Here is a 55841-nt window from a genome sequence, read left to right as displayed (position 1 = left end):
GCGACCCCAAGCTGAACATGGAGCGGCTGTGGCTGCTCATGCGTGACCTGCGCGCCAACGGCGTCCTGGAAGTCACCGGTGACCTGGTGCTGGATCGCGGTCGTTTCGTGAAGCCCAATCTGCCGGCCTTCAACGACGACGGCGAAGACGAGAACAAGACCTTCCTGGTCGGTCCGGATTCGCTGCTGGTCAATCTCAAGTCGGTGCGCATGGTGGTACGCTCGGCCGATGGCCGGGTCAGCGTCTCCATGGATCCGCCGCTGACCAACGTCAACATCGACAACCAGATGCGCGCCACCGGCAAGAGCGGTTGCCCGGCCTGGCCGGAGGTGCGCTTCAATCCGGTACCCCAGGCCGATGGCAGTACCAGCCTGGTGGTCAGTGGCCAGCTGCCGGACGGCTGCAACGCCCAGAGCTATCTGTCGCTGCTCGACCACCCGGCCTATACCGCCGGCGCGGTGCGGGCCATCTGGCAGGAACTGGGCGGCAGCATCAAGGGCCGTACCCGCGAGGGCAGCGTGCCGCGCAATGCCGAGGTGCTGGCGCGGGCCTTCTCGCCCGATGTGGTCGAGATCATTCGCGACATCAACAAGTACAGCAACAACACCATGGCCCAGCAGCTGTTCCTCTCCATCGGGGCGCAATTCCGCACCTCGGCGGATGCGGACGATAGCAAGGCAGCGCTGCGGGTCATCCGCTCGTGGCTGGCGCGCAAGGGCATCAATGCCAGTCACCTGATCATGGAGAACGGCTCGGGCCTGTCGCGCACCGAGCGGGTCAGTGCCCGGGAGATGGCCGAGATCCTGCGTGCCGCCTGGCAGAGCCCCTACGGTCCGGAGTTCATCTCTTCGCTGCCGCTGGCGGGCATGGACGGCACCCTGCGCAAGCGCATGAAGAATTCGCCACTCACCGGTCAGGCGCACATGAAGACCGGCACCCTGAACAACGTACGGGCCCTGGCGGGTTTCGTCCGGGATGCCAATGCGCGCAACTGGGTGGTGGTCGCCATCCTCAACAGCAGCCGCCCCTGGGGCGCTTCGTCGATCCTCGACGAGGTGGTGCTGGACCTCTATCTGCGCAGTCGCCAGGACGGCGCGGTCGCCAACTGACGCGCAAAACAAAACCGGCGTCTGCTCACGCAGACGCCGGTTTTGTTTACAGCACTCGGCAAGGCAGGCCGGAAAGCCGACGTTACCGTGCTGCACCGCATTGGGCAAGAACTTTGTCCAACGCACCTTTGTGGGGCATTTTCAGGCGGCCGTCAGGGCCTAGATCATGCCCAGCAGCAGCAGTACCAGCAGGACGACCAGAATGGCGCCCACGATACCGGACGGGCCATAGCCCCAGCTGCGCGAATGCGGAAACACCGGAAGTCCGCCGATGAGCAGGACCAGCAGCACCAGAACCAGGATGGTCGAGAGAGTCATCTGCCATTCTCCATGAAGGCCAAGGGTCGACCGCCGCCGTAACAGGATGATACGAAGCGACGGGCTTATTCCATGGACCTGCGCCAGCGGCGGAAAATCCCGACGTCGTCAGCTAACCCTGCCCGTCCTCGCCGCCTCCCAGGTGACAGCGCACAAAAAAGCCCGGATCAGGGATCCGGGCTTGGCCTTGTCGCAGCTGGCTGTCAGTGGGCCACAGCGCCACTGGCACCCAGGCCGGTCTGGGATCTCACGAACTGCGGATAGAAGCGTGCCCGCTCCTCTTCGGCAGCCGCCGACTTGTCGGTGATGGAGAAGAACCAGATGCCGATGAAGGCCACGGCGATGGAGAACAGCGCCGGATATTCATAGGGGTAGATCGGCTTGGCATGACCGAGGATGGTCACCCAAATGGTGGGGCCAAGCACCATCAGCGCCACTGCGGTGATCAGGCCGAGCCAGCCACCGATCATGGCGCCCCGCGTAGTCAGGCGCTTCCAGTACATCGAGAGCAGCAGGATGGGGAAGTTGCAGCTGGCCGCGATGGAGAACGCCAGGCCCACCATGAAGGCGATGTTCTGCTTCTCGAAGAGGATACCCAGGGCGATGGCGACCACGCCCAGCGCTACGGTAGTGATCTTGGAGACGCGAATCTCATCCTTCTCGTTGGCCTTGCCCTTCTTGATCACGCTGGCATAGAGGTCGTGGGAGACCGCCGAGGCACCGGCCAGGGTCAGACCGGCGACCACCGCCAGGATGGTGGCGAAGGCCACCGCCGAGATGAAGCCGAGGAAGATGCTGCCGCCCACGGCGTTGGCCAGGTGCACCGCCGCCATGTTGTTGCCGCCCAGCAGGGCGCCGGCGGCGTCCTTGAAGGCTGGATTGGTGCTGACCAGCAGGATAGCGCCAAAGCCGATGATGAAGGTCAGGATGTAGAAGTAGCCGATGAAGCCGGTGGCATAGAACACGCTCTTGCGGGCTTCCTTGGCGTCGCTCACGGTGAAGAAGCGCATCAGGATGTGCGGCAGGCCGGCGGTGCCGAACATCAGCGCCAGACCCAGGGAGAAGGCAGAGATCGGATCCTTCACCAGGCCGCCGGGACTCATGATGGCCTCGCCTTTCGGGTGCACGGCAATGGCTTCGGCGAACAGTCGGTTGAAATCGAAGCCGACGTGCTTCATCACCATGAAGGCCATGAAGCTGGCACCGGACAGCAGTAGCACCGCCTTGATGATCTGGACCCAGGTGGTAGCCAGCATACCGCCGAAGAGGACGTAGAGCACCATGAGGATGCCCACCAGCACCACGGCCAGGGTGTAGTCCAGGCCGAACAGCAGCTGGATCAGCTTGCCGGCGCCGACCATCTGGGCGATCAGGTAGAGGGCGACCACTACCAGCGAACCGCAGGCGGACAGGGTACGGATGTCCTTCTGCTTGAGGCGGTAGGACGCCACATCGGCGAAGGTGTACTTGCCGAGGTTGCGCAGACGTTCGGCGATCAGGAACAGGATGATCGGCCAGCCCACCAGGAAGCCGATGGAGTAGATCAGACCGTCGTAGCCCGACGTGAACACCAGCGCGGAAATGCCCAGGAAAGAGGCGGCCGACATGTAGTCGCCGGCGATGGCCAGGCCGTTCTGGAAGCCGGTGATGCGGCCACCGGCGGCGTAGTAGTCGGCGGCGGAGCGGTTACGTTTGGAGGCCCAGTAGGTGATGCCCAGGGTAGCCCCGACGAAGGCCACGAACATCAGGATGGCGGCGACGTTCAGGGGCTGGCGCTGCACCGCGCCACTGATGGCATCGGCCGCCCACAGCGCAGGCGAGAGCACCAGCAGCCCGGCAGCAAGGGAAAGACGTCTCATGGCTGCACCTCCCGGAGAATTTCCGCGTTGAGCCGATCGAACTCGCCATTGGCCCGGCGCACATAGATGCCGGTCAGGATGAAGGCCGAAAGGATCAGACCGACGCCCAGGGGAATGCCCCAGGTCATGGCGGTCTCCGCATGGATACGGGTCGCGAGAACCTTGGGGGCGAAGGCGATCAGGAGGATGAAGGCGGAATAGAGTCCGAGCATGATGGCGGAAAGCGTCCAGGCGAAGCGTCCGCGCTTGGTTACCAGTTCTTGGAAACGCGGACTGGCTTCAATCCGCCGGTAGGTGCTGTCATTCATTATTGTTGTTCCTTACAGCATGACGGGAGCGTCGAGCTCTACTCTAGGCCCGCCCGGCAAGGCTTCCAGACGACTTTAGTCGTACCCTCCCGGACCTCAGTAATCCCAGAGCCGACGCCAGCCCTGCAGCGGGTGGTGACCCTCGCCATCGAGCACGGAAACGCTTGCCGTCATCCCCGCGCTGAGGTGGATATCCGCGGGGACGTCCAGCAGTTCGATGCGCACCGGGATGCGCTGCGCCAGGCGCACCCAGTTGAAGGTCGGCTCGACGTTGGCCAGCAACTGGGCATCGTTGGCCGCATTGCGATCGGTGATGCCGCTGCTGATGCTCGCCACCCGTCCCTGCAGGGGCGCGGCATGGTTCATCAGGCGCACCCGTACCGCATCGCCGGGGTGGATATGGGGAATCTTGGTCTCTTCGAAATAGGCCATGACGTAGAACGAACGGGTGTCCACCAGCGCCATCACCGCCTGGCCGGTCTGCACATAGTTGCCCTCGGCGAATCTGAGGTTGGTGATCCGCCCTTCCCGTGGCGCCAGGACGCGACTACGATCCAGATTGATCTGGGCCAGGTTCACGTCGCTCAGGGCTTCCTGATACTGGCTGCGAGCGACAGCCACGTTGACCTGCGCGGTTTCGCGATCCTCGGCGCTGATGGCACTGGTGCCCAGGCGCTGGCGCCGGGCGGCCTCGCTTTCGCGCAGGCGCAGCTGCTGCTGGCGCGTCTCAGCCACCGCCTTGGCATGGGCGAGATTGGCCTGGTAACGCTGCTGATCGATCTGCATGAGCAGATCGCCGGGCTTCACCAGCTGGTTGTCGACCACCGCCAGGCGCGTCACCCAGCCGGACACGTCGGGCGCGACCACCACCACATCGGCCCGCACCCGCGCATCGCGCGTCCAGGGCGTATAGAGATAGAAGTGCCACAGCCAGGTGCCGGCCAGGATGGCGAGCAGTACCACGATCAGGGTTATCGCCACACGCAGGGTCTTGTGCATCGCCTTGTCGATCCTCTTGTTATGGGGCTCAGGTGGCCAGCACGGCCACGAGGCCGGCCAGCCACAGCACGAACAGCGCGCAACCGAACAGGGCGCTGTGCCAGAGATGGCGGCCAAGGCCACTGCGCTGCAGCAGCCACAGCGACAGCGCCGTCAGCAGCAGCGCCAGGACGCCATAGACGAACAGCGGCCCCAGGTAGACCCCGCCCATTGCCCATTCATGCAGATTCATCCGCGCCCTCCTCCGCTACCGCCTCTAGACAACAGCTGCGCCAGGTCTGCTGGAGCTGGCCGATGGCGCCGCGCGCCAACCGATGCGGCTCATCGTCCGGCGCCTGGTTTAGCGCCTGCCGCAGACGCTCTGCCGCCGCGTCCAGCGCGCCCGGCTGCAGGTTACCGAAGCCCACCTCCAGCTGGTCGGCGAAGCGGCCGAGAAAGGCATCCCGCGCCCGGGCCACCTCGCCCTGGGCACCGCCCAGGCAGGCGCGCAGATGCAGTAACTCATTGCCCAGATCCAGCGCCAGCAACCCCTGTTCCCAGCGCCCCCGCTCGGTGGCCGACAACTGTTCGATATGCCGCGCCAGCAGCAGCAGGCGATCCGCCATGCGCCCGCCGAACCAGGTCTCGGCATTGGCCAGGGGGACCGTGCTCAGTCGCTGCAGGTCGTAGGTGGTGGCTTCGAGGATGCGGCGACTGGTGCGCCGCGGCGTCCGTAAGCTGATCAGCCGGAACATCAGCACGGCCGAACCGACGCCGATCAGCAGACTCTGCAACTGGTTGAGCAAGGCGCCCATCTCCACCTGGCCGTGGTTGCTGGGCGAGACCAGCACCAGCAGATGGATGGCGAAGGCCGTCGCCGTCCCCACCACGCCCGGCGGTCCGGCCATTCCCAGGGCGGCAAAGAAAAGCGGCACCCCCAGCACCAGGCACAGCAGCGGATAGCCGCTGATCTGCGGCAGCAGCACCTGGCTGACCAGAATGGCGACTGGCGCGGCATAGAGGATGCCCCGCAGGAAGCCGAGGCCGATGGTGGCGGCGTTGTCGCGATTGGCGAACAGGCTGCAGATGACCCCGGCCATGAGCATGGCACCCGGTGCCGAGGGCCAGGCACTGGCCAGCCAGAAGACGCCCACGGCCAGCAGCGCACAGGCGCTGCGCAGGCCGTAGAGCAGTGCCGTCTGCACATCGCGATGGCGTGCCAGCGCCGAGGGCGCCACGGCGCTGAGCTGGGCCGTATGGACGCTGTCCAGGGCCCGACCGGCCAGCAGGATCTTGTCCAGCAGGATGGCAAAGCGGGCCAGCAGGTAGCGTTGATCGTTGTCCAACTCCGGGGAGGTGCCTGCAGCCTCTCTCAGACGCTGCAGGAGGGCTTCCAGGGCAGGAGCCTGGGGGTCGGCCAGGGTCGCGAGCAGATCGTCGCGCCAGGGCTGCAGGACGGCCCTTCTCGGCTCGTCCAGGCCACGCCACTGGCGCATGGCACCGCGGGCGGTGCGCAGCAGGCTAAGCAGGTCTCGCGAAAGCAGGCGGAGGGCCCTAGCGCGTTGCCGGCCGCGCTGGCCTTCGAACCAGGCATGGTCGCGCTGGGCATCCACTGCCACCACCTGGCCAAGCATGGCCAGCAGACCCTGGGTGGCATCCTGAGCCTCGGCCAGCTCCGCCCGAGCCGCAGCCACGCCCTGCTCCCAGGTGCGCCGCGCCTGGGCGGCCAGATTCTGCTCCACGCGCTGTGGCCAGAACAGCGCGCTGACCGCCGAGGCCACGACGATACCCAGGCAGATCTCGGTGCAGCGGGCCACCGCCTGGTCGAATACCGTGAGCGGATGGGCGATGGCAGGCAGGCCAATGATGGCGACCGTATAGCCGGCCAGCACGAAGCCATAGGCGACATGGTTGCGCAGCAGGGTCGAGGCCGCCGTGCAGAGGGCCATCCAGCCGGCCAGGGCCAGGAGAAACAGCCAGGGCGTCTGGGCGAAGAAGCCCATCAGCACCACCGCCATACAGGTGCCAGCGATGGTGCCGAGCAGGCGGAACAGGCCCTTGGCCAGCACCATGCCGGACAGCGGCTGGGAGACGATCATCACCGTCATGCAGGCCCAGACCGGTTGCTCGAGGCTGAAACGAAAGGCCAGCCAGAGCGCCAGTCCGGCGGCGAACAGGGTCTTGCCGGCAAAGAGGAGTGCCGCAGGCGTGGGTGCGAGAAAGACCGTCCAGGGTAGGCGCACGTCGGCTCTTGGTGTGCAGGGGATCCAGCATAGGCCGCGTGGCCCAGGCGAAGTTCCAGGCGGGCGCCCAGACGAAAAAAAGGCGACCCGGGGTCGCCTGAAGTGCCTTGCGTGCTCGAGCGACGACGCTCCGTCGTCACCACTCCCCAGAGACTAGACGAGTTGCAGCCGGCGATGTTGATCGAGATCAAGATCGGCTGGATTGTGCCCGGCCATGCCGAGCAGGCGGTCGATCAGCGCGCAATCGGATTCGCGCCGCACCTCGGCGAACAGGGCCGCGGCCTCGGGATAGCTGCGGGTCAGCATGCCCAGCCACTGCTTGAGGCGACCGGGGGCGTAGCGCGGCGCCAGCTTGCGCTGCGCCATGACCCAGAAGCGTTGCACCCGCGGCAGGATCTCGGCCCAGCTCTGCGCCGCGGTCTCCTCTCCGCGCACCGCCGCGGCGATCTGCAGCGCCAGGTCCGGTCTCGAGACCAGGCCGCGCCCCAGCATCACCGAGGCCTGGCCGCTGACGCTGCGGCAGCGCCAGTAGTCGTCCAGGGTCCATATCTCGCCGTTGGCCAGCACCGGCACGGACACGCGATCGGCCACCCGCGCCACCCATTCCCAGTGCGCCGGCGGCTTATAGCCCTCGACCTTGGTCCGCGCATGGACCACCAGTTGCGCCGCGCCACCCTCGGCCAGGGCCTCGGCGCAGGCCAGGGCGGCGTTCGGGCTGTCGTAGCCCAGGCGCATCTTGGCGGTGACCGGGATGTGCGCCGGCACGGCCTGGCGCACGCTCTCGACGATCCGGTTGAGCAGCTCCGGCTCCTTGAGCAGCACCGCCCCGCCGCGGGACTTGTTGACGGTCTTGGCCGGGCAGCCGAAGTTGAGATCGATCACCGGGGCGCCCAGGGTGCAGGCGAAGGCCGCGTTGTCGGCCAGGCAGGCCGGATCCGAACCCAGCAGTTGCACCCGCATGGGCGTACCCGATGGCGTGCGCGCGCCCTGCTCCAGCTCTGGTGCCAGCTTGGCGAAGGCCGCCGCCGGCAGCAGGCGATCGCAGACACGGATGAATTCGCTCACGCACCAGTCGAGTCCACCGACCTCGGTCAGCAATTCCCGCAGGATGTCGTCGACGAGGCCCTCCATGGGCGCCAGGGCGATTTCCATGCTCAGACGTCCTCGCCAGGAAGTGCCTGGCCATAACCGGCCAGGAATTCGGGTGGCATGCGCCTGGGCTTGCCGGAAGACAGCTCGATGCAGACGAAGGTCGTCCGGGCGCGCAGCAGGGTGACGCCATCGGCGGGACGCTGCAGCTGAAATTGCCGGGTCATGCGTAGACGACGATCCCAGTCCACCAGCCAGGTGCCCAATACCAGCTCATCGTCCTGATAGCCGCTGCTGAGATAGTCGATCTCGTGGCGCACCACGGCCATGGCGCGGTCCAGCCGCTGGAAGGTGGCGAGATCCAGGCCCAGGGCCGCCGAATGCTGCCAGGCGCACTGTTCGAGCCAGCTGACGTACACGGCGTTGTTGGCATGGCCCAGGCCGTCGATGTGCTCGGCACCGATGCGCAGCGGCAGGAGGTGGGGAGTCGGTCTGTCCCACTGCATGAAGAGACCCTCTCGCGGGCAAGGTCGAAAGACGCATGGCCTGACCGGATAAAATCCGGGCCAGGCCAACGGTCGCGGATACTGGCACGAATCCGCAGACAATAAAAAAGGGCCTGCATCGCTGCAGGCCCTTCTTCATGTTTGGCGCACTCGGGAGGATTCGAACCTCCGACCGCTCGGTTCGTAGCCGAGTACTCTATCCAGCTGAGCTACGAGTGCGTTTCGGTGCGTTTAGCCAGAACACCGCTGGTACTGCTGAAGCCAGAGGCTTCGTCGATTTGGCGCACTCGGGAGGATTCGAACCTCCGACCGCTCGGTTCGTAGCCGAGTACTCTATCCAGCTGAGCTACGAGTGCGTTGAAGCTGCGTATTCTAGCGTCCGTTTCTGACGTGTCAAGCAAATTTGCTTGTTTATCAGGTACTTACCAATCGGTCAGTACAGCGGAGCCAGTTTGAAGCAAATGGCGGTGAGGGAGGGATTCGAACCCTCGACACCCTTTTGAGGTGTACTCCCTTAGCAGGGGAGCGCCTTCGGCCACTCGGCCACCTCACCGCAACGGGGCGAAACTATATCGAAGGTTTGCCCGTTTGCAAAGAGAAAAATTCAAAAAAAATCAGTGGTTTGGTTCTTGGTCCTTTTCCTTCTGGATGCGCTGGTAGATTTCCTCGCGATGAACCGCGACTTCCTTGGGCGCATTGACGCCGATGCGGACCTGGTTGCCCTTGACTCCCAGTACCGTCACGGTGACTTCATCACCCACCATCAGGGTCTCACCAACCCGACGAGTCAAAATAAGCATTCCATTCTCCTTAAGCTTTAACTCAGTCTGCACGTATGAACCGAAACGATCCCTGAATGGACCCTCTAGTCGCTATTGACCTCTGTCCATGCAAGTAAAGTTCCGCAGAACCCGCGTCGGATGAGGTCCCTGTGGCAGGGACCTCATCTGGCGGGTCACTCGGCGCCGCGTGCGGGGGCGTCGAGTTCGAAGGCGGTGTGCAGGGCACGGACGGCCAGCTCGAGGTATTTCTCCTCGATGACCACCGACACCTTGATCTCGGAAGTGGAGATCATCTGGATGTTGATGCTCTCCTTGGCCAGGGCTTCGAACATCTGGCTGGCCACGCCGGCATGGGACCTCATGCCGACGCCGACGATGGAGACCTTGGCGATCTTGGTGTCGCCGACGGACTCGCGAGCGCCGATCTCGACGCCGGTGCGCTTGAGGATCTCCAGGGCGCTCTGGTAGTCGTTGCGATGCACGGTGAAGGTGAAGTCGGTGGTGTTATCGTGCGCGACGTTCTGCACGATCATGTCGACTTCGATGTTGGCCGCGCTGATCGGGCCGAGGATCTTGAAGGCCACGCCGGGGGTATCCGGCACACCGCGAATGGTCAGCTTGGCTTCGTCACGGTTGAAGGCGATGCCGGAGATGATCGGCTGTTCCATGGATTCCTCTTCATCAAGGGTAATGAGGGTGCCCGGACCCTCCTGAAAGCTGTGCAGCACGCGCAGCGGCACGTTGTACTTGCCGGCGAACTCCACCGAACGGATCTGCAGCACCTTGGAGCCGAGGCTGGCCATTTCCAGCATTTCCTCGAAGGTGATCTTGTCCAGGCGCTGAGCCTGGGGCACCACGCGCGGATCGGTGGTGTAGACGCCGTCGACGTCGGTGTAGATCTGGCACTCGTCGGCCTTCAGCGCGGCCGCCAGGGCCACGCCGGTGGTGTCGGAGCCACCGCGACCCAGGGTGGTGATGTTGCCCTGCTCGTCAACGCCCTGGAAGCCGGCCACGACCACCACCTTGCCGGCCTTGAGCTCGGCGCGGATGCGGGCGTCGTCGATCTGCTGGATGCGCGCCTTGGTGTGGGCGCTGTCGGTGAGGATGCGCACCTGGTTGCCGGTATAGGACACCGCCTGGACGCCGCGCTTGAGCAGCGCCATGGCCAGCAGGCCGATGGTGACCTGCTCGCCGGTGGAGACCATGACATCCAGCTCGCGCGGATCGGGTTGCTCCATAATCTGCTTGGCGAGGCCGATCAGGCGATTGGTCTCGCCACTCATGGCCGACACCACCACCACGATCTGGTCGCCCGCCTCATGGAAGCGTTTCACCTTCTCGGCGACCTGCTCGATACGCTCCACCGTACCCACCGAGGTACCGCCGAATTTCTGTACGATCAATGCCATTGCTTGCTGCCCGTCCGCAGAAAAATCTGATTCAAGTTGTTGAGGGAGGAAGCGGGCCGCCCTCCCCGGCGACCCGCAGCGCTCTTAGAGACTTTCCTCGGCATACTGCGCGGCGCAGGCCAGGGCCGCTTCGAGCTGGCTGGCATCGGTGCCGCCACCCTGGGCCATGTCCGGACGACCGCCGCCCTTGCCGCCGACCACGGCCGCGGCGCGCTTCATCAGCTCGCCGGCCTTGACCCTGGCGGTCAGGTCGGCGGTGACGCCGGCCACCAACACCACCTTGCCGTCGGCTTCGCCACCGAGCAGGATCATGCCGCTGCCGAGCTTGTTCTTGAGCTGGTCGACCAGCGCCAGCAGCGCCTTGCCGTCGAGACCGTCGAGGCGCGCGGTGAGGACCTTGGCGCCCTTGACGTCCTGCGCCTGGTCGACCAGGTCACCGGCCGAGGCACTGGCAGCCTTGGCCTTGAGCTGCTCGACTTCCTTTTCCAGCTGGCGATTGCGCTCGACCAGCGCGGCCAGCTTGTCCAGCACGTTGTCGCGACTGCCCTTGAGCAGGCTGGCGGCTTCGCGCAGCTGCTCTTCGGCGCCGTTGAGGTAGGCCAGGGCCGCGGTGCCGGTGATGGCTTCCACGCGGCGTACGCCGGAGGCCACGCCGCCTTCGCTGACCAGCTTGAGCAGGCCGATGTCGCCGGTCTGGGCGACGTGGGTGCCGCCGCACAGCTCGACGGAGAATTCACCGCCCATGCCGACCACGCGCACCACGTCGCCGTACTTCTCGCCGAACAGCGCCATGGCGCCGCGGGCTTTGGCCTCGTCGATGGCCATGACCTCGGTGGTCACCGCGCTGTTCTTGCGGATCTCTTCGTTGACGATGGTCTCGATGCGCTTGAGCTCCTCGGGCTTGATGGCCTCGAAGTGGCTGAAGTCGAATCTCAGGCGCTGGTCATTGACCAGGGAGCCCTTCTGGTGGACATGGTCGCCCAGCACCTGGCGCAGGGCGGCGTGCAGCAAATGGGTACCGGAGTGGTTCAGGGCGATGCCCTGGCGGCGCCCGGCATCGACCTGGGCCATCAGCGCGGTGCCGACATTGAGGCTGCCCTTGGTCACCACGCCGTGGTGCAGGAAGGCACCCTGGGTCTTGGTGGTGTCGCGCACGGCAAAGCCGACGCCGGCGCTTTCCAGGGTACCGGTATCGCCGACCTGGCCACCGGATTCGCCGTAGAACGGCGTCTGGTCGAGGATGACCACGCCCTCCTCGCCTTCGGCAAGGCTGTCCACCGGCTGGCCGGCGCGGTACAGGGCGACGATGGTGCCCGAGGCGCTGGTGGTGTCGTAGCCGAGGAAGCGGGTCTCGCCCTCGACCTTGACCAGGCTGTTGTAGTCCACGCCAAAGGCGCTGGCGGAGCGGGCGCGCTCGCGCTGGGCCTCCATCTCGCGCTCGAAACCGGCCTCGTCGAGATTGAGGTTGCGCTCACGGGCGATGTCGTTGGTCAGGTCGACCGGGAAGCCGTAGGTGTCATAGAGCTTGAACACCACGTCACCGGGAATGGTGTCGCCCTGCAGCTGCGCCAGATCCTGTTCGAGGATCTTCAGGCCCTGCTCCAGGGTCTTGGCGAACTGCTCTTCCTCGGTGCGCAGCACGCGTTCGATGTGCGCCTGCTGCTGGACCAGCTCGGGATAGGCCTGGCCCATCTCGGCCACCAGGGCGGCAACGATCTTGTGGAAGAAGGTGCCCTTGGCGCCCAGTTTGTTGCCGTGGCGGCAGGCGCGACGAATGATGCGACGCAGCACGTAGCCCCGGCCTTCATTGGACGGCAGCACGCCATCGGCGATCAGGAAGCTGCAGGAACGGATGTGGTCGGCCACCACCTTGAGCGACGGGGCGTCGTCGTTGGCGCAGCCGATGGCCGCAGCCGAGGCCGCCAGCAGTTGCTGGAACAGATCGATCTCGTAGTTCGAGTGCACGTGCTGCAGCACGGCGCTCACCCGCTCGAGGCCCATGCCGGTGTCGACACTGGGCGCCGGCAGCGGATGCAGGACGCCATCGGCGGTGCGGTTGAACTGCATGAAGACGTTGTTCCAGATCTCGATGTAGCGATCGCCGTCTTCTTCCGGCGAGCCGGGCGGGCCGCCCCAGATCTCGGGACCGTGGTCGAAGAAGATCTCGGTGCAGGGGCCGCAGGGACCGGTGTCGCCCATGGTCCAGAAGTTGTCCGAGGCATAGGGCGCACCCTTGTTGTCGCCGATGCGCACCATCTGCGCCTCGGGCACCCCGACTTCCTTGGTCCAGATGTCGTAGGCCTCGTCATCGGTGGCATAAACGGTGACCCAGAGCTTTTCCCGGGGCAGACCCAGCCACTGCGGCGAGGTGAGGAATTCCCAGGCGAAAGTGATGGCGTCGCGCTTGAAATAGTCGCCGAAGCTGAAGTTGCCCAGCATCTCGAAGAAGGTGTGGTGACGCGCCGTGTAGCCGACGTTCTCCAGGTCGTTGTGCTTGCCGCCCGCGCGCACGCACTTCTGGCTGGTGGCGGCGCGGGTGTAGCTGCGCTTTTCCATGCCGAGGAAGCAGTCCTTGAACTGGTTCATCCCGGCGTTGGTGAACAGCAGGGTCGGATCGTTCGCGGGGATCAGCGAACTGGAGGCGACCCGGGTGTGCCCCTTCTCTTCGAAGAAGCGGAGGAAGGCTTCACGGATTTCGGCGCTTTTCATATTCATTCCAGACAATGGGCTTTTCGACGCGCGTGACGGGCATCCGACTTGGATCGCAGACGAGACGAACGGAGCGGGCGCCGCAGACGCGGCACGTGCGGAAAACGGACACGCATGTCTGGGAGTATATCGACGCCTGCGCCCCGGTGTCGCCCCGGTTGCGCAGGAAAAACGCCGTCGGAAGACTTAGCGGCGGCGGTAGGCGGCGAAAGCGGCGATGACCGCCTCGATATCGGCGGCGCTGACGTCCAGATGAGTGACCAGTCGCAGGCGCGGCGCAGGACTGATGCGGATGTCGCGTTCGGCCAGGAAGGCCTGCAGGGCGGGCGCCTCGTCGCCCAGGGCGAGGTAGACCATGTTGGTCTGCACCGGCTCCACCCGGTAGCCGAGTTCGGCCAGGGCGGTGCCGAGTTGCGCCGCGTGGGCATGGTCCTCGGCCAGGCGCTCGACCTGGTGATCGAGGGCATGCAGGCCGGCCGCCGCCAGGATGCCGGCCTGGCGCATGCCACCGCCCACCACCTTGCGCCAGCGGCGCGCCTTGGCGATCAGTGCGGCATCGCCGCAGAGCACCGAGCCCACCGGCGCCCCGAGGCCCTTGGACAGGCAGACCGAGACCGAATCGAAATGCTGGCTGATCTCGCGCGCCGGTACGCCGAGCTTGACCGCGGCGTTGTACAGCCGCGCGCCGTCCAGATGCAGGGCCAGGCCGTGCGCCCGGGTGAAGGCGCGTGCCGCGGCCAGATAGGTCAGCGGCAGCACCTTGCCATGCATGGTGTTTTCCAGGGCCAGCAGCCGGGTGCGGGCGAAGTGGAAGTCATCGGCCTTGATGTAGCTGCGCACCAGGTCGAGGTCGAGGCTGCCGTCGGCGGCCATCTCGATGGGTTGCGGCTGGATGGAGCCGAGCACCGCGGCGCCGCCCCCTTCGTACTTGTAGGTGTGAGCCTGCTGGCCGACCAGGTATTCGTCGCCCCGCTCGCAGTGCGCCAGCAGGCCGAGCAGATTGCTCATGGTGCCGCTGGGCACGAAGAGTCCGGCTTCCAGGCCCAGATCGCCCGCCAGACGCTGTTCCAGGCGGGTGACGGTGGGGTCTTCGCCGTAGACGTCATCGCCCAGCTCGGCGGCCAGCATGGCCTGACGCATGGCCGGAGTGGGCTGGGTGACGGTATCGCTGCGCAGATCGATCATGAGGTCGCTCCTTAGGCCGGGACCACGATGAGTCCGGCCCGCAGGCCGACGGCGACCTTGGGATTGGGAAAGATGATGCGCGCCTCGGCTTCGTCGACGATCCAGCGCTCGCTGCCGTCTTCGGCCAGCAGCGAACCCTGGCGCAGCGGCGAGAAATTGGCCACGTCGTCGGCCAGGTGCAACTGGAAGCGCGGACTGGACTTGTACACCTGGCGCGCCACGCGAAATCTCAGCAAGGAGGAATCCGGCGGCGGCAGCTCGGCTTCGCGGCCTTCGATCAGGGCCTCGAGCAGCAGCCGCAGGCGACTCAGGTCGAGTTCGCTGTTCTCGCCGAAGGGCCGTGCCTGGCCCAGCTCCAGGGTCAGGGCCTCGGCCTGACACTCGGCATAGGTATAGGCACTGAAGGTGATGCCCGGCTTGTCGTAGAGCAGCACGGCTTCGATGCCGGCGGCTTCGAGACGCTGCAACTCGGCTTCGGAATGCTCGCGCCCGGCGCTCCAGGGATAGAGGGCAAAACGCGGCAGCGCCGAGGCACGCAGCGCGGTGTGCAGGTCGTAGTGCAGGCGCGCTCGATCCGGCTTGCTGAAGAATTGCGCGGACAGGCGTTCCAGGTCGTTGGCGCGTTGCGCTTCGGAGCCTTCGGCCTGGGCATGGCGGCCATTGAAGAGGCGATTCAGGTCCTGCTCGACATAGCGGGTGCCGCGGCGCATGGCGTCGGGATTGCCATACATGAACAACAGCCGGCAGGCGGGACGCAGGGCGCCGCTGGCGATGCCGCCGAGCAACTCGTCGAGCAGTTCCATGGGCGCCGTCTCGTTGCCATGGATGCCGGCCGAGAGCAGCAGGTCCATGCGGTTGTCGCGCGCCACTGGCGGGGTGACTTCCAGCACGCCTTCGGTCAGCCAGTGGAGACGGGTGCCGTCGGCAGTCAGTTGAATCTTCTCGGTCGGCTCGCGGCCGGCCAGGGTCAGGTCCAGCAGGCGGCCAAGCGCCAACCGATAACGTTCAGATGCAGCCATGCTCTACTCCGCTGAGCGACGTGTCGCGCTAGATACTCAATGATCGTGGCCGCAACCGCAATCGGCGTCATGCACATGATTCTCATCGCCGTCGTCGGCGAAGGTCTCCAGGGCGATGGACAGGCCCAGGGCATTGAGGGCCTGGGGGCGCAGCACCAGGACCGGGGTCTGCTCTTCGTCATCCTGGGAGTCGGCGAAGATATTGAGGCCACCGGCGCCATCGGCTTCCAGCCAGAGGTCGCGACCGGCCAGGCGGATGGCCAGGCGCTGGACCTGCAGCGTCTGCTGCTCGTCGGCGGTGGGTTCGAGGATGAGATCGAGACGGTTGCTCATGGGGGCTCCGGACGTCAGGGCAATTGAAAGGGATAGACCGAGCCGAGGCCCAGCAACTGGGTCAGCTCGTCGAGGGCGGTGCGGACTTCGCCCAGCAACTGGGGATCGGCGAGATCCGCCGGTGCCAGGCGGTCGCGGTAGTGACGATCCACCCAGTCGAGCAGCTGGGCATGCAGCGCCGGGGTGAAACGCACCCCCGGATTCACCGCGGCCAGCTCCTCGGGGGTGAGCGCCACCCGCAGGCGCAGGCAGGCGGGGCCGCCGCCGTTCTGCATGCTCTGCTTGAGATCGAAGACCTTGACCTCACCCAGGGGACCGGCGTCTCTGACCTGGGCTTGCAGATAGTCCCAGACCGCCGGATTCTGCCGGCACTCGTCGGGCACCACCAGCAGCGCGCCCTGCCCCGGTCGATCCAGCAGCTGGCTATTGAACAGATAGGAGCGCACGGCGTCGCCGACGCTGATCTCGCCTCGACGTACACAGAGGCGCTGCAACTGGCCGCCGCGCCGGGCGAGCTTGGCCTGCAGTTCGTCGAGCACGCGGTCGCTGTCGAGGAAGGCATCCTCGTGGTGGAACAGCAACTGGGCGTTGCCCACCGAGATGACGTCGTTGTGGAAGACGCCCTGGTCCACCACCGCCGGATTCTGCTGGGCGAAGACCACGCCCTCCTCGCTCAGGCCATGCAGTCGGGCGATGGCCTGGGAGGCTTCCAGGGTCTGGCGCGCCGGATAGCGATGAGGCTCGGGATAGCGCGGATCGAAGGCGCTGCGACCGAAGACGAAGAATTCCACGCCCGGAGCACCATGGTCGCGACTGAAGCGGGTGTGGTTGGCCGCGCCCTCGTCGCCGAACTGGGCCACCGAGGGCAGCGGCGCATGGTGCTGGAAATGCGCGGAATCGCGAAACATCGCCTGGAGGATGCGCGCCGTGGTGCTGGGTTCGAGGCTGCGGTGAAACTTGCAGGCCAGATTGGCCGGGGTGAAATGCACCCGACCATCGCGGGTGTCGGCGCTGGGGCTGACGGTGGCGGCGTTGGCCGTCCACATGGCCGAGGCGGAACTGGCCGACAGGAGCAGCGGCAAGGCTTCGCGTGCGGCGCTTTCCAGCACTTGGGCATCGCTGCCGGCGAATCCCAGGCGCCGCAGCGAGGCGATGTCGGGTCTTTCGTGGGGGGCCAGCACGCCCTGCTCGAAACCCAGCTCCATCAGCGCCTGCATCTTGGCCAGGCCCTGGCGCGCCGCTTCGCGCGGATTCGAGCACTGCTGCTTGCTGGCCTGGGAGGCCACGTTGCCATAGGACAGGCCGGCGTAGTTGTGGGTCGGACCGACCAGGCCGTCGAAATTGACCTCCCGAGCAGCAGGGGCGAGTTGACTCATAGCGGTAATCCTGGAGGCAATTGGCTGGGCAGGGTCAGGGCGTCGCTTTCCAGCGAGGCGACCGGGAAGGCGCAGTAGTCCGCGGCGTAGTAGGCGCTGGGGCGGTGATTGCCCGAGGCACCAACGCCGCCGAAGGGTGCCGCGCTGGCCGCCCCGGTCAGGGGCCGATTCCAGTTGACGATACCGGCGCGCACGCCCTGCCAGAAGCGTTCGTAGAGGGCCGGGTCGTCGGCCAGCAGCCCGGCTGCCAGCCCGAAGCGGGTGGCATTGGCGAGGGCCAGGGCCTGGTCGAAATCGTCATAGCGCTGGACCTGCAACAGCGGCCCGAAGACCTCTTCGTCGGGCAGGTCGGCGATGCCCGACACCTCGATGATCCCCGGCGTGAGCAGCGCCCGCTGGGCGTCCGGCTGGCGCAGCTCCAGCAGCGCCCGACCGCCCTGCGCCAGACGCTGGGCCTGGGTCCGCAGCAGGGCCTGGGCAGCGGCGAGGGAGATGACGGTGCCCATGAAGGGCGGCGGATCGGCGTCGAAGCGACCGATGCCGAGACCGGCGCTGACGGCCACCAGGTGCGCCAGTAGGGCATCGCCCCAGGAACCCTGGGGCACGAGCAGGCGGCGGGCGCAGGTGCAGCGCTGCCCCGCGGAGAGAAAGGCCGACTGGACGATGGTCACCACGGCGGCGTCCAGATCGGCCACCGGCGCCACCACCAGCGGATTGTTGCCGCCCATCTCCAGGGCCAGCAGTCGCTGCGGACGCTCCGCATTGAGCCGATGCAGCGCCGCCCCGGTGGCGCTGGAGCCGGTGAAGAGGATGCCGTCCAGGCCCGGATGCGCGGCCAGGGCCTCACCGGTGGCCCGACCGCCCTGCACCAGATTGAGCACCCCGGCCGGCAGTCCGGCGGCGATCCAGCACTCCAGGGTCAGGGCGGCGAAACGCGGCGTCAGCTCGCTGGGCTTGAACACCACCGTGTTGCCGGCCAGCAACGCAGGCACGATATGGCCGTTGGGCAGATGGCCGGGAAAGTTGTAGGGACCGAAGACCGCCAGGACACCATGCGGCCGATGACGGGTGACGCTACGGGCATCCGCCACTCTGGCCGAGCGCTCGCCGCCACGGGCCGCCTCGGCCTGGGCGGAGATGGCCACCTTGGCGATCATGCTGCCGAGTTCGGTATCGGCTTCCCACAGCGGCTTGCCGGTTTCCTCGGCGAGGGCGTGGGTCAGCGCGGAGCGGCGTTGCTGCAGTGCCTGGGCGAAGGCCTGCAGGATCTCCAGGCGCGCCGCCTGGCCGCGTCTTTCCCAGGCGGGAAAGGCCTCGCGCGCCGCAGCGATCGCCTGGTCGACATCGCCGCCATCCGCGGCGGCGCCCTGCCAGAGCTCGGCTCCGTCGTAGGGATCGAGCGAACTGAACACCTCGCCCCTGCCGGGGCGCCACTGTCCCGCTATGTACAGGCTATCCATCGGGTCTCCTCAGGGCATCAGGCGCACGGCGCGCACCTGGGCGCCGGCCATCAGCCGCAATGCGCGGGCGGTGGCCAGATCGACCACCAGGGTGCCCGAAGCCAGGCGCGCGCGGGCGCTGGTGATGCGGCAGTCCTGGCACTTGCGGTTGTGGATCAGATAGACCTCGGCGTCATCGCCCGGCGTGCCCACTGCCAGCACCAGGCGCTGGCTGTCGCGGATCGCGCGTACCTTGGCGGTCTCGGCTTCCAGGGTCGGACCGGCATCGAAGATGTCGACGTAGCCCTGGTAATTGAAGCCCTCGGCCTCCAGCAGGCGGCGAGCGGCTTCGGTGTCCGGGTGTACCTTGCCGATCACCTGGCGCGCTTCGGCCGACAGGAAGCAGGTATAGAGCGGGAAGCGCGGCATCAGCTCGGCGATGAAGCCGCGATTGCCGATGCCGGTGAGATAGTCCGCCTGGGAGAATTCCATCTTGAAGAAATGCCGGCCCAGACCCTCCCAGAACGGCGACTGCCCCTGGTCGTCGGACATGCCGCGCAACTCGGCGATAATGCGTTCGGCGAACAGCTCGCGGAATTCGGCGATGAACAGGAAGCGCGACTTGGACAGCAGGCGCCCGGCCGCGCCGCCGCGGCGATCCGCGCGCAGGAACAGCGAGCAGAGCTCCGAACTGCCGGTCATGTCGTTGGCCAGGAACAGCGTGGGGATCTGCCGGTGGATGTCCAGTTCGCGCGAGGCGCTCACGGTCAGCCCGACCCGGTAGTTGTACCAGGGCTCGCGCAGGCCCAGGGCGGCGGCGATCCCGGCGATGCCGATGACCTCGCCGTCTTCTTCCAGGGCGAAGAGATAATCCGCATCGGCGGATTCGGCCTGGCGCAGAAAGCTGCGCTCGGCATTTTCCACCCGCTGCGCCAGGCGGTCTTCGCTGGCCGGCAGGGTGGTGAGACCGGCGCCGGCCGCCTGCGCCAGTTGCAGCAGCGCGGGCACATCGGCACGGGTGACGGGACGGACGATCATCGGACCTCCAAAGACGCTAGGGTCGGCTACAGCGCTACCAGACGAACCCGGTCGCCTTCGGCGATCTCCAGGGTGGCGATCTGCTCGGGGGAGAGGACGACGGGCTCGCCAGGCGCCCAGCGCAGCGGCGTGGCCAGTGCCCGGAAGTTTTCCAGGCCGTCGTTGGCGATCAGGAACCAGGGCGCCTCCTCGCCGGCCGGGGCCCCTTCGCTCACCGGCGCCAGGCGGCTCTCGGCGATGGAGCGGATGGCCGTGGTGCGGGCGTGCAGGGTCGGACCGCCATCGAAGATGTCGATGTAGTTGTCGGTCTCGAAGCCCTCGCGGCTGAGGATGTCGAAGGTGATCTGGGCGCGGGGATGCACCTGACCCATGGCCTCCTGGGCGCTGTCGGGCAGCAGGGGCACATAGAGCGGATAGGTGGGCATCAGTTCGGCGAGAAAGGTGCGGCTCTTCTGCCCGGACAGGCGCTCGGCGGCGGCGTAGTCCATATCGAAGAAGTTGCGCCCTACCCCGTTCCAGAACGGCGATTCGCCGTCATCGTCCGCCAGCCCGACGATTTCCACCACCACCGTTTCGGCGAAGCGCGCCGGGTGGGCGGCCATGAACAGCAGGCGGGCACGGGAGTTGAGTTCGGCGTGGGGGGTGTCGAGCAGCGGGCGCTGGACATAGAAGCTGCTCAGCACGCTGTTGCCGGTCAGGTCGTGACAGAGCGACAGCACATGCACCTTGTTGTGGATCTTCAGCTCGCGCGAGGCGTGGATGAAGGTCTCGTTGCGAAAGCTGTAGAAGGGCTCGGAGAAACCGGCCGAGGCGACGATGGCCGAACAGCCCAGCAGCTCGCCGCTGGTGGTGTCTTCGAGCACGAAGAAATAGCTCTCCTCGCCATGAAAGCCCACCTCGGCCGCCAGCGACGACTCCGAGGTGCGGATCTTGTCGCGCAACCGCTCGGGGTTGTCGGGCAGCGAGGTGACGCCAACCGGGCTATCCGCGGCGAGCCGCTGGACCAGGGGCAGATCCGCCGCGCGCGCAGGGCGCATTACCAGCATGAGAACTCCTTGTGTACGGATCCATCCCTGGATGCCAGCGGTACGCGTCCCGCGTCCGGAGATTAGCCTTGGGTGAGACGCGCCAGGGCGCGGTCCAGGCGGGCCAGGCCTTCGTCGATATCGGTCTCGGAGATGATCAGGCTCGGCGCCAGGCGCAGCACGTCGGGACCGGCCTGCAGGATCATCAGACCCTCTTCGTTGGCGGCGGTGACGATGTCCTTGGCGCGCCCCTTCCAGTTGTCGTTGAGCACGGCGCCGATCAGCAGGCCCAGCCCGCGGATCTGCTGGAACAGGCCATAGCGGGCATTAAGCTGCTCCAGACCGGCGACGAAGCGCTGATGACGGGCAGCGACACCGGCCAGGGTTTCCGGGGTGGCGACGATGTCCAGCAACGCGGCGCCCACGGCGCAGCCCAGCGGGTTGCCGCCATAGGTGCTGCCGTGCACGCCGGCGCTGAAGTGCTGGGCGACCTTCTCGGTGGTCAGCATGGCCGCCAGCGGGAAGCCGCCGCCGATGCTCTTGGCGGTGGTGAGGATGTCCGGGACCACGCCATAGTGCTGGTAGGCGTAGAGATGACCGCTGCGACCGACCCCGCTCTGCACCTCGTCGAAGATCAGCAGGGCGCCATGGGCATCGCACAGACGACGGGCGCCTTCCAGGTAGGCCTGGTCGGCCGGCAGTACGCCGCCCTCGCCCTGGATGGGTTCGAGGATGACTGCGCAGGTCTTGTCCGAGACCACGGCTTCGAGGGCCGCCAGGTCGTTGTAGGGCACGTGGCGGATGCCTTCGATCTTGGGACCGAAGCCATCGGAGTACTTGGGCTGACCGCCGACGCTGACGGTGAACAGGGTCCGGCCGTGGAAGCTGTTGGTGGCGGCGACGATTTCGTAACGGCTGCCGCCACTGACGTCATGGCCATAGCGACGGGCCAGCTTGCAGGCCGCCTCATTGGCTTCGGCGCCGGAGTTGGCGAAGAACACCCGGTCGGCAAAGGTGTGGTCCACCAGCTTGCGCGCCAGGCGCAGGGCAGGCTCGTTGGTGTAGATGTTGGAGACGTGCCAGAGCTTGCCGGCCTGCTCGGTCAGGGCGTTGATCAGTGCGGGATGGCCATGGCCCAGGGCGCTGACGGCGATGCCGCCGGCGAAATCGACGTATTCGCGATCGGCCTGGTCCCAGACGCGGGAGCCCTCTCCTCGCACCGGAATGAACGCGGCAGGGGCGTAGGTCGGGACCATCACCTCATCGAAGGCGGCGCGTTGCACGTTGGGTTGAGAAGCGGACATCGGGGTTCTCCTGCCGATCACGGCGGTGACTGAGGGGGATTGTAGGACGACCTCCAGGCGCGGCATTGCGCCCAGGCGACAACTATTTACGGGCGAAAACGCAAACGGGCGTCCGATTCGCAGTCTAGCGATTCGGACGCCCGTTCTGGAAGGGCATGGACGTACCTTCGGGTACGTCCGGCGGATCAGTTGGGCGCGACGCGGCTGGTGCCGTTGACGGTCAGGATGCGCACCCGCTCGCCCACGCGGAAGATCTCGCCCTTGTTGACCGCCTGCACATAGGCACGGGAGCCGCCGTCGTCTTCCTTCACGGTGATCTCGACACCGTTGGCCTTGGTGAAGCCTTCTTCGGTGGCGGCACCCAGCAGGCCGCCAGCCACCGCACCGATGATGGCGGTGACGAAGCTGCCACGACCGCCGCCGATGGCGCTACCGCCAATGCCACCGACCACGGCACCGGCCCCGGCGCCCACCGGCGACTTGGTGCCCTCGATGGTGACCGGGCGCAGGGCGGTGATGGTGCCGGTACGGACCGTCTGTACCTGCCGCGCCTCATCGCGCGAATAGACGTCGCCGGACTGATCGGAGGCGCAGCCGGCCAGCAGGGCGACGGCGGTCAGGGAGGCGGCGAGCTGAAGGACTCTGTTCATGGGGCAACTCCAAGGGCAGTTGAAAGACACTGGCCATACCGGGCAGCGGTATGGGCGCAGATCGCTATTATCCTTGACCCAGGGCGTCCGGGGAGGTTTCCGGCAACTGTAACGTCGGTACCTTGCGAACGCCTTAAGGTGCCAGGCGCTGGCGCTGCCACTCGCCTTCGACGCGCCGGTAGTCCAGCCGATCGTGAAGGCGGCTGGAGCGACCCTGCCAGAATTCGATGCGCTGGGGCCTCAGGCGATAACCACCCCAGAACGGCGGGCGGCTCGGGTCACCGTCGGCGAAGCGCTGCTGCACGGCGGCCAGGCGCTGCTCCAACTCGTGCCGATTGGCAATGACCTGGCTTTGCGGCGAGGCCCAGGCACCCAGGCGACTGCCCAGCGGGCGGACCCGGTAGTAGGCGTCGGATTCCTCGGTAGAGACCTGCTCCACCAACCCCTCGATGCGCACCTGGCGCTCCAGCGCCGGCCAGAAGAAGGTCATGGCCGCACGGGGTTGCCTGGCCATCTGCTGGCCCTTGGCGCTGTCGTAGTTGGTGTAGAAGACGAAGCCCTGGGCATCGACGCCTTTGAGCAGCAGCACGCGGCAATGCGGCTGACCCTCGTCATCGACGGTGGCCAGCCAGCAGGCGTTGGCTTCGACGGGAGGCTGCTCGGTGCGCACCGCCTCTTCGAACCACTGCCCGAACAGGGCATAGGGATCCGCGGGCGCCTGGGCTTCGGTCAGGCCGTCGCGGGTGTAGTCGCGACGCATATCGGCGAGGGACGGTGACATGGAGGTCTCCTGCTAGGTCGTTGTCGACCTAGCTTAACCAAGTCCCGCCCCGCTCGCCTGCTTCAGGACAAGCTTTGCAGCTAGCGCGCGGCCAGGGATTGCAGGCTGGCCAGCACGGTGGCGCGCGGCTGGATCAGCACCTCGACGCGGCGGTTGGCGGCGCGGCCGGCGGCGGTGGTGTTGTCGGCACGTGGATGGGCGGCCGCCAGACCCCGTACGATCAGGCGATTGCCGCTGTAGCCACTGAGGCGGAAGATCGCCGCCACGGCCTGGGCGCGCTGCAGGCTGATCTTGTCGTTGAGCGCGGCGGCACCGGTGCTGTCGCTGAAGCCGAGCACGATGACGGCGCTGTCTTCATCCACGCTCACCGACTTTGCCGACCGCGACAGCGGGCCTAGCATCACAGGCAGCAGCATCTCGGCGCGATCCGGATTGAAGGAGCCGTCCACCGGGGTCACCAGCACCAGGGCATCGTCGCGACGCTCGACCTTGACGTTGCTACCGGCCACGGCGACGCGCAGCTTCTGCTCGTGCTCGTCCAGCCAGGCCTTGCTGACCTTGACCGGTACCGGCTTGAGGACTTCCGCCTTGGCGACGGGTTTGACGTCTTCGCTGCCGAAGGGCCACCACCAGTGACCGCCCTTCTCGCCGGCCGCAGCGGCCTGATCCGGCTTGGCCGCCGGCGCCTTCGCTGCGACCTTGGTTTCAGCCTTGGGCTCGGCGGCCTTGGCCACCGGCTTGACCGATTCGGCCGCCTTGTCGCTGCCGCCGAACGGCCACCACCAGTGGCTGCCACTGGTGGCGGTGCTGGCCTGGGCATTGCCCGGCTTGGCGGGGGCGGCAGCCTGGTCGCCAGTGCCCTGGAAGGAGCTGCAGGCGGATACGCCCATGCAGAGAATGAGGGTGGTGGATTTGATCAGCTTCATGCAAAGTTTCCCATCGGCGAGCCGGAGGACAGAGTGAATCAATGCCCCGGCCAGAGCCGGCGGCACGAGTGAACTTAAAGTAGTTTCGAGATTGTGGCCGCAAACCTACGCCGGGCAAAGCGGTGGAGTCACGAAATTTGCGTGTCCGCCGACCAGTGGCGTGTCTTGAGCCACGCCTCGACCAGATCCGTGGGCACAAGGTCGCCCGACCAGTAGGAGGCTTGGGCATGGAAGACTTCATCGATGTCGCGACCCTGAAGGAACTGGCCGCCACCGCTGCAGCCATCACCCAGGCGTGCCGCTGCCAGCAGCGGGATCTGTCGGGATGGACGGCCTGGCCGGTGGGCTATCGGGAAACGGACTTTACGCGAGTCGGCACCCTGGCGCGCCACGCGCCCGAGGAGTCGACCCTTGAGGAGTATCACCCCGCGGGCACTCACTACTGGGCGAGCGCCGCCCCGATCGCGCCGCGCTTCTATCCCTGCAACCAGAGTACGCTGTGGCGGTGCCTGGGCTGCCAGCGGCTCTACCTGCGACATAACGATGACGGTGCCTACCACGTAGCACCGCGAATCCGGCTGCTGCAGCCGACGCTGATCGTCGATGCCGCCCACGCCAGCGACGGGCGCGACAGCACGGCGACCTGACTACACCAGTGCCAGCCGGCCTCTGCGCTGGAGCTGCTGCCAGCGGCCTGGCACGACGCCCGTACCGAACTGGTGGTCGCCTCCCCCGTCGCCTGGAGCGACGCCTTCACCCTCGCGGGCGCTCTAGCATGCGCCCCCTGGAATTCCTTCGCGTTACCTGAGGCGCAAACCGGGAATTAAGCCCACAATAGGCACCGCGTATCCCGCGTGCGGGTGTGCGCCCATCAACGGTAGAAAACCTGGTCCCAGCAATACGATGGCTACTACAACTCGAACGGGCGTCGCTTGGTTTGTCGACGGCGCCTACGCCCTGAGCGCCTGGAATGGTTCGGTATACGGCGCCAAATTCGACTATCTCAAGCTGCGGCTTTTCATCGAAGAGGATGCGGGCGACCCCATAGGTGACGCCTACTATTTCAACTGCGACAGCGATCCGCCCACCGTCGCCCAGACCAACTTCAACAAGTTTCTCAGCTCGGCCCCACCCAAGGGCGCCGGCCTCAGGGTCAAGCTCTACTGGCTGCAGAGCAAGGCCCACGAATGGCCGGCCTCGGCCGGTGGCGGACCGATCCTGCACCCGGTGACCGGCGAGCAGTACACCACCAAGAGCCAGAAAGGCGTCGATGTCGGTCTGGCCTTCAACCTGATGCGCTCCCACGCCAAGCGCGGCTGGAAGAAGCTGTACCTGGTCGCGGGCGACGGCGATTTCCACGAGGTGGTGCAGTACCTGGTGGAAAACGAAGGGGTCGAAGTCACGGTGATAGGCGCGCACTTCTCCATCAGCGGCGAGATCGCGCCCTATGTCCGGGTGATCGAATTCAAGGACATCGAGGCGGCCATCGCCCGCTAGCCGCCCGTCGCGAGGCCCTCACAGGCACTCCCCCACCGCGCGCGCCAGGGCCTGGGCGCGCGGATCCATCAGCACATAGGGGCCGAGGGTGTTGGTGACGAAGCCAAATGCCACCTCGCGCTCCGGATCGGCGAAGCCGGTCGAGCCGCCCGCCCCCGGATGGCCAAAGGCCTGGGGACCGAGGCCGTAGGTGGCATTGGCCTGGTCGGGCTGGTCGAGCATGAAGCCCAGGCCGAAGCGGGTCGGCGTGAGCAGGGTACGGTCCTCGCCTTGACTGTGCTCGACCAGAGCCTCGCTAAGCGTCTCCCATTCCAGCAAGTCGCCGGCCAGCAGACCGGCATAGAAGCCCGCCAGGCTGCGCGCATGGCCGTGGCCGTTGGCGGCCGGCTGCTGGAAGCGCCGCCACTCGGCCTTGTTGGTGCTGGTGAGCACCCCGGACGGATTGCCAAAGGCCAGGGTCGGCAGCGCCGCCGGATCGCTCATGGTCGTCTTGAGCAGGCGCTGCGCGGCGGCGTCGCCCATTACGCCTTTTCCACGAACGATATGGGCGACGCGCTCGTCTTCGCTGGCCGGCAAGCCGATATGGAAATCCAGGCCCAGGCGCGCTGCGGTACGGGCCACGATGGCCTCGCCCGGCGCGCGCCCGTCTGCCCTGCGGATCAACTCGCCGAGCAGCCAGCCAAAGGTGATGGGCGCATAGCCATGGGCGGTGCCAGGCGTCCACCAGGGAGCCTCGGCGGCGACCGCGGCGGTCATGGTGTCCCAATCGTACAAGGCATCCCCCGCCAGGCGTTCGCGCAAGGCGGAGACACCGGATCTGTGGCTGAGCAACTGCCGCAGGGTGATGTCGCCCTTGCCAGCGGCGGCGAATTCCGGCCAGCGTTCGGCGACCGGCGCATCGAGGGCCAGCTTGCCCTCCTCCACCAGCTGCAGCGCCGCCACCGAGGTGAAGGCCTTAGTGCAGGAAAACAAATTGAGCAGGGTATCGGTGTGCCAGGGCGTCTGGCCGTCCTTGTCGGCCATGCCGCCCCAGAGATCCAGCACCGTTTCACCGCCGACCTGGACGCACAACGCCGCGCCGCGGGTCTGGCCGGCCGCGAGCAATTCGGCGAAGGCTTCGCGGACGGATTCGAATCTCAGGTCGTGATAGCCGTGGACGGTCATGGGGTCTCCTTGTTGGGTGAGTGATTACCGATAGCTCAGACGCATGGGTTCGGCATCTATCGCGGCCATGGGCCGCTCCTACCGTCTATCCAAGCTGTAGGAGCGGCCGCATCGGCGTACCGCCATGGCCGCGAATTACTGGATCTCCCGCCGGAACGGCGGCAGCGCATTGAGGATGGCCTTGCCGTAGCGCTGGGTCACCAGGCGGCGATCCAGCAGCGAGATGGTGCCGCTGTCCTGCTCGGTGCGCAGCAGCCGGCCGCAGGCCTGGATCAGTCGCAGCGAGGCGTCGGGCACGGCGATCTCCATGAAGGGATTGCCACCGCGCGCCTCGATCCACTCGGCCAGGGCGGCTTCCACCGGATCGTCGGGCACGGCGAAGGGAATCTTGGCGATGACCACGTGCTCGCAATAGGCGCCCGGCAGGTCGACCCCCTCGGCGAAGCTGGCCAGGCCGAACAGTACGCTGGCCTCGCCGTCGTCGACGCGCTTCCTGTGCTTGTTCAGGGTCTCCTGCTTGGACAGGTTGCCCTGGATCAGCACCCGCTTGCGCCAGTCGCGCTCCAGGCCGTCGAAGACGTCCTGCATCTGCCGCCGCGAAGAAAACAGCACCAGGGCGCCACGCGCGCCGTCGAGCATGGCCGGCAATTCGCGGACGATGGCCGCGGTGTGCTCGGCGGCGTTGCGCGGATCGGCCTTGAGATCCGGCACCCGCAGCACCCCGGCCTCGGCATGGCGGAAGGGGCTGGGCACCACCGCGGTAGCTGCCGAGCGCGGCAGTCCGGATCTCATGCGGAAGCGATCGAAGGTGCCCAGGGCGGTCAGGGTGGCCGAGGTCACGAGGGCGCCGTAGGCGACGTTCCACAGGTGGCGGCGCAGCATCTCCGCCGCCAGGATGGGGCTGGCGTTGACCTCGATGTCGTACAGCGAACCCGTTTCGGCGAGGGTCATCCAGCGCGCCATGGGCGGGCTGTCTTCCGGGTCTTCACAGGTAAAGGCCGTCCACAACTCCCAGTTGCCCTGGGCCCTTGCCAGCAGACTGCCGAACAGCGGATACCACTCCTCGGCCTGGTAGCTGGCCAGACCGATGCTGGATTCGCCGTCCATGGCCTGCTTGAGCATCTCGGTCAGGCGGGTGAAGAGGTCGGTGAGCTTGGCGAAGCCTTTCTTGAGCTCGATACCCATTTCCCGCAGGTCTTCGGGGATCACCCCGCCGACGAATCTATGCCGAGGCCGCTCGCGGCCTTCCATGTCTTCGCCGGCCCGGAAATCGGCCAGGGCCTCGCAGGCGGTGAACATGAATTGCTGCTGGGTGCGGATCTCCCGCGCCAGCTCCGGCACCTGCTCCACCAGCCGGCCGAGATCGCCCGGCAGGGGGTGCTGGGCAAGGAGCTTGGTGAGGTTCTTGGCGATCTGCTCCAGCCACTCGGCGGTGGATCTCAGCCGGGTGAAATGGGCGAAGTGACCGATGGCCTTGTCCGGCAGGTGGTGGCCTTCGTCGAACACATAGAGGGTGTCGCGCGGATCGGGCAGGATGGCGCCACCGCCCAGGGCCAGGTCGGCCAGCACCAGGTCATGGTTGGTGACGATGACATCGACCTTGGTCATGCCTTCGCGGGCCCGGTAGAAGGCGCACTGCTGGAAATTCGGGCAATGGCGATTGGTGCACTGGCTGTGGTCGGTGGTGATGCGCGACCACTGGACGTCCTCGATGGCTTCCGGCCAGCTGTCGCGATCGCCGTCCCAGCGATTGCCGGCCAGGCGCTCGATCATCTTGCCGAACAGTTCGTTGGACGCCTCGTCCACATCGATCTTGAAGCCATCCTCGGCGAACAGCTGGGCCGTGGCGTTCTGCGCCTGGCCCTCCTGCAGCAGCATGTCCAGCTTGGACAGGCACAGGTAGCGCCCCCGTCCCTTGGCCAGGGCGAAGCTGAAGGACAGGCCGCTGTTGCGCAGGATGTCCGGCAGATCCTTGTGCACGATCTGCTCCTGCAGCGCCACCGTCGCCGTGGCGATCACCAGGCGCTTGCCGGCCGCCTTGGCCGCTGGAATGGCGGCCAGGGCATAGGCCACGGTCTTGCCGGTCCCGGTGCCCGCCTCCACCGCCACCACGGCGGGCTCGCCTTCGCGATGCCCCTCCTCGTCCTGGGCGATGGCACCGAGGCCCTTGGCGGTCTCCGCGATCATCAGCCGCTGGCCATAGCGTGGCTTGAGCGACTTGGCTTCGAGGAAACGCGTATAGGCGCCCTGGATCTGGGTCTTGAGTTCGGTGCTGAGCATGCCTGGTTCCGGGCGATGGCAAAGCAGCGCCACGTCCGGCGGACGAGCGCTGTATGCATCTACAGTAATGGATCTTGGGCGCTATGATAACGCGCCTGTCGTCAGGATGCGCCCGACGTTGAGGTCGCAGGCTGCTCAGGCCACCGGCAGCTGCGGCGGCAGCCGATGAAAGGCACCGAAGATCAACAGGCTCAGGCGATCGAGCCAAGGATGGCGACGCAGGCGCAGGGCACGACGGCTGGCGAAGACTTCACCCAGGTGCAGAAGCAGCAGGGCCAAGGCGACCAGGGCGAGCAATTGGGGGAAAGGACGAGCGAGAGGCAGAGCGATAGCGGCGGCTGCGGCGAGCCAGAACAGCAGGAGAAGGACTTTGCCGGTGAGGGACAGGGTTTTCATGGATTCCAGCAGGAGAACGAGATGGATCGGACCATAACGCCTGTGGCCGGAAAAAGTAAAGGCGGCGGACCAGGGTCCGCCGCCGGTGCATCACTCGCGGTCGATCTGGATTTCGACGCGGCGGTTGGTGGCGCGGCCTTCAGCGGTCTCGTTGGTGGCGATCGGCTGACGCTCGCCCATGCCCTTCACGGAGACGATGCTGGCTGCCGGCACACCGGCCTGGATCAGGTAGTTGCTGACCGACTTGGCACGACGCTCGGACAGACGCTGGTTGTAGGCGTCGGTACCCTTGCTGTCGGTGTGGCCGGTGATCGACAGGCGGGTGCTGGCGGCTTCGCCACGCAGACGACCGGCGATACCGTCCAGCTGAGCCCGGTCTTGAGCATCGATGGCAGCGGAGTCGAAAGCGAAGTGCAGATCACGGGCGGTGATCACTTCCTGCTTCGGCAGCGGGGCCGGGGCGGGAGCCGGTGCGGGCGCCGGCGCCGGGGCCGGCGCGGGCTCCATGCGGGCGACCTGTTCGTTGCCCTTGCCATGCACCCAGCAATAGGCGCCGGCGGTGGTACCTATGCCCAGGGCCGCCATGCCGGCGACGTTACCGCTCTGGGTAGCGCCGGCCGCACCGCCGACCAGCGCGCCGACCGCAGCGCAGACCGGCCAATCGGATTTCTGTACGCCGCCCGCACAACCAGCCAGCACGGTGCTTGCCAGGATGAGGGGTAAAGCTGTCCTTGCGATGCTCTTGCTCATGAAGGGGTCTCCTATAGACCAGGTACCGCGAGTTGTGCTCGTCTTTCGTTTTATGGCGCTGTCAGACTAATGGTGGCGTACACATCTTGACAACGCTGGTTGCTTAGTCAATCGCGATTTGATTAGGGTTCCCTTAATGGCAAACATATTCTCGTCCCGTACCCCGCAACAGGCTCTGGCAAGCCTGCTCGAGCATCATCAGCCCAGGCGTCTGCTCTGTGTGGCACGCGAACCGCTGCCAGCGCTCGCGGCCTATGCGCAGGCCCATCCGCACTGCCAGCTGGTGCAGGCCTCGGTACCTTTGAGCGACCCCAGCCTACTGGCCGAACGCTACGATCTGGTGATCGTCGCCGACTGCCTGGAACATCTGCCGCTGCGCCAGGGGCGCGAATTGCTCGGCGGCCTACGCAACCTCAATACCTCGCGCCTGGCGGTGCTGGTGGACCTGGCCGCCAGCGACTGGCAGCTGACGGATTTCTATGCCCTGGCCCTGCAGGCCAGCGAGCGCTTCGCCCGCGACGGTCAGGTGGTCACCCTGTTCAGCTATGATCTGCACGACTACAAGCAGGTCCCGGACTGGCTCAATGCCAAGTTCTGGGCCAATCCGCAGAATTTCGGCAAGTACTGGTGGTGAGATGCAACCCATGGCCCCCTGCCCCTGTGGCTCGGACCGTCCTCTCGGCGACTGTTGCGGAGCCTTTCATGCCGGCACGCCGGCGCCCGATGCCGAGCGCTTGATGCGCTCGCGCTACAGCGCCTATGTGCTGGGGCTGATCGACTATCTGGTGGCCACCACGGCGCCTGCTCAGCAGGAGCAGCTGGACAGGGAAGCCCTGGCTGCCTGGAGTCTGGGCAGTCGCTGGCAGGGGTTGCAGGTGCTGGAGCATCGCCCCGAGCCGGGCGATCCCGCCCATGCGCGGGTCAGCTTCGTGGCGCGCTGGGAGGATGGGCGCGGCGCCCATCGCCATGAAGAGCACTCGGGCTTCGTCCAGCGCGAGGGACGCTGGTACTTCCTCGATCCGACCGTACGCCCGCTGCCGGGCCGCAACGACGTCTGCCTGTGTGGCAGCGGCGCCAAGTTCAAGAAGTGCTGCGCCGGCTTCCTGTAACGCCGGCCGCGCTTATTCCTTGACCAGCGTCAGGTGATCGGTATCCGGGACCGCCACGGGTAGCGGCTCGGACGCCGGCCCCAGATCGCTGCCCACCGGTGCCAGACTCAGGTGTGAGAGATCGACCCGCAGCGGCGCCACCGGCGCAGCCTCATCCTGGAGATCGGCGCCCACCGGCGCCAGGCCGAAATCCGGCGCCTGGACATCGACGAAGGCCGCCATCACGGCATCACGGGGCGCACCCGACAGGGATCCGCGCTCGGCGGAAGGCGGCGAGGCGGTCGGCGCGCTGGCCGGGGTCGCCTCCCGCGGCTCGGTAGGTGCGGCAGCCGGCTCGACCGTCTCGGCCATGGGCGCCACCTCGACCAGCGCCCCGGCCTGGGCCAGGGTGGCGCGATAGCGCTCGGCCGTGGCGGCATCGAGGCGATTCTTGATGATCATGCGGCGACCGGAAAAGAGCACGGCGATGCGCTGTTCATCCGCCTGAAACAGACGCATCAGATTCTGTCGGGTCTGCTGCGCATCGGCGCCAGCGACCAGCTCGCCCTGGAAGGCGATTTCATAGAGCACGGCGGACATGACGACCTCCTCGGTCACGGCAAGAGGTGCAGGATGCAACGTCGCGCCGGGACGGTCCAGCCCGCACGGTCGCCAGGCCCAGGTGTTTTTTTGTTAGCCTGTGCCCAAGCGGCCCCGACTTGTGCAGCAATCGGTGCTTGTTAAACTGCGCAGAAAACGGGAGTGCCGCATGCTTCGCCAGGCCTTGTTCATCACCCTGCTCGGCGTCTTGCTGGGCAGCCTTGGCGGTTGTACCTACATCGGGCGCAACTATGACGAGCCCCAGGTCGAACTGACCGGCGTGGAGCTGATCCGCGCGCGGCTGTGGAGCCAGGACTTCGTGCTGCACTTCCGGGTCCAGAACCCTAACGACAGCGCCCTACCTGTGCGCAGCCTGGCCTACACCGTCTACCTGAACGATCTGCTGCTGTCCCAGGGGACCACCAACTTGCACTCGTCGGTGCCGGCCAATGGTCAGCGCAGCTTCAGCGTACCGGTGCAGACCAATCTGTGGCGCTACGTGAAGGACGTGGGCCGCATGCTCGAAAATCCCGAGCAGCCGATCAACTACCGCCTGCGTGGCCGGGTGAAGACCGGTTGGCTGTTCGGACGCAGTGTCCATTTTTCTCGCCAGGGGCAGTTCGTGCCTGGCGCCTACATCCCGGAGTTATAAGATGAACCAGCACGTCCACGGTCCCGATTGCAATCACGACCACGACCACGATCACGGCCATGCCCACCATGTGCATGGCCCGCACTGCAACCATGGCCCGGCCCAGGAGCCGGTGCGCAATCCGCTGAAGGAAGTGGGTCGCAACGATCCCTGCCCGTGCGGCAGCGAGAAGAAATTCAAGAAGTGCCACGGCGCCTAATCGCGCTTTGAGCGACGGGTGAGGCCCTGCCCTCACCCGCTCCGCGACCCTGGCGCGTTACCAGGGCTGCCCGCCGCGTTGCGACTCCAGCCGCCGGATGAATTCCTCCAGCACCAGGGCGTAGAGATCGTCCTTGAGCACCAGGTCCTCTACCCCACAATCGATGTTGGGGTTGTCATTGACCTCGATCACCGCCAGCTTGTCGCCCGCCTGTTTCAGATCCACGCCATAGAGGCCATCGCCGATCAGGTTGGCGGTGCGTACTGCCAACTCGACCACCGCATGGGGCGCGTCCTGCACCGCCAGGGTGCGGAAATCGCCACTGACTTCCGTCGCGCTGGCGCTGTGGTCGTAGATTTGCCAGTGCCCCTTGGACATGAAGTACTGGCAGGCAAAGATCGGCTCCTGGTTGAGCACGCCGATGCGCCAGTCGTATTCGGTATAGAAGAATTCCTGGGCCAGGAGCAGCACCGAGCGCTCGAACAGCTCGGCGCTGGCCTTGCGCAAATGCGCGGCGTCCTCGACCTTGATGACGCCACGGGAAAAGGAGCCGTCGGGGATCTTCAGCACCAGCGGGAAACCTAGGCGCTCGCCGAGGCCTTCGAGCTGACCGGGATTGTCCTTGTAGAGGATCTCGGTGGCGGGCATGTCCAGCTTGTGGGCACGCAGCAGGTCGGCCAGATAGACCTTGTTGGTGCATCTCAGGATGGAGCGCGGGTCGTCCATCACTACCAGGCCCTCGCTTTCAGCCTTCTTGGCGAAGCGATAGGTGTGGTGGTCGATGGCCGTGGTCTCGCGGATGAACAGGGCATCGAATTCGCCCAGCCGCGCGTAATCCTTCTTTTCAATCAGCTCCACGTCCAGCCCCAGGTGCTTGCCGACGCGCACAAAGTTCTTCAGCGCCTTGGCATCGGACGGCGGAAAGGCTTCCTTGGGGTCGTGCAGGATGGCCAGGTCGAAGCGGTACTTCTCGCGGCGGCCAGGCTTTAGCCAGACGCGGCGACTGAAGCCGTCGAGGGCGTTGGCGAAGAGGTCTTCCTGCTGCTCGTGTAGCTTGTGGATGCTGCCCAGCTTAAGGCCGCCGATGTGCCAACCGGCGCGATCGCGGCGGAACTCCACCAGCAGCAGCGGACAGGGAAAGGCCTCGAACACCTGGCGCGCCAGGTCCTGCAGGGGGGCGATGTCGGTGTTGCCGAAATAGAGCGTGAGGGTGAAGCCGTCGGCACTGCCATAGGGATGACCGGCCAGCGCCTTGGTCAGCAGCTTGTCCAGATCCTCCAGTGCCAGGCCGTAGAGGGACTTACGCGCCAGTTCGCTGATGGTGCGCACCGAGGGGATGACCTTGTGCCCCCGGGCTTCGGCGAGCAGCGAGCAGTAGTAGCCGTGGCCAAGGTATTTCTGGCTGCGGCAGAGGTTGATCACCTGCACGCGTTTGCCATTGTCCTGTTCGTTGGATTGCTCCAGGTATTCCTGGGCGGTGATGACGTCTTCGCTGGGATAGTAGGACGACCAGTCTTCCTTGCGTTCCACGACGATATACAGCTTGCTCACTGGACCTCCTGGTTGCGGGGCGTGGTCCCGGCGGAAACCCGGATGCCGCCGGACAACTCCAACTGTTGTAACGCGGGTGCTATTAACCGTTGCTTAACCATGCCAGGCTGCCCGCTCTGCTCCAGGAGAATCCTTCGCGATGAGTTTCATGCTCAGGCCCGCCGGGCTGGACGATCTGGCGGCGCTGGTCGATCTGGAAGCCCGCTGCTTCAGCTATGACCGCCTTTCCCGGCGCAATTTCCACTACATGCTCACCCGTGCGAACGCGGTCCTGATCCTGGCGGAAAATGACCGCCAGGTGGCCGGCTACGCCCTGGTGCTGTTCCATGAGAACACCTCGCTGGCGCGTCTCTATTCCATCGCCGTCGACCCTGAGGCGCGCGGCCATCGCCTGGGCCAGCGCCTGCTGGAGGCTGCCGAAGCCGAGGCGGTAGAGCGCGACTGCGCCTACCTGCGCCTGGAGGTCCGGCCGGACAACGCCGCCGCCATCGCCCTCTACGAGCGCAACGGCTATCTGCCCTTCGCCACGGTGGAGGACTACTACGAAGACCACAGCCAGGCGCTGCGCTTCGAGAAGCGCATCCGCCAGCCGCGCGAGGGTCAGGCCCGACCGGTACCCTTCTACCGCCAGACCACCGATTTCACCTGCGGCCCAGCCAGCCTGCTGATGGCCATGGGCGCCCTGCAGCCCGGCCGGCCACTGGAGCGGCGCGAAGAACTGCGGCTGTGGCGCGAAGCCACCACCATCTACATGACCGCCGGCCATGGCGGCTGCGGGCCCCATGGCCTGGCCCTGGCTGCGCTGCGCCGGGGCTTCAAGGTCACGTTGCAGGTCAATACCCGGGGCCCCCTGTTCCTCGACGGCGTGCGCAGCGAGGAGAAGAAGGAGGTGATGCGCCTGGTACACGAGGACTTCAGCGCCGAGGTCAAGCAATCGCCCATCGAGCGCCTCTACCGGACGCGCTTGGACATTGCCCACTGGGTCAACCAGGGCGCCTTCCCGCTGGTGTTGATCAGCTCCTTCCGCCTGACCAAGGCCAAGGGGCCGCACTGGGTGCTGGTCACCGACTGCGACGAGGACTTCGTCTACCTGCACGATCCCGATGTCGACCACAGCCAGCACCGCCGCGAACTGGACTGCCAGCACATCCCCGTGTCCCACGCCGAGTTCGACAAGATGAGTCGCTTCGGCCGCGGCAAGCTGCGCGCGGCGGTGATCCTGCGCACCGGCTGAATCCGGGGTTGCGACGGACGTCGAACAGGGCCAGGATCAAGGCCAACAAGAACGACGGGGCGGTCCATGAGTCAGTCCTTGCGCAAGCGCAATCCCTCCTACGAATTGATGGAGGACTTAAGCGGTCACTCGGTGATCTACCGGGAACATGGTTTTCCCTGCCCGCTGGTGCGCTGGCATTTCCACAAGGAATACGAGCTGCACCTGATCGTGGCCAGTTCGGGGACCGCCTTCATCGGCGACTACATCGGCAACTTCTATCCCGGCAGCCTGTTCCTCACCGGTCCTCACCTGCCGCACAACTGGATCAGCCGCGTCGCCGAGGGCGAGGTGGTGTCCAAGCGCGACATGCTGGTCAACTTCACCAACGAGACGGTGGACAATGCCACGGCGGTATTTCCCGAACTCAGCGGCCTGGCGCCGCTGCTGGAGCGCGCCCGCTACGGCATCGAATTCCAGGATCCGCAACTGATCGCCCGCGCCGAGGTATTGCTGCAACAGATCTCCGAGAGCGGTGGCGCCACCCGCCTCGGTCATTTCCTGGTGCTGATGGAGGCACTGGCCACCTCGGAGCGCTATCAGCTGCTGTCAGGCAGCGTCGAACCGGCCACGGCCAGCGAACAGGCGGTGGATCGCACCAACCGGGCGCTAAATTTCATCTTCGATCACTACCAGCGTGATTTTACCCAGGAGGAAGTGGCCGAGCACCTGGGCATGACGCCGACCTATTTCTCGCGCTTCTTCCGCCAGGCTACGGGCCGCACCTTCGTCGAATTCGTCAACAGCCTGCGCATCAGCAAGGCTTGCGAGATGCTCTCCCACAGCAGCATGCCGGTCACCGACATCTGCTTCGAGGCCGGCTTCAACAACATCTCCAACTTCAATCGACGCTTCCACCAGCTCAAGGGCATGACCCCGCGTCAGTACCGCACCCTGACGGCGCAGCGGCTGACCGAACAGAACGCCTGAGCGCCTTAATGGCGTCCCTGGATTCGGTTTGTTGCAAGCTTGAGAGCCATTGAACAGACCTGGCGTAAAGTTCGGTTATGATCGAACTACCAACCCTTGCCCACTGAGGCCAGTGCCACCATGACCGAACCCTATACTCCCCCCCGCGTCTGGACCCCCACCACCTCCGGCGGCAACTTCGCCAGCATCAACCGTCCCATTGCCGGCCCGACCCACGACAAGGAACTGCCGGTCGGCGAGCATCCCTTCCAGCTGTATTCCCTGGGCACGCCCAATGGCATGAAGGTGACCATCCTGCTGGAGGAATTACTGGCGGCCGGACATGCCGACGCCGAATACGACGCCTGGCTGATCCGCATCAGCGAGGGCGAGCAGTTTTCTAGCGGCTTCGTCGAAATCAACCCCAACTCCAAGATCCCGGCCCTGGTGGATCGCCGCGGCGCCGAGCCGCTGCGCGTCTTCGAGTCCGGTGCCATCCTGCTCTATCTCGCCGACAGCTTTGGCGCCTTCATTCCCAAGGATCATGCCGGCCGCACCGAGACCCTTAACTGGCTGTTCTGGCAGATGGGCTCGGCGCCCTTCGTCGGTGGTGGCTTCGGCCATTTCTACGCCTATGCGCCAGAAAAGCTCGAATACCCCATCAACCGCTACGCCATGGAAACCAAGCGCCAACTCGATGTGCTCGATCGCCTGTTGGCGGAGCGCAGCTATGTGGCCGGCGAGGAATACGGCATCGCCGACATCGCCATCTGGAGCTGGTACGGCAACCTGGTGCTCGGGCAGCTGTACAACGCCGCGGAATTCCTTTCCGTGCAGGACTACACCCACGTGCAACGCTGGGCGCAGACCATCGCCGCGCGTCCAGCGGTGCAACGTGGGCGCCGGGTGAATCGCACCTGGGGTGAGCCGGGCGAGCAACTGGCCGAACGGCATTCGGCCAGCGATTTCGACTGATCCGGAGGAACGGGCGGCGGCGGCATGCATCCGCCGCCGCTAGCGGCTCCAGTCCGCGGTCGCGGAGCCGAGTCGTGTCGCGGGGCGTTGCCACTGCAGCTCGACCCCGCCGATCCTCAGCGGCGCCCGCAAGCGCAGCGCCGGCCCCCACGCGGTAAGCTCTTGCGTCTTTCCGTAGTCTCCCTCCTCCGGCCCTCCAAACGCCGGACCGCTGCACGCCCCGGGTCGCTCGGTCAGCAGCCAGGCGGTACGGGCAAGGGACAGTCGCGCCGTCAGTGCTCGTCCCTCCCGCTGACGCAGCGCCAGCCCGCGAAGGGCGGCGGCAGCCATGAGGTAGCCGGTGGCATGATCGAGCGCCTGTACCGGCAAAGGCACCGGCGCTTCCACGCCTTGCCAGGCGCTGCCAGCCGCTGCGACGCCACAGGACATCTGCACCAGGCTGTCGTAACCCCTTCGTAGCGACCAGGGACCGCTCCAGCCATAGGCACAGAGCGAAATATCGATCAGGCCGGTATTCAGAGCACGTCGCGCCGCAGCTCCGTAACCCAGCCGCTCCAGCGCATCGGCGCGATAGCCGTGCACCAGGACGTCCGCCTCGGCCAGCAGCGACTCGAATCTCTGGCGATCGGCGGGCCGCCTGAGGTCGAGCCGCGCGCAGCGCTTACCCAGGGTGACCTCCGGCGCCTGAGCCGGCTCGTCCCAAGCGGGTGGATCGATCCGCAGCACCTCGGCGCCCAGGCCAGCCAGCAGGCGCGTGGCGATCGGCCCGGCGAGGATGCGGGTCAGGTCGAGGACGCGGATGCCCCGCAGGGGGCGTTGCGGATCGGGCCGCCAATTGCCTGTGATATCGGCGGCTGTCCATTCCTGGGCGATCAGGGGTTCGGCGCGGACGGCTTGCCCCTGAGGATGCGCCTGCCACTGCGCCTGCGTGCGCAGCCTCGCCGCGCAGCCGCCCGCAGCGACAAGGGCCGTTTCCAGGGCCTCGCCAGACCAGCCCGCCATGGCCTGCCCTACGGCATCGCGGCTATTGGCGCAGCCGAGCACGGCCAAGGCGCGCTCTCGGTGATGAGGCGCATTGGCGTGCAGCCGCAGCCAGCCATCGCGGGTGCGGTAATCGCCGGTGATGGGATCCCAGACGGCGGGCAATTCCCAGCCCAGGGGACGCAAGGTCGTCTTGAACCAGGCCGCGGCGAGATGACGATCCACCTGCACCGGGACTACGGATCCTCTCTCGGCCAGCAGGTCGGCAGAGGCCAATCCAGCGACACCGATCGCCGCCGTGGCAAGGTCGCTGACCGGGAAGCAGGAGACAAGGCTGTCACTGCCCAGGACCTGCACGTCCGAAATTCGGGCCGCAGGCAGGCCAAGCGCGGTGACAAGTTCGCCGAGCAGGGATTGAAAGGTGACTGTAGTGCTGGATGGGCGGGTCAAGGGTAGAACCTCCGAGTCAGCGGGCATCGCTGCCACAGTAGCCGGGTATGCCCTGGCAAGACATCCGCTTTCGTATGCCTACCGTCTAGCCTGACACGGGGACAAATCGCCCTTTGCCTGGGTCTCCCCTTCATCAGCCCACTACGCTATCGGGAGACCCAATGACCGAACGACAGCTCCTCATCGCCGGCGCCAGCGGCATCATAGGCCAGGCCGTGCTGGAGGCCTTCGCCAAGACCGGCTGGTCCATCACCACCGTCGGCCGCTCGAAACAAGCACCAAGTCGCTTTCCTCATCTGACGGCCGATCTGCTGGACAGCGATAGCCTGGCAGCAGCTAAGGCCAGTCTGGCTGGTGTCACGCACCTCTTCTACAGCGCCCTCAAGCCCAACACCGACCCGGGGGTCGAGGCGGACGAAAACGCCGCCATGCTGGAGAACCTGGTCGCCGCAGTACGAAGTGCCGGCGCCCCTCTGGCCCGCATCACCTTCGTCCAGGGCGGCAAGATCTATGGCGCCCACCTGGGGGTGTACAAGACCCCGGCCCGGGAAGACGACAGCCGCCACTTCCCGCCCAACCTCTACTTCCGTCATGAGGACTTCGTCCGTAGTCTCGAAGCCGACGGCATTCGTTGGACGGCGCTGCGACCCGACATCGTCATCGGCCATTCGCTGGGCTCAGCCATGAACCTGGGAAACCTGATCGGCCTCTACGGCGCCCTGTGCAAGGCGACCGGCACCGCCATGCAATTCCCCGGAACGGACCAGGCCTATCGCGGCGCCCTGGTCAACGTCACCGCCGCGCCGCTATTGGGTGAAGCCGCGGTCTGGGCAGCCGAAGAGGAACGTGACGGCGCCTTCAATCTCACCAATGGCGATGTCTTTCGCTGGAGTCACGTCTGGCCGCAGCTGGCCGACTGGTTCGGGCTGGACGTGGGCGAGCCGCAACCCATCTCCTTGGCCCAGCGCCTGACCGCGCTGAAGCCGGTGTGGCAAGCACTGGCGCAGCGCGAAGGGCTAGCCGAGGCCGACCCCGAGCGAATCGCGCCCGGTGCCTTTGGCGATTTCATCTTCCACGTCGAGAAGGACGCCATCTTCGATGTGACCAAGGCCCGGCAAGCGGGCTTCGAGCGAATGATCCTGAGGTCCGATGAAGTCTTGCTCGCGCACCTAGAGGACATGCGCCGGCGACGGCTGATCCCCTGAGGCGTCCCACGCCGTCCTGATGCGCGAAAACGTCCGGGACGGCATGCGGTCTCAACCTGATCGCTTCGCTCATCGCTGTTGGAGTTTCATGATGTACGCAGACACTCTCAGCTGGGGTCACGGCCCCCGCACTTTCGAGGTCTTTCTCGAGCCGACCTGCCCCTTCTCGGTCAAGGCCTTCAACAAGCTCGACGACCTGCTCACCCAGGCCGGCCCGGACCGGATCACCCTGAAGATCCGCCTGCAATCTCAACCCTGGCATCTGTTCTCCGGCGTGGTGGTGCGTTGTGTGCTGGCTGCCGCCACCCTGGAAGGCGGTAAGGACAGCGCTAAGGCGGTGCTGGCAGCGGTCGCCGCCCATCGCGAGGAATTCGAGTTCACCGATCACGCCACGGGACCCAATCGCGACGCCACGCCCAACGACATCATTGCGCGCCTGGAAGGCTACAGCGGCCTGGCCCTGGCCGACGCCTTCGCCAATCCGGACCTGCAGCACGCCATTAAGTGGCACTGCAAGTACGCCCGGCAGAACGGCATCCACGTCTCGCCAACCTTCATGATCGATGGCCTGGTGCAGCCCGATATCAGCAGCGGCGATTCGGTCGCGGATTGGATTGTTCGCCTGGCTTGAGCGCCGGAGCTGATGAGGCAGAAAAGGCATAGCCCGGTCACTCGCGCTATGCTCGGCGGCTTCCTCCCGATCCGAGACAGACTCTCTATGGCCTTCCCCTTTGTAACGCCATCTTGGAAGCCCTGAGTGTCTATCTGGGCCTGGCCGCCCTCGCCTTCGGTGCGGCCACGCTGTTGCCGCTGCAATCGGAAGCGGCCCTCGCAGGGCTGCTGCTGACCGAACGCTACGCCACACCGCTTCTGCTGCTGGCCGCCACGCTAGGGAACGTCATGGGTTCCATGCTGAACTGGTGGCTTGGCATCCACCTCGAGCGCTTCCGCCAGCGTCGCTGGTTTCCGGTATCGCCGGAACGACTTGACCGCATTCAGGCGGCCTATCAGCGCTGGGGCTGGTGGTCGCTGCTGCTCAGTTGGACGCCCGTTATCGGTGATCCCCTGACCCTGGTGGCCGGGGTGATGCGCGAGCCCCTGTGGCGCTTTCTATTGGTGGTGACTCTGGCCAAGGCCACGCGCTACGGCGTGGTCTGGAGTCTTACCCTCGGTTGGCGCTGACTCGGTGTCTTACGTCGGCTCTGGCTTCAGCCTGAAAACGTTCGCTGGCGCTGGCCGTGAGACGGACTGGTCGGGCTCAAATTTTCGACAAAACGTCGTGGCGCTTGAGGGCCTGCCGTAGACGTACCTAAGCGAAGCCTAGCGGATGACAGCCTTATTGGCCGATGCACCTTGGGGCAGGTAGGAAGTCTGATGACTTTCAACAGCCTTCAGGAGCGCCTTTCCATGAGCGACACCATCCAAGACAAGGTCGTAGTCATTACAGGGGCCAGCAGCGGCCTGGGTGAGGCTACCGCGCGTATGCTGGCCCAACACGGCGCGCATCTGGTGCTGGGCGCTCGCCGGCTTGAACGCCTGGAGGCACTGGCAAGCGATCTGCGGGCCACGGGCGCCCAGGTCGAGGTCAAGGCCACCGACGTGACCCAGGCCGAGCAGGTACAGGCGTTGGTCGATCTGGCCTTGGAGCGTCATGGCCGTGTCGACGTCATGCTCAACAATGCCGGGCTGATGCCGCATTCTCCGCTGGACCGGCGGCGTCTGGAAGACTGGGACCAGATGATCGACGTCAATATCAAGGGCGTGCTTTACGGCATCGCCGCGGTGCTGCCGACCATGCAGACACAGAAAAGCGGCCATATCATCAACGTCGCCTCGGTCGCCGGCCATAAGGTCCGCGCCGGCAGCACCGTCTATTCGGCCACCAAGCACGCCGTGCGGATCATCTCCGAAGGCTTGCGCCAGGAGGTCAAGCCCTACGGCCTGCGCACCACCATTCTCTCGCCCGGCGCGGTGGCAACCGAGTTGCCCAACACCATCACTGAAGCTGATGTCGCGGAAAATGTCCGCAAACTCTACGAATTGGCCATCCCGGCCGACGCCTTTGCCCGGGCCGTCATCTACGCTTTGAGTCAGCCGGACGACGTGGACATCAACGAGATCCTCTTCCGCCCCACGCGTCAGGAATACTGACCTCGCGACCTCAACCGGCCTGGCGCGTCCGCAGTCCCAGCCAGGCTGCCTCGACAACCGCCAGATCGGCGCGTGGAATGAGTTGGGCAGGAATGCGGCTGCTACGCGAAAGGTTGAAGACCTGGCGGCCCTCGGCGGTCATGACGTCCTGCATGACCTTGAACCCGGGCAGGATGCGATTGTGCAGATGCTCGTCCAGGCCGCAGGGTGATCTCGGGCCCGTGCTGCCCTCATAGAAGCGCGGCGCCTGCGCGTTGAGATCGACACCGGCGAGATAGATCTCGGTGAAGCCGAGGTGATAAGCCAGTTGCAAAGCGATGTAGGCCACCGTGCGCACATCGAAGATGCCGTAGTCCATATCGCGACTGAAACCAATGTCACGCGCCCGCCGGCTGAGTAGCGCCCGGGCGCGCTGCGCCTGCTCCCGCTCGACCCCCAGGTAGTGCTCCAGGCGCGTGCTGGGCGCGCGCCTGAGCATATGGGCCTTGCCGCGCAGGCGCTCCGACAGTCCTTCGATGGCCTCCGGCCACAAGGCCAGGTGCCGGGCCCGCTCAAGCCCCGACGCATAGAGCTCGGGTTGCTGAAGCGCAAAGCTCAGATCACTGCAGACGTAGAACATTGGTTCGATGGCGCTATCGGCCAACTTGGCGATAGCACCATTCATGGTGATGACCGGCACATCCCGCCAGGCGTCCAGGCAGAGCTCACCCGCTGAAGGTCCTGAGGCCAGCAAGAGCACCGGGCCTTGCTGGCTGCCCCTGAGCGCAGCGAAATCCTGGCTCATCGCCTTGAGCCTGCGACAGGTAAGCACCCGGCCAGGGGGAGTGACAGGAAAAGAGATCGATCAGGCGGCATAGGCATCGGCTCCCAGCAAAGACACGGCGGACGCCATTAGTCAGACATTATTGTCGACATCGATCGAAAAATTAACGGGAGGCAAAAAGGATTAACGCGATGTTTAGTGACCATCTCGATTCCTCCTGTCCTAGGCCGCTCACACGACACCAGCTGAAACCAGGCCCTGGACGGAACTGGATCCCTTGAGGATGCGCCAGAGGTAGGCCGGTACCTGCGGGTAGGCTCACCCGCGGTGGGCATGGCAGACGAGATCAACCGCTGACAGCGCGCACTGGCTAGGTAAGACGCTTGATCCTAGTCTTCCGCCTTGCAGCCGCGTGCTGTCTCCTTCACGGTTTGGTCCACGCGCAGCCTGCTCGCGCGACGAAAGGTAGGGGCCGCCACAGCGAGGCCAAGGATCCGTCGCGGATTCTGGACGTCGCTATCACGCCGGATAGCCGCCGTACCGCGATTCCCATGCATCTTGCCGGATGGGCAGGGGCGTATCGTGTCGAGGTCTCGCAGGAGCGCCGCGACCTGAGGCGCTTTACGCCTATTTCGCCCTGCTGCTAGGCGCTAGGAGCCGCGATAGGTACTGAAACCATAGGGGCTGAGCAACAGCGGAATATGGTAGTGCTGCTCCGGCTGGGTGACGTTAAACACCACGGGAATCTCCGGGAAGAAGGCGCTACGGCCCTGCTGGCGATAGTAGTCCCCGGTCTTGAAGACCACGCGGTATTCACCCTTCTCGAAGGTCTTTTCCTTGGGAAACAGTGCCGGCACCCGGCCCTGGTCATTGGTGACCTCTTCTGCCAGTGACTGCCAGCCCTGCCCCACCTGCCGCTCCAGGGTCACATGCACCCCCGCCGACGGCTTACCGTCTTCCAGGTTGAGTACATGGACACTTAGGGGATTGGGTGCGGCGATCGCAAGGCCGGACAGAGCCAGGCCAGACAAGAGAACAAAGGTCTTCATGGAGGTCTCCTTCAAGGATGGGATGTGAGATTGAGATGTTCGGCGGCCGCCAGCGCGCAACGCTCGTCCGCCCCATCCCCGCCGGCACCGGCGATGCCCAGGGCGCCGACCAGCTGGTCACCTTCATAGAGGGGGATGCCGCCCCCTAGCAGCAGCAACTCGGGCAGCGTGACGAGATTGGCGGCGTCTGGGTTCTGCCGGGCACGCTCGGCCAGCGCCTGCGACGGCGTGCGAGTAGACAGGGCTGTGAACGCCTTGCGTCGCGCCGCTTCGGCGTTGTGGGGTCCAACGCGGGTATCGCGCTGCAGGAGGATCAATTGGCCGCTGCGGTCGAGTACCGCGAGCGCTGCGCTGCAAGGCGCGGCCTGCGCCAGACGATGCGCGGCATCAAGGTCGAGATCGGGGTGCTGCGGCAGGGCCGCCTGCGCCTGACCGAGCAATGTGGCACCCAGCAGCGTGACGGTCAGACAGGAAAAAAAGCGCGACATGATTCGAGGTCCAGAAGATGACCTCGCCAAATTATCCTGATCGTTCGGTCAGAAACCGGTACTGCCGCATGACAATTTTGTCAGTTTCATCAGGTAGATAGCTGTATCTACAATGCCGCCTTGCCTCGTGGTCCGATCAAAAACGTCAGGCTGAGGTTATGCCGCTTTGCCCCGGCAGTGCTTTCGATGAAACAGTACGTACACCGCGTCAGCTAGGTGGCTTTGATTTTCAGTGAGGGGCGTCCGCAGATGCTGGCGGAAAGTCCCGGCGACAATGGTGCACCGGTTCGGCCGGATTTTGGCGGTGGGTGATAGCGGCTATCCCCAGGTATCCCTACCCGCGACGACCATCGACATAATCTCAACGAGTTTGCTGAACTCTTGATTGCAGAAACCTTCCGGCTTGTCCCTGTGCCCTTGAATAGATTGCCGCCCGACTGCGGCGCGGCAAAACCATCTGTGGCACTGCCGACAGCGCTCGAAGCGAAGGCAAGGACGCCGTTTTGAGATCCGTAGCAGGCACCTACGGTACAGGGCATGTTTTGCCGCGCCCGGTCTAAAACGCCTGCCGATTTGCAGCCAGCGCCCGGCTGCCACAACCTCGTCAGTCTACGGTAGCCGTCTCGACCCTGATCTGCGCCACTGCTCTGAAGGACTCCAATTGTGTCTCTTGCGCTTGGGAATCGGTGATAAGCGTCCATTCCCGTTCAAGAGGCGTCCAGTGTTGCTGGCGGGCACGACCAAGTTTGTCGGCGTCGGCGAGAACGAACACTTGGGCAGCGCGCTTGATGATGCACTCCTTCAAGTAGGCCTGCTGGTCGCTTGCCTCGCACAGGCCGAACTCGGCCACCACACCGTCCGCCCCTAGGAACGCCTTGTCCACGCTCAGGCGGCTGAGGGTCAGCTCCGCCAGCGGGCCGAGGGTACTCATGCTCGAACCGCGTAGGTCGCCGCCGATCAGGGTCAGGCGAACGCCCGGCGCGTTGGCCAGGGGTGTCACCGCGAGCAGATTGTTCGTGACCACATGCAGGTTCTGCCGCGCACACAGGTGCAACGCCAGCGCCGCGCAGGTGGTGCCGCCGTCGAGCAACAGTGTGTCACCGTCTTCCACGTGCCTGGCCGCTGCCCTGGCGATGGCGTCTTTCTGATCTCGCTGGCTGGCCTTGCGCTCTTCCAGCGAGGCTTCAGGCTCGTGCATGCCGAGCAGCGCCGTCGCGCCGCCGTGGGTGCGCACCAGGTGCCGCTGCTTGGCGAGCATAGCCAAATCGCGGCGCACGGTGGCTTCCGACACGCCGAGAGCTGCGCTCAATTGCTCGACGTGGGTGTCTCGGGCGCGCACCAGCTCGAGGATGGCGCGATGACGGTCGGCGGCTTTCATAGACGGCCTTGTGACGAAAGGGCCGACAATCTTACACAAGGGTGACGCAAGCCCTCACCCTCGACGAGTGGCCAGCTCAGCTCCCTGACGCAGTGCTTCGAGCAGGCTGCGCTCGTCGGCGATACCCTTGCCGGCAATGTCGAAGGCCGTGCCGTGGTCGACCGAGGTGCGAATAACGTCCAGGCCGACAGTAACATTCACCCCCGCCTCCAAACCCAGGACCTTGACTGGGCCATGCCCCTGGTCGTGATACATGGCCACCACCAGGTCAAAATCCCCACGGCCGGCGCGGAAGAACAAGGTGTCGGCCGGCAGCGGGCCGGTCACGTCCAGGCCCTGCGCCTGTAACAGTTTTACGGCCGGGATGATCTTTTCCTCTTCCTCGCCGTAGCCGAACAGGCCGTTTTCACCTGCGTGCGGGTTGATGCCACACACACCGATGCGCGGCCGGGCGATGCCTGCCTTGATCAGGGTGGCATTGCCGCGTTCGATGGTGCGCTGGACCAGGCCGGGCTCAATCTTGCGAATTGCGTCGATGATGCCCATGTGCGTGGTGACGTGGATCACCCGCAACTGAGGTGCCACTAGCATCATCGACACTTCGTCAACATGGGTCAGGTGGGCAAGCATTTCGGTGTGCCCCGGGTATTTGTGGCCCCCGGCATGCAGCGCCTCTTTGTTTAGCGGGGCGGTACAGATGGCGTCGATCTGGCCAGCTTCGGCCAGTTGCACTGCCCGGGCAATGTATTGATAGGCGCCGTCACCGGCGATGGGCGACAACTGACCGAAGGGCAGGTCTGCAGGGATCAGCGCCAGGTCGATGCAGTCGATGATGCCTGGCTCATAGCGCGCTTCATCGGCATCTTGGATGCGACGCACCTTGGCGCTGCCCTTGACGATCTCGTTCGCCTGCTCCAAGCGCTGCGCATCGCCGATCACCAGTGGGCGGCACTGTTGGTACACCACCTGGTGGGCGAGGCTCTTGACGATGATTTCCGGGCCTACCCCGGTCGCATCGCCCATGGTGATGCCGATGACGGGTAGATAATTACTCATGATGGGTACCTTGTAGCGCAGAATTTAAGATAGGACCCGCAGCGTCATGCGCGGGCTCGACAGCGTTGTGCATATGCAGCCAGGCGGCGTACAGCGCGTGATCCGTGCCGAACGCACCCGCTTTGGTCACCACCCCGGGACGGTGCCCTTCGCGGGTAGAAATGGGATGCCCGAATGCGACACCCGCTTCGATTTCACAGAGCAGCTGGAGGCTGCCAATGCCGACGGCTCCCAACATGGCCCGTGCGGTTTCGCCGCCCGTTGCGACCAGGCCGCCGACATAGACAAAATGCTGCTTCACGAGCTGCGCGAGCGAAGTAGAAAGCTGCGCGCCCTCGGCAGGGTTGAAGGTCTCATCCCGGCCGATACGGACCAGTAGGTCGTTGCCACCACCGAGCACCTGGCCGATACGAGCTTCCCACTGGGCCCAGTCCGCGTGTGAAGGGCCTTGGCGCAATACCGCCGGCGGCACCGTCAATTCGGTAACGCCAGCGCGATCCTTAAGCATCGCGCACTGGCGCTCGGACACGCTGGACAGGCTGCCGACCAGCACCAACGTAGGCGCGAATTTTTTCCGCGTAGTGGTCGGCATCGGCGATGGCGTGCCAAGCAATTCAGGCAGCGCAGCCATTTCCCGGGCCAAGCCGCCCGAACCCACCCAGAACAGCGGTTCCGACAATTGGGCCGTTACCCGGGCCAGGATCCGCAGGTCCTCGCTACTCTCAGCGTCGACAATCAGCGCATCGGCCAGCCCGCCTGCCGTGTCCGCGATAAGTCGGGCCAGCGCTGCCGCGTCACCGCGCAGCGTCTCCAGCGGCAGCCTGGCCACGCGAAGGCCGACCTCCTCAAGCAGCGTGGATATATCCGCGCAACGGCCGGCATGCTCGAGTTGCCAAGTGTCTGTGCTCTCGAGTGAGTGACCGTTAACCCACACCTTGCCTTGCAGTGTGGTTCGCCCTGTGGCTGGGAAGGCGGGCGCGATGATTGCCAGACCCGCGTCTAGCTTCAAGGCGGCAACTTCCGCCGCCCAGTTACCACGCAGGGTGGAGTCGATCTTCTTGTACAGGCGCTGCCCCGGTCGGCGCAGGGTGTGCCACGCTTTGAGAGTGCGTTCACCTGCCTGTGCTGGTAAGAGCCGACGAGTGTCGGTATCGATGGCCACCACCTCCGCACCCCCGGTATCGTGGGATGGATCCAGGGCCACGACCGTGCTCTGTCCGGCGCCCGCGAAGGCAATGGCACAGTCCGCCGCGCCCGATAGATCGTCCGCGATGATCAACAACGTCATCGAATGACCTCCCGCCGCGCGTCGGCACCGTCACGCTCGTTCGCGCCTTCCAGTGCCGCACCGTGACGCGCCTGATAACGCTTGGCGACCGACGCCGTGAGAATCGGCGACAGCACAGCGGTCACCACGACACAGGCGGCCACCAGCAAGGTGGCGGAATTGGCCGCTTCGGTGTAGATCGGGTTGGCCGCCGCCACCAGCGCAGGCACCGCTGCCGCGTTGCCTGCGGTATTCGCCGCTGCCACCCCTGCAACGCCAGTACCTCCCGAGGCGCGGTCCGCGAAGTACAGGGGGATGCCCGTGAGGACCACTACGGCCAAGCCCAGACCGATGCCCAGTAAGCCGGCCTGCCATACCTTGTGCAGGTCCAGGCTCGCCCCCAGCGCCAGGGCGAAAAAGGGGATCATCACCGGCACGGCCTTGGCCAGGAACTCGCGCATTTCACGGTCGAGATTGCCCAGCAACATCCCGAGCAGCAGCGGCAGGATCGCGCCCACCAGCGTTGGCCAAGGGAAGGCCGCTAGCCCGGCAACGCCCAGGGTGACCATGGTCAGGAACGGGCCCGACTCCAGCGACATCACCGAATAGGCCCCCACATCTTCGGAGCGTCCGTACTGACCCATTAGCGCCATGTACAGGCCGCCATTGATGTCGTTCATCGCTGCTACCACTGCCAGAGTGGAAAGCCCAGCGAACACTCCCGAACTGATCGGCTGCTCACCCAGGAACTGGCCCATGATCACGCCAATTACCATCGCAGTGCCGACCTTGGTGCCAAACAGCACCCCGCCCTTTTTCAGCAAATAAGGCGTCGACTTGATATCAATGCTCGCGCCCATGCACACATAAAACACCGCCAGGATGGGCAGCGACCCGGTGAACAACGCGTTGGTGAACGAACCGAAGAACTTCGGCATGTCCGGCAGGAAGGTAGCGACGAGCGAGCCGATCAACAACGGCACAATCATCATGCCACCGGGTACACGCTCGATACTGCGCTTGATTGGAATCTGGGCCACGGGAGAGCTCCTTGTTTTTATAGGTGCCGCAGTGATGGGGGGTGGAACGGTTGCGAAAGCATACTGAGCAAACCGATCAATTTCTTGACCGTTTCGCGCAAATCAGCATACGGAAGATAAATAGAATGCGCAAATCAAACAGAATTTTGATCGATTTGAGCAGGATGAGCGTTAGCGGGGATCAGCGAACGGCCTGCGTCAGCACACAACACACGAGGCAGATCGGGACACCAACGTAGAGCTGCTTGGCCAATACTCGAATGCCCAACGCGTCAAGCTGGAAGGCGTGGCCGCCGAGAGGGGGAAATTGATCGACAGGCGCGGCGAGAGATGTCTGACCATTGTGGGACGGCATACCTTGAGGGACTGATGATCCAACAGGCAGCCGAAGCGTGCGTGCTTGACGACTCGACCAAGCTGGGTCGTGATCGCCAGCAGCACTGGACACTACTGAAGACGGACTGGACGCTGATTACTGATGCCACCGCGACCGAGGTCCTAACCCCGTTCAGGCAGCAGGGCCTGGTTCAGGTCGACGCGGTTTTCTAAGGGTTGACTCGCTGATGCTGATTTACGCAGGACCTGTGAGCGGATGAGTCAGTAGCGACCGTTAGCGACTCGCGACCCACACGCTCAGCTCCCGTCCTGGCGTGGTCTAGGTGCATACCGTACGCCGCGTTATCATTTCATTAAACCGACTGCCGGGTCTGGGCAAGCACCTGGGCGAGGAGCCTAAAAGGCCCCCGCAGTTGATACGGCAATGGTCCGGTATCAGGTAAAACCGCCGACAAGGGCGTACAAGCGGTCCGTCGACGGCCTGATTGAGCTGCTGGCCTTGAGCAGCAACGATGCAGCGACTTCCCCCTACTCAGCTTCGAAACTAAGGGCGGGCGGCCGGCTACGAAAACCTCCCGTCAGCCAAGCCAGATAGAGTCCACCGAGCATCAGCCAGCTGCAGCCAAGCATGATCGCCAAGCGGTCGAGGCTGATCATCAGCCAGAGCGTCGCCAACAGACCAATAAGCGGACACAGCAGATAGAGCACCAGTTGTAGGGGGCCACGCTTTTGGGGCTGACGCGCGAAGTGAACGATCACCGAGAGGTTCACCAGGCTGAACGCCAGAAAGGCGCCGAAGTTGATGAATGAGGTCGAGGTGGTGACGTCAAGTTGCAGGGCCAGCAGTGCGACCACCGCACAGACCAGGATAGCGCCTACCGGCGTACCGAAGCGCGGGCTCAGGGTGCCCAGTAGCGCCTTGGGCAGCACGCCATCGCGGCCCATGGCAAACATCAGGCGCGAGGCGCTGGCCTGCGCCGACAAGCCCGAGGTGAACTGGCCCACGATCAACCCGATCAGGAAGACCGACACAAACAGATCACCGCCGATATTGCGTGCGATCTCGTAAGCGGCCGCATCGCTGCTTTCAAATTGGGTGGACGGATGAGCCAGCTGAACGAAATAGGCCGTGACCACGAAGATCAGTCCACCGATCAGGGTGATCAGCAGGATCGCCCGAGGAATGGTGCGCTGAGGGTCGCGGGTTTCCTCCGTCAGGGTGCTGACCGCATCAAAGCCCAGGAAGGAGTAGCAGGCTACCGCCGCGCCCGCCATCACCAGGGGCAGGTTCACGCCCTCGCCCACGAACGGCTGCAGCGACAACAGCGGCTTGCTGGCGTCGCCCAATATGTAATGCGCGCACAGCGCCACGAAGGCCAGCAGCACCAGAAATTGCACCAGCATCAGTACGCTGTTGATGCCCTTGGCCAGGTGCAGGCCCACGATGTTGATCACGCTGGTGACCAGGATGAACGTCAGCACCCACAGCGCCTGGGGCAGCTGCGGGAACGCCGAATGAAGGTAAGCCGCGCCGATCAGCCAGATCGCCATCGGCAGGAAGAGGTAGTCGAGCAACACCGCCCAACCAGCGATAAACCCGAGGTGATCGCTGATGCTGTGGCGCACATAGCTATAGGCCGACCCGGCTACCGGAAAGAGCTTGGCCATTCGCGCGTAGCTCAGCGCGGTGAAGCACATCGCCACCGCAGCGGCCAGGTAGGCCGCTGATACGGCGCCGTGAGTGATCTCGGCAAGGATGCCGAACGTGCCGAGTACGATGATCGGCGTCATGTAGGCGATGCCGAACAGCACCACCGCTCCCAGAGAGAGGGATCGTTGCAGACGAGCCATTACTGGTTACTCCCATTTTATACGTTGTTATGGCAGGACCGAAGTCGGCAAAAGCGCGCGGCAAAGCCGCAACGGGCGCGTCTGTGGCGCCCTTCAGAAGGGAAATGTCAGGGGATCAGTAGCTCACGCACGCCATTGGCATGGTCGATACGCGTACCTGGCAGCGTCATGCGGCGCTCTTCCAGGTAGCGATAGTCACGGCGGGCTTCGGCCAAGCGATGAAAGTCCAGGGAGATGGACTGCGCGCAGGGCTCTCGACCGGCTTCCAGCAGCAGGCTGCCGTTGGGGTCGACCACTGCACTGCCACCGGCGAATACCAGACCGTCATCGCCTGCGCCGACCCGGTTGGTCATGACCGCATAGGCCTGGTTTTCCATCGCCCGCGCCATAATCGCGGTTCGGTGCGTCGGCCCGTAGGGGTCCATGTTGCCGTTGGTGACGATCAGCAGCTCTGCGCCAAGCTCACCCAGGGCCCGTGCGCTCTCAGGGAATTCGATGTCGAAGCACACCAGCAAGCCGACCCGTACGCCGTCCAGCAGCGCAGTGGCGTAGCGATCGCCCGGCGCGAACACGCCGCGATCCGACGCCCACAGGTGCGTCTTGCGGTAGGTCAGCACAATGTCCTGCCCGTCCATCAACACAGTGGTGTTATAGAACGTGCCACCGTCGTCCTCGGCAAAACCGATGGCAACAGCCAGCCCACGCGCAGCCGCTGCCTTGCCGATAGCCGTCAGGCTCGGGCCATTCAAAGGCTCAGCCAGGGCTGCAACGTTTTCTGGCGTCGGAAAGCCCGTCAGGTAGGTCTCGGGGAACACCAACAGGCGAGTGCCCGCCCTGCACGCCGCGATAGCCTGCAGGGCCTGGGCGAGATTGTGGGCCGTATCACCATCACGACCGGTGAGCTGAGCGAGTTCAACTTGCATGACGGGGCTCCGTTCTTGGTGTTGCATCACGTGGGGGGCAAACACAAAATGCGGACACCCCTCCGTCCGCAGTCGAGTATGGAGGCGGAGCCACACAGGCGGAATTACGCACGCGGGGTAACCCCATAGGGGTAGACAGATGACCATGACCTTGCACGACATCGCCTTCCATCAGACCGTGGCCGAACTCATCGAAGCGCTCGAACGCCCGCATTTTTGGCGTGCCATGACCCGCTCGCTGGAGCAGTACGTACATCACGACAGCTGGGTGGCGTTGATCTTTAGCGAGGGACGCCCGCAGGTGCTGGCCGAAAGTCCCGGCGACGACGGTGCACCGGACCGGCTCTTTCAGGACTACCTGCACGGCCTGTACCTGCTCGATCCGTTCTACATCGCCAGTCGCGAGAGTCAGCGTGAGGGTCTTGTACGCTTGAGCGAAATCGCGCCTGACTGTTTCGAGCAAACGGACTACTACCAGCGCTACTTCAGGCTCAACGTGGTCGCTGATGAGGTGCAGTTCAATGTCGCCCTCCCCGGTGCTCGAACGCTGTGTCTGTCACTGGGTTCACGGCAACGCTTCCAACCTGACCAGATAGCCCTGCTCTCTCTGGTAGCGCCCTGGGTTACCGCGTTGGTGCGCCAGCGCCTGCGCTACGAGCCGGAGCCCAGCGAGCCGACAGCTGCTCCCCCTTGGCAGGAGCGCCTTGAACGGATGGCACGCCAAGTAGAAACGGCGCTGACCGGTCGCGAGCTGGAAGTGGCGCGCCTGGTCCTCAGCGGGTACTCCAGTAAAGAAGTGGCGCGCAAACTCGCCATTTCGGCTGAGACCGTGAAGGTGCACCGCAAGCACGTCTACAGCAAGCTGGGCATCAAGTCGCAGTCGGAGCTGTTCGCGGTTTTCCTGCAGGCTCAGCGCGGATGACGCCACAGATTTGCACCGCGGAGTGCAATGAAGAAAGCAACCTGGTCAGCATGCTCATGAGGGCCCCCCTGTATGCGTGATGGGTTGATCAACCGGCGGTGACAGTCATGCCGCCATCGGCCATGACCACCGAGCCGACCATGAAGCTTGCGCGGTCCGAGGTGAGAAAGGCGACAATCTCGGCAATTTCCTCCGGTTGCGCAGCACGGCCAATGGGCGCGGCTTCGCCGTGCTGGGCAAGACAACCCGGGCCGTCGCCGACCACGTCATTAAGGATGTTGGTGACGACGTCGCCGACCCCGACCGCGTTGACGCGGATGCTATGCTCGATGGCTTCGAGCGCGAGCGTGCGGGTCAGTTGGCCAGTGTGTCCCTTAGGCGTCGATGGTGGGAAACGCACAGCAGGATGCGTATGAGACCACGTTGACGATATCCCCGGATTTGTTGGGCATCGTTGCCTTGATGGCCTCGCGGCACCAGCATCGGTTGAGAGCGGTCGTAGCGAGGAAAGCCGGGAAGACAATTAAATTTGCGCAGGTTGACACCGACCCGTAGTCGTTCGGTCGGGACCTAAATCAGCCACAGCCGCCAGGACCTGCGTTCTTTGACCGACGACCGTGTCTGAGGGCCGCCCGATTTGGAAACGCGGCGCGAGTAGGCGACGCGCCGCGCATGTTCACCTTTGGCCGGGCGCAGCAGGCGATCGTAAGAGGTGGCTTAGCGCCGCTTATTTTTCCACTAATCAAAGATGGGTACTGTATGTCCAATAGACAGGAGCCGCCATTAGGGCTATCTGCGGGCGATTTCGATGAAGACCCTATAGATCCGCGGCTCGAGCTGTCGCCTGCTGATATCGCGGCCGAAGAGGAACAAATTGCTCGGTATCAGGCTGAGCTGACGCTGGAGAAGACTCTGCTGGAGATCGACAAGCTCAACATCGAACTCACAGAGCTACGCGTCGACTCATTTCGAAAATGGGCCACGCTTGCAGCAGTAATCACCGGTGTTATGATCACGCTCATATCGGCCGTGAATAAGGCCCCGGAGGCGCCGCCCTCCAAAGGAGTAGCGCATGAACGCACAAGCCATAAATGAGTCGAGACGCCGTCGGGTAGAAGCCACACGCGCTGAGGTCGACGCGGTTCTTGAGAAGTCTGCCAGGTACCGTAAGCGTCAGGCCAATCCTCTGTGGATCGCGGTGCCCGTACTCAGCGGCGCGGCCTTTACTGCTGGCGTAGCCTATCTCGCCCACCTGCTCGTGTAACTCTGTCGCCGGTGAAGGAGCCCTCTCGCGAGGGCTTTTTTGTGCCCGCTATTCCTGCAAGCGCACATACACCAGGTCCCGTCGAGGAGCCGGCACTGCTCCTTCCCAGGCAACTGCCTGAGAGAGTCTAGGGTGCGAGAATCAGGCCCCCCTGTCGCTCACTCAACCGCGTCCCAGTCGCTGAATCAGGCTTTCAAGCAACTCCATGACCAGCTGGCGATCCTCGGCGCTGAGGGTAGCCAGGCGCGTTTCGAGATGTCGGGCCTGATCCTGAGGCCGGGCACTTGCCTCGGTCAGCAAGTCCGCTGCTTCACAGCCGAATACCTCCGCCAGAGACAATAAGCGCTCGATGTTGGGCATGACCAGACCGCGCTCAATGCGTGATACCGCTTCGTTGCCTATCCCCAATCGTTCGGCGATCTGCTCCTGGGTGAACCCACAGCGGATGCGCTGCCGAGCAATGGCTCGCCCCACCAGACCTGCCAATGCCGCCGTATCGTACTCAGCCATGACGCCCTCCCTTCAACCTCAATGGTCGAGCGACACCCTGTTGACATGAAGGGCATTACAGGTTGAATATCAACCCTATAGGTTGGCTTGCTAAAGCTCGCCTAGCTGCTCATGGGCAGCTAGTTAGAGGGCCGGAATCCTCTTGGTCACCAGAGACATGGCTGGCCCGGCACCTTGGGCAATAGCACCTTTAAGGCTGCTGCTAAGGCTGAAATACCTCCAAGCCATCGAGTGCAGACTGAAGTGCTGAGCGACCTGACCGGACAGGATCGATTAATCGACCCACAGACGGACGTTAGGAAAATCGAGGTATACGCATCATGAAGCACACCAAGAACTCCCGTATCTATTCGCTCCCTCAGAAAGGTATCGACGCCAGCCACTTCGCAAGCTGTTGCCGCTGACCGAAAACTGACCCAGTAGAGGCTGTTCTGCCGACTGAAAACTGACCCAGGTGTTCAACTGCTTCTGCTCAATTTTTGAGCAG

At 65.0% G+C, this 55841-nt stretch carries 56 protein-coding genes, 3 tRNA genes and 1 pseudogene (1 of these 60 running past the window's edge); 17 read left to right on the top strand and 43 right to left on the bottom strand.

The window, feature by feature from the left end; genetic code table 11:
• Nucleotides 1-1109: the 3' portion of a D-alanyl-D-alanine carboxypeptidase/D-alanyl-D-alanine-endopeptidase gene (gene dacB / locus EC839_RS20745; protein ID WP_007159092.1), read on the top strand. Its footprint begins 355 nt before the window's first position; only the last 1109 of its 1464 coding nucleotides appear in the window; its start codon lies off the left edge, out of view; its stop codon occupies nucleotides 1107-1109.
• 159 nt (nucleotides 1110-1268) lie between these two features.
• Here dacB and EC839_RS20740 read toward each other — a convergent pair whose 3' ends face one another.
• From EC839_RS20740 to EC839_RS20620, 25 genes are all read right to left on the bottom strand, one after another.
• A complete protein-coding gene (locus EC839_RS20740) occupies nucleotides 1269-1427 on the bottom strand; it encodes a DUF3309 family protein (RefSeq protein WP_007159093.1) in 159 nt (52 codons plus the stop codon).
• Nucleotides 1428-1630: 203 nt separating this feature from the next.
• Nucleotides 1631-3286, bottom strand: coding sequence for a cation acetate symporter (locus EC839_RS20735; protein WP_007159094.1), 1656 nt, complete (start codon nucleotides 3284-3286; stop codon nucleotides 1631-1633).
• Nucleotides 3283-3594 carry a DUF485 domain-containing protein gene (locus EC839_RS20730; protein WP_007159095.1) on the bottom strand — a complete coding sequence of 104 codons (312 nt, stop codon included), beginning with the start codon at nucleotides 3592-3594 and terminating at the stop codon, nucleotides 3283-3285. Before EC839_RS20730 ends, EC839_RS20735 begins: the two co-directional genes overlap by 4 nt.
• Nucleotides 3595-3690: 96 nt before the next feature.
• Complete coding sequence (locus EC839_RS20725; RefSeq protein ID WP_007159096.1) at nucleotides 3691-4593, bottom strand: HlyD family secretion protein; 903 nt, start codon at nucleotides 4591-4593, stop codon at nucleotides 3691-3693.
• A 28-nt stretch (nucleotides 4594-4621) separates the two neighbouring features.
• Nucleotides 4622-4825 carry a DUF1656 domain-containing protein gene (locus EC839_RS20720; protein WP_039975313.1) on the bottom strand — a complete coding sequence of 68 codons (204 nt, stop codon included), beginning with the start codon at nucleotides 4823-4825 and terminating at the stop codon, nucleotides 4622-4624.
• The gene (locus EC839_RS20715) at nucleotides 4812-6815 is read right to left on the bottom strand and encodes an FUSC family protein (protein ID WP_007159098.1); all 2004 of its coding nucleotides are present in this window, start codon (nucleotides 6813-6815) and stop codon (nucleotides 4812-4814) included. Before EC839_RS20715 ends, EC839_RS20720 begins: the two co-directional genes overlap by 14 nt.
• Before the next feature lie 153 nt (nucleotides 6816-6968).
• Nucleotides 6969-7967, bottom strand: coding sequence for a tRNA-dihydrouridine synthase (locus EC839_RS20710; protein ID WP_007159099.1), 999 nt, complete (start codon nucleotides 7965-7967; stop codon nucleotides 6969-6971).
• A gap of 2 nt (nucleotides 7968-7969) precedes the next feature.
• The gene (locus tag EC839_RS20705) at nucleotides 7970-8410 is read right to left on the bottom strand and encodes a thioesterase family protein (protein WP_007159100.1); all 441 of its coding nucleotides are present in this window, start codon (nucleotides 8408-8410) and stop codon (nucleotides 7970-7972) included.
• A 142-nt stretch (nucleotides 8411-8552) separates the two neighbouring features.
• Nucleotides 8553-8629 (bottom strand) — tRNA-Arg (locus EC839_RS20700).
• Between the two features lie 60 nt (nucleotides 8630-8689).
• A tRNA-Arg gene (locus EC839_RS20695) sits at nucleotides 8690-8766 on the bottom strand.
• A gap of 106 nt (nucleotides 8767-8872) precedes the next feature.
• A tRNA-Ser gene (locus tag EC839_RS20690) sits at nucleotides 8873-8963 on the bottom strand.
• A gap of 61 nt (nucleotides 8964-9024) precedes the next feature.
• Entirely contained in the window at nucleotides 9025-9210 is a 186-nt protein-coding gene (gene csrA, locus EC839_RS20685; RefSeq protein WP_007159101.1) for a carbon storage regulator CsrA, read from the bottom strand.
• A gap of 155 nt (nucleotides 9211-9365) precedes the next feature.
• Nucleotides 9366-10601: an aspartate kinase gene (locus EC839_RS20680; protein WP_007159102.1), complete on the bottom strand. Its 1236-nt coding sequence runs from the start codon at nucleotides 10599-10601 to the stop codon at nucleotides 9366-9368.
• Nucleotides 10602-10685: 84 nt separating this feature from the next.
• A complete protein-coding gene (gene alaS, locus EC839_RS20675) occupies nucleotides 10686-13310 on the bottom strand; it encodes an alanine--tRNA ligase (protein ID WP_007159103.1) in 2625 nt (874 codons plus the stop codon).
• 186 nt (nucleotides 13311-13496) lie between these two features.
• The gene (gene ltaE / locus EC839_RS20670) at nucleotides 13497-14495 is read right to left on the bottom strand and encodes a low-specificity L-threonine aldolase (protein WP_007159104.1); all 999 of its coding nucleotides are present in this window, start codon (nucleotides 14493-14495) and stop codon (nucleotides 13497-13499) included.
• An 11-nt stretch (nucleotides 14496-14506) separates the two neighbouring features.
• Nucleotides 14507-15514 (bottom strand): succinylglutamate desuccinylase, encoded by a 1008-nt coding sequence (gene astE / locus EC839_RS20665; protein WP_007159105.1) that lies wholly within the window; start codon nucleotides 15512-15514, stop codon nucleotides 14507-14509.
• Between the two features lie 36 nt (nucleotides 15515-15550).
• Nucleotides 15551-15847, bottom strand: coding sequence for a hypothetical protein (locus EC839_RS20660; protein WP_007159106.1), 297 nt, complete (start codon nucleotides 15845-15847; stop codon nucleotides 15551-15553).
• A 14-nt stretch (nucleotides 15848-15861) separates the two neighbouring features.
• Nucleotides 15862-17223, bottom strand: a complete 1362-nt coding sequence (gene astB, locus EC839_RS20655; RefSeq protein ID WP_007159107.1) for an N-succinylarginine dihydrolase — start codon at nucleotides 17221-17223, stop codon at nucleotides 15862-15864.
• A complete protein-coding gene (gene astD, locus EC839_RS20650) occupies nucleotides 17220-18683 on the bottom strand; it encodes a succinylglutamate-semialdehyde dehydrogenase (protein ID WP_007159108.1) in 1464 nt (487 codons plus the stop codon). The genes astB and astD overlap by 4 nt, the downstream gene beginning before the upstream one ends.
• 9 nt (nucleotides 18684-18692) lie before the next feature.
• Complete coding sequence (gene astA, locus EC839_RS20645; RefSeq protein WP_007159109.1) at nucleotides 18693-19700, bottom strand: arginine N-succinyltransferase; 1008 nt, start codon at nucleotides 19698-19700, stop codon at nucleotides 18693-18695.
• A 26-nt stretch (nucleotides 19701-19726) separates the two neighbouring features.
• Complete coding sequence (gene aruF, locus EC839_RS20640; RefSeq protein ID WP_007159110.1) at nucleotides 19727-20746, bottom strand: arginine/ornithine succinyltransferase subunit alpha; 1020 nt, start codon at nucleotides 20744-20746, stop codon at nucleotides 19727-19729.
• Nucleotides 20747-20808: 62 nt separating this feature from the next.
• Entirely contained in the window at nucleotides 20809-22029 is a 1221-nt protein-coding gene (locus EC839_RS20635; protein ID WP_007159111.1) for an aspartate aminotransferase family protein, read from the bottom strand.
• A gap of 185 nt (nucleotides 22030-22214) precedes the next feature.
• Entirely contained in the window at nucleotides 22215-22679 is a 465-nt protein-coding gene (locus tag EC839_RS20630) for a membrane protein (RefSeq protein WP_007159112.1), read from the bottom strand.
• A 133-nt stretch (nucleotides 22680-22812) separates the two neighbouring features.
• Nucleotides 22813-23460 (bottom strand): pyridoxamine 5'-phosphate oxidase, encoded by a 648-nt coding sequence (gene pdxH / locus EC839_RS20625; protein WP_007159113.1) that lies wholly within the window; start codon nucleotides 23458-23460, stop codon nucleotides 22813-22815.
• A gap of 80 nt (nucleotides 23461-23540) precedes the next feature.
• Nucleotides 23541-24386, bottom strand: coding sequence for an OmpA family protein (locus EC839_RS20620; RefSeq protein WP_007159114.1), 846 nt, complete (start codon nucleotides 24384-24386; stop codon nucleotides 23541-23543).
• Nucleotides 24387-24613: 227 nt separating this feature from the next.
• Here EC839_RS20620 and EC839_RS20615 point away from each other — a divergent pair, with 227 nt between their 5' ends.
• A complete protein-coding gene (locus EC839_RS20615) occupies nucleotides 24614-25033 on the top strand; it encodes a hypothetical protein (protein ID WP_007159115.1) in 420 nt (139 codons plus the stop codon).
• A 256-nt stretch (nucleotides 25034-25289) separates the two neighbouring features.
• Nucleotides 25290-25883: an NYN domain-containing protein gene (locus tag EC839_RS20610; RefSeq protein WP_007159116.1), complete on the top strand. Its 594-nt coding sequence runs from the start codon at nucleotides 25290-25292 to the stop codon at nucleotides 25881-25883.
• An 18-nt stretch (nucleotides 25884-25901) separates the two neighbouring features.
• Here the strand turns inward: EC839_RS20610 and EC839_RS20605 are convergent, their stop codons facing one another.
• From EC839_RS20605 to EC839_RS20590, 4 genes are all read right to left on the bottom strand, one after another.
• A complete protein-coding gene (locus EC839_RS20605) occupies nucleotides 25902-27047 on the bottom strand; it encodes an EstA family serine hydrolase (RefSeq protein ID WP_007159117.1) in 1146 nt (381 codons plus the stop codon).
• A gap of 135 nt (nucleotides 27048-27182) precedes the next feature.
• Entirely contained in the window at nucleotides 27183-29327 is a 2145-nt protein-coding gene (dinG, locus tag EC839_RS20600) for an ATP-dependent DNA helicase DinG (RefSeq protein WP_132833149.1), read from the bottom strand.
• A gap of 135 nt (nucleotides 29328-29462) precedes the next feature.
• The gene (locus EC839_RS20595; protein WP_007159119.1) at nucleotides 29463-29723 is read right to left on the bottom strand and encodes a DUF1145 domain-containing protein; all 261 of its coding nucleotides are present in this window, start codon (nucleotides 29721-29723) and stop codon (nucleotides 29463-29465) included.
• A 90-nt stretch (nucleotides 29724-29813) separates the two neighbouring features.
• Nucleotides 29814-30473 carry an OmpA family protein gene (locus EC839_RS20590; protein ID WP_007159120.1) on the bottom strand — a complete coding sequence of 220 codons (660 nt, stop codon included), beginning with the start codon at nucleotides 30471-30473 and terminating at the stop codon, nucleotides 29814-29816.
• Nucleotides 30474-30609: 136 nt separating this feature from the next.
• On the opposite strand from EC839_RS20590, the gene EC839_RS20585 reads away from it, so the two are divergent.
• Nucleotides 30610-31107: a DUF6231 family protein gene (locus EC839_RS20585; RefSeq protein ID WP_039975318.1), complete on the top strand. Its 498-nt coding sequence runs from the start codon at nucleotides 30610-30612 to the stop codon at nucleotides 31105-31107.
• Nucleotides 31108-31117: 10 nt separating this feature from the next.
• Nucleotides 31118-31582, top strand: coding sequence for a YchJ family protein (locus tag EC839_RS20580; protein WP_177416777.1), 465 nt, complete (start codon nucleotides 31118-31120; stop codon nucleotides 31580-31582).
• Between the two features lie 12 nt (nucleotides 31583-31594).
• Here the strand turns inward: EC839_RS20580 and EC839_RS20575 are convergent, their stop codons facing one another.
• Nucleotides 31595-32161: a hypothetical protein gene (locus tag EC839_RS20575; RefSeq protein ID WP_007159123.1), complete on the bottom strand. Its 567-nt coding sequence runs from the start codon at nucleotides 32159-32161 to the stop codon at nucleotides 31595-31597.
• Nucleotides 32162-32330: 169 nt separating this feature from the next.
• On the opposite strand from EC839_RS20575, the gene EC839_RS20570 reads away from it, so the two are divergent.
• The gene (locus EC839_RS20570) at nucleotides 32331-32813 is read left to right on the top strand and encodes an LEA type 2 family protein (protein WP_007159124.1); all 483 of its coding nucleotides are present in this window, start codon (nucleotides 32331-32333) and stop codon (nucleotides 32811-32813) included.
• 1 nt (nucleotide 32814) lies between these two features.
• Nucleotides 32815-33012, top strand: a complete 198-nt coding sequence (locus EC839_RS20565) for an SEC-C metal-binding domain-containing protein (protein WP_007159125.1) — start codon at nucleotides 32815-32817, stop codon at nucleotides 33010-33012.
• Nucleotides 33013-33069: 57 nt separating this feature from the next.
• Here the strand turns inward: EC839_RS20565 and EC839_RS20560 are convergent, their stop codons facing one another.
• Nucleotides 33070-34563, bottom strand: coding sequence for a RimK family protein (locus tag EC839_RS20560; RefSeq protein ID WP_132833148.1), 1494 nt, complete (start codon nucleotides 34561-34563; stop codon nucleotides 33070-33072).
• A 139-nt stretch (nucleotides 34564-34702) separates the two neighbouring features.
• Between EC839_RS20560 and EC839_RS20555 the strand changes: the two genes are divergently transcribed.
• The 3 genes from EC839_RS20555 to yghU all read left to right on the top strand — a co-directional run bounded on the left by EC839_RS20555 (nucleotide 34703) and on the right by yghU (nucleotide 37720).
• Nucleotides 34703-35797 (top strand): GNAT family N-acetyltransferase/peptidase C39 family protein, encoded by a 1095-nt coding sequence (locus EC839_RS20555; RefSeq protein WP_007159127.1) that lies wholly within the window; start codon nucleotides 34703-34705, stop codon nucleotides 35795-35797.
• Nucleotides 35798-35863: 66 nt separating this feature from the next.
• Nucleotides 35864-36766: an AraC family transcriptional regulator gene (locus tag EC839_RS20550; RefSeq protein ID WP_039975323.1), complete on the top strand. Its 903-nt coding sequence runs from the start codon at nucleotides 35864-35866 to the stop codon at nucleotides 36764-36766.
• A 120-nt stretch (nucleotides 36767-36886) separates the two neighbouring features.
• Complete coding sequence (yghU, locus tag EC839_RS20545) at nucleotides 36887-37720, top strand: glutathione-dependent disulfide-bond oxidoreductase (protein WP_007159129.1); 834 nt, start codon at nucleotides 36887-36889, stop codon at nucleotides 37718-37720.
• A gap of 39 nt (nucleotides 37721-37759) precedes the next feature.
• Here the strand turns inward: yghU and EC839_RS20540 are convergent, their stop codons facing one another.
• Entirely contained in the window at nucleotides 37760-39151 is a 1392-nt protein-coding gene (locus EC839_RS20540) for a CoA transferase (protein WP_007159130.1), read from the bottom strand.
• Nucleotides 39152-39312: 161 nt separating this feature from the next.
• Between EC839_RS20540 and EC839_RS20535 the strand changes: the two genes are divergently transcribed.
• The 4 genes from EC839_RS20535 (at nucleotide 39313) to EC839_RS20520 (ending at nucleotide 42507) form a co-directional block, all read left to right on the top strand.
• The gene (locus tag EC839_RS20535; protein ID WP_007159131.1) at nucleotides 39313-40356 is read left to right on the top strand and encodes an NAD-dependent epimerase/dehydratase family protein; all 1044 of its coding nucleotides are present in this window, start codon (nucleotides 39313-39315) and stop codon (nucleotides 40354-40356) included.
• Between the two features lie 91 nt (nucleotides 40357-40447).
• Entirely contained in the window at nucleotides 40448-40987 is a 540-nt protein-coding gene (locus EC839_RS20530; protein WP_007159132.1) for a thioredoxin domain-containing protein, read from the top strand.
• 113 nt (nucleotides 40988-41100) lie between these two features.
• Nucleotides 41101-41538, top strand: coding sequence for a YqaA family protein (locus EC839_RS20525; protein ID WP_007159133.1), 438 nt, complete (start codon nucleotides 41101-41103; stop codon nucleotides 41536-41538).
• 225 nt (nucleotides 41539-41763) lie between these two features.
• Nucleotides 41764-42507: an SDR family oxidoreductase gene (locus EC839_RS20520; RefSeq protein ID WP_007159134.1), complete on the top strand. Its 744-nt coding sequence runs from the start codon at nucleotides 41764-41766 to the stop codon at nucleotides 42505-42507.
• A 10-nt stretch (nucleotides 42508-42517) separates the two neighbouring features.
• On the opposite strand, the gene EC839_RS20515 is transcribed toward EC839_RS20520, so the two are convergent.
• The 7 genes from EC839_RS20515 to EC839_RS20480 all read right to left on the bottom strand — a co-directional run bounded on the left by EC839_RS20515 (nucleotide 42518) and on the right by EC839_RS20480 (nucleotide 49548).
• Complete coding sequence (locus tag EC839_RS20515) at nucleotides 42518-43291, bottom strand: hypothetical protein (protein WP_007159135.1); 774 nt, start codon at nucleotides 43289-43291, stop codon at nucleotides 42518-42520.
• Between the two features lie 629 nt (nucleotides 43292-43920).
• Entirely contained in the window at nucleotides 43921-44319 is a 399-nt protein-coding gene (gene uraH, locus EC839_RS20510; protein WP_007159136.1) for a hydroxyisourate hydrolase, read from the bottom strand.
• A gap of 11 nt (nucleotides 44320-44330) precedes the next feature.
• A complete protein-coding gene (locus EC839_RS20505; protein WP_007159137.1) occupies nucleotides 44331-44807 on the bottom strand; it encodes a heme-binding protein in 477 nt (158 codons plus the stop codon).
• A gap of 604 nt (nucleotides 44808-45411) precedes the next feature.
• Nucleotides 45412-46185, bottom strand: coding sequence for a DeoR/GlpR family DNA-binding transcription regulator (locus EC839_RS20495; RefSeq protein WP_007159138.1), 774 nt, complete (start codon nucleotides 46183-46185; stop codon nucleotides 45412-45414).
• Nucleotides 46186-46239: 54 nt separating this feature from the next.
• Nucleotides 46240-47241, bottom strand: a complete 1002-nt coding sequence (gene pdxA, locus EC839_RS20490) for a 4-hydroxythreonine-4-phosphate dehydrogenase PdxA (protein WP_007159139.1) — start codon at nucleotides 47239-47241, stop codon at nucleotides 46240-46242.
• The gene (locus EC839_RS20485; protein ID WP_007159140.1) at nucleotides 47234-48529 is read right to left on the bottom strand and encodes a four-carbon acid sugar kinase family protein; all 1296 of its coding nucleotides are present in this window, start codon (nucleotides 48527-48529) and stop codon (nucleotides 47234-47236) included. The genes pdxA and EC839_RS20485 overlap by 8 nt, the downstream gene beginning before the upstream one ends.
• Entirely contained in the window at nucleotides 48526-49548 is a 1023-nt protein-coding gene (locus tag EC839_RS20480; protein WP_132833147.1) for a 2-keto-3-deoxygluconate permease, read from the bottom strand. Before EC839_RS20480 ends, EC839_RS20485 begins: the two co-directional genes overlap by 4 nt.
• 369 nt (nucleotides 49549-49917) lie before the next feature.
• On the opposite strand from EC839_RS20480, the gene EC839_RS20475 reads away from it, so the two are divergent.
• Nucleotides 49918-50097 (top strand): hypothetical protein, encoded by a 180-nt coding sequence (locus tag EC839_RS20475; RefSeq protein WP_039975329.1) that lies wholly within the window; start codon nucleotides 49918-49920, stop codon nucleotides 50095-50097.
• A 315-nt stretch (nucleotides 50098-50412) separates the two neighbouring features.
• Here the strand turns inward: EC839_RS20475 and EC839_RS20470 are convergent, their stop codons facing one another.
• The gene (locus tag EC839_RS20470) at nucleotides 50413-51735 is read right to left on the bottom strand and encodes an APC family permease (RefSeq protein WP_039975331.1); all 1323 of its coding nucleotides are present in this window, start codon (nucleotides 51733-51735) and stop codon (nucleotides 50413-50415) included.
• Between the two features lie 107 nt (nucleotides 51736-51842).
• Nucleotides 51843-52658 (bottom strand): carbon-nitrogen hydrolase family protein, encoded by an 816-nt coding sequence (locus EC839_RS20465; RefSeq protein ID WP_007159144.1) that lies wholly within the window; start codon nucleotides 52656-52658, stop codon nucleotides 51843-51845.
• A 139-nt stretch (nucleotides 52659-52797) separates the two neighbouring features.
• Between EC839_RS20465 and EC839_RS20460 the strand changes: the two genes are divergently transcribed.
• Entirely contained in the window at nucleotides 52798-53580 is a 783-nt protein-coding gene (locus tag EC839_RS20460; RefSeq protein ID WP_007159145.1) for a LuxR C-terminal-related transcriptional regulator, read from the top strand.
• A gap of 88 nt (nucleotides 53581-53668) precedes the next feature.
• Here EC839_RS20460 and EC839_RS20455 read toward each other — a convergent pair.
• Nucleotides 53669-54056 (bottom strand): annotated as a pseudogene (locus tag EC839_RS20455) (SDR family oxidoreductase); the annotation flags it as partial.
• A 196-nt stretch (nucleotides 54057-54252) separates the two neighbouring features.
• On the opposite strand from EC839_RS20455, the gene EC839_RS20450 reads away from it, so the two are divergent.
• Nucleotides 54253-54675: a hypothetical protein gene (locus tag EC839_RS20450; protein ID WP_007159147.1), complete on the top strand. Its 423-nt coding sequence runs from the start codon at nucleotides 54253-54255 to the stop codon at nucleotides 54673-54675.
• A 331-nt stretch (nucleotides 54676-55006) separates the two neighbouring features.
• Here EC839_RS20450 and EC839_RS20440 read toward each other — a convergent pair whose 3' ends face one another.
• Nucleotides 55007-55354, bottom strand: coding sequence for a helix-turn-helix domain-containing protein (locus EC839_RS20440; protein ID WP_007159148.1), 348 nt, complete (start codon nucleotides 55352-55354; stop codon nucleotides 55007-55009).
• Nucleotides 55355-55841: the final 487 nt, after the last annotated feature.

Source organism: Pseudomonas sp. JUb52 (assembly GCF_004341115.1).
GTDB classification, from domain to species: domain Bacteria; phylum Pseudomonadota; class Gammaproteobacteria; order Pseudomonadales; family Pseudomonadaceae; genus Chryseomonas; species Chryseomonas oryzihabitans.
The sequence above is the reverse complement of the archived record's forward strand: the minus strand, read 5'-3'. Positions and strand labels throughout refer to the sequence as shown.

Coding starts and splice junctions, on each gene's coding strand:
- EC839_RS20740 (WP_007159093.1), bottom strand. CDS start 1,427: ATGACTCTCTCGACCATCCTGGTTCTGGTGCTGCTGGTCCTGCTCATC.
- EC839_RS20735 (WP_007159094.1), bottom strand. CDS start 3,286: ATGAGACGTCTTTCCCTTGCTGCCGGGCTGCTGGTGCTCTCGCCTGCG.
- EC839_RS20730 (WP_007159095.1), bottom strand. CDS start 3,594: ATGAATGACAGCACCTACCGGCGGATTGAAGCCAGTCCGCGTTTCCAA.
- EC839_RS20725 (WP_007159096.1), bottom strand. CDS start 4,593: ATGCACAAGACCCTGCGTGTGGCGATAACCCTGATCGTGGTACTGCTC.
- EC839_RS20720 (WP_039975313.1), bottom strand. CDS start 4,825: ATGAATCTGCATGAATGGGCAATGGGCGGGGTCTACCTGGGGCCGCTG.
- EC839_RS20710 (WP_007159099.1), bottom strand. CDS start 7,967: ATGGAAATCGCCCTGGCGCCCATGGAGGGCCTCGTCGACGACATCCTG.
- EC839_RS20705 (WP_007159100.1), bottom strand. CDS start 8,410: ATGCAGTGGGACAGACCGACTCCCCACCTCCTGCCGCTGCGCATCGGT.
- csrA (WP_007159101.1), bottom strand. CDS start 9,210: ATGCTTATTTTGACTCGTCGGGTTGGTGAGACCCTGATGGTGGGTGAT.
- EC839_RS20680 (WP_007159102.1), bottom strand. CDS start 10,601: ATGGCATTGATCGTACAGAAATTCGGCGGTACCTCGGTGGGTACGGTG.
- alaS (WP_007159103.1), bottom strand. CDS start 13,310: ATGAAAAGCGCCGAAATCCGTGAAGCCTTCCTCCGCTTCTTCGAAGAG.
- ltaE (WP_007159104.1), bottom strand. CDS start 14,495: ATGATCGATCTGCGCAGCGATACCGTCACCCAGCCCACTCCGGCCATG.
- astE (WP_007159105.1), bottom strand. CDS start 15,514: ATGGCTGCATCTGAACGTTATCGGTTGGCGCTTGGCCGCCTGCTGGAC.
- EC839_RS20660 (WP_007159106.1), bottom strand. CDS start 15,847: ATGAGCAACCGTCTCGATCTCATCCTCGAACCCACCGCCGACGAGCAG.
- astB (WP_007159107.1), bottom strand. CDS start 17,223: ATGAGTCAACTCGCCCCTGCTGCTCGGGAGGTCAATTTCGACGGCCTG.
- astD (WP_007159108.1), bottom strand. CDS start 18,683: ATGGATAGCCTGTACATAGCGGGACAGTGGCGCCCCGGCAGGGGCGAG.
- astA (WP_007159109.1), bottom strand. CDS start 19,700: ATGATCGTCCGTCCCGTCACCCGTGCCGATGTGCCCGCGCTGCTGCAA.
- aruF (WP_007159110.1), bottom strand. CDS start 20,746: ATGCTGGTAATGCGCCCTGCGCGCGCGGCGGATCTGCCCCTGGTCCAG.
- EC839_RS20635 (WP_007159111.1), bottom strand. CDS start 22,029: ATGTCCGCTTCTCAACCCAACGTGCAACGCGCCGCCTTCGATGAGGTG.
- EC839_RS20630 (WP_007159112.1), bottom strand. CDS start 22,679: ATGAACAGAGTCCTTCAGCTCGCCGCCTCCCTGACCGCCGTCGCCCTG.
- pdxH (WP_007159113.1), bottom strand. CDS start 23,460: ATGTCACCGTCCCTCGCCGATATGCGTCGCGACTACACCCGCGACGGC.
- EC839_RS20620 (WP_007159114.1), bottom strand. CDS start 24,386: ATGAAGCTGATCAAATCCACCACCCTCATTCTCTGCATGGGCGTATCC.
- EC839_RS20615 (WP_007159115.1), top strand. CDS start 24,614: ATGGAAGACTTCATCGATGTCGCGACCCTGAAGGAACTGGCCGCCACC.
- EC839_RS20610 (WP_007159116.1), top strand. CDS start 25,290: ATGGCTACTACAACTCGAACGGGCGTCGCTTGGTTTGTCGACGGCGCC.
- EC839_RS20605 (WP_007159117.1), bottom strand. CDS start 27,047: ATGACCGTCCACGGCTATCACGACCTGAGATTCGAATCCGTCCGCGAA.
- dinG (WP_132833149.1), bottom strand. CDS start 29,327: ATGCTCAGCACCGAACTCAAGACCCAGATCCAGGGCGCCTATACGCGT.
- EC839_RS20595 (WP_007159119.1), bottom strand. CDS start 29,723: ATGAAAACCCTGTCCCTCACCGGCAAAGTCCTTCTCCTGCTGTTCTGG.
- EC839_RS20590 (WP_007159120.1), bottom strand. CDS start 30,473: ATGAGCAAGAGCATCGCAAGGACAGCTTTACCCCTCATCCTGGCAAGC.
- EC839_RS20585 (WP_039975318.1), top strand. CDS start 30,610: ATGGCAAACATATTCTCGTCCCGTACCCCGCAACAGGCTCTGGCAAGC.
- EC839_RS20580 (WP_177416777.1), top strand. CDS start 31,118: ATGGCCCCCTGCCCCTGTGGCTCGGACCGTCCTCTCGGCGACTGTTGC.
- EC839_RS20575 (WP_007159123.1), bottom strand. CDS start 32,161: ATGTCCGCCGTGCTCTATGAAATCGCCTTCCAGGGCGAGCTGGTCGCT.
- EC839_RS20570 (WP_007159124.1), top strand. CDS start 32,331: ATGCTTCGCCAGGCCTTGTTCATCACCCTGCTCGGCGTCTTGCTGGGC.
- EC839_RS20565 (WP_007159125.1), top strand. CDS start 32,815: ATGAACCAGCACGTCCACGGTCCCGATTGCAATCACGACCACGACCAC.
- EC839_RS20555 (WP_007159127.1), top strand. CDS start 34,703: ATGAGTTTCATGCTCAGGCCCGCCGGGCTGGACGATCTGGCGGCGCTG.
- EC839_RS20550 (WP_039975323.1), top strand. CDS start 35,864: ATGAGTCAGTCCTTGCGCAAGCGCAATCCCTCCTACGAATTGATGGAG.
- yghU (WP_007159129.1), top strand. CDS start 36,887: ATGACCGAACCCTATACTCCCCCCCGCGTCTGGACCCCCACCACCTCC.
- EC839_RS20535 (WP_007159131.1), top strand. CDS start 39,313: ATGACCGAACGACAGCTCCTCATCGCCGGCGCCAGCGGCATCATAGGC.
- EC839_RS20530 (WP_007159132.1), top strand. CDS start 40,448: ATGTACGCAGACACTCTCAGCTGGGGTCACGGCCCCCGCACTTTCGAG.
- EC839_RS20520 (WP_007159134.1), top strand. CDS start 41,764: ATGAGCGACACCATCCAAGACAAGGTCGTAGTCATTACAGGGGCCAGC.
- EC839_RS20515 (WP_007159135.1), bottom strand. CDS start 43,291: ATGAGCCAGGATTTCGCTGCGCTCAGGGGCAGCCAGCAAGGCCCGGTG.
- uraH (WP_007159136.1), bottom strand. CDS start 44,319: ATGAAGACCTTTGTTCTCTTGTCTGGCCTGGCTCTGTCCGGCCTTGCG.
- EC839_RS20505 (WP_007159137.1), bottom strand. CDS start 44,807: ATGTCGCGCTTTTTTTCCTGTCTGACCGTCACGCTGCTGGGTGCCACA.
- EC839_RS20495 (WP_007159138.1), bottom strand. CDS start 46,185: ATGAAAGCCGCCGACCGTCATCGCGCCATCCTCGAGCTGGTGCGCGCC.
- pdxA (WP_007159139.1), bottom strand. CDS start 47,241: ATGAGTAATTATCTACCCGTCATCGGCATCACCATGGGCGATGCGACC.
- EC839_RS20485 (WP_007159140.1), bottom strand. CDS start 48,529: ATGACGTTGTTGATCATCGCGGACGATCTATCGGGCGCGGCGGACTGT.
- EC839_RS20475 (WP_039975329.1), top strand. CDS start 49,918: ATGATCCAACAGGCAGCCGAAGCGTGCGTGCTTGACGACTCGACCAAG.
- EC839_RS20470 (WP_039975331.1), bottom strand. CDS start 51,735: ATGGCTCGTCTGCAACGATCCCTCTCTCTGGGAGCGGTGGTGCTGTTC.
- EC839_RS20465 (WP_007159144.1), bottom strand. CDS start 52,658: ATGCAAGTTGAACTCGCTCAGCTCACCGGTCGTGATGGTGATACGGCC.
- EC839_RS20460 (WP_007159145.1), top strand. CDS start 52,798: ATGACCATGACCTTGCACGACATCGCCTTCCATCAGACCGTGGCCGAA.
- EC839_RS20450 (WP_007159147.1), top strand. CDS start 54,253: ATGTTCACCTTTGGCCGGGCGCAGCAGGCGATCGTAAGAGGTGGCTTA.
- EC839_RS20440 (WP_007159148.1), bottom strand. CDS start 55,354: ATGGCTGAGTACGATACGGCGGCATTGGCAGGTCTGGTGGGGCGAGCC.